At 33.0% G+C, this 57,671-nt stretch carries 66 protein-coding genes and 1 tRNA gene (2 of these 67 cut by a window edge); 14 read left to right on the top strand and 53 right to left on the bottom strand.

Annotated features, from left to right (window positions below; genetic code table 11):
• Positions 1–114: the 5' portion of a DUF5679 domain-containing protein gene (locus C6989_RS10300; RefSeq protein WP_148704094.1), read on the bottom strand. The gene continues 90 nt to the left of window position 1, outside the view; the window shows 114 of its 204 coding nt (coding positions 1–114); it begins with the start codon at positions 112–114; the stop codon falls past the left edge of the window.
• Positions 115–1,309: 1,195 nt separating this feature from the next.
• Here C6989_RS10300 and C6989_RS03020 point away from each other — a divergent pair.
• Both C6989_RS03020 and C6989_RS03015 read left to right on the top strand, forming a co-directional pair.
• Entirely contained in the window at positions 1,310–1,693 is a 384-nt protein-coding gene (locus tag C6989_RS03020) for a hypothetical protein (protein WP_148702652.1), read from the top strand.
• The gene (locus tag C6989_RS03015; protein WP_182126310.1) at positions 1,690–2,367 is read left to right on the top strand and encodes a hypothetical protein; all 678 of its coding nucleotides are present in this window, start codon (positions 1,690–1,692) and stop codon (positions 2,365–2,367) included. Before C6989_RS03020 ends, C6989_RS03015 begins: the two co-directional genes overlap by 4 nt.
• 1 nt (position 2,368) lies before the next feature.
• On the opposite strand, the gene C6989_RS03010 is transcribed toward C6989_RS03015, so the two are convergent.
• The 10 genes from C6989_RS03010 to C6989_RS02965 form a co-directional block, all read right to left on the bottom strand.
• Positions 2,369–3,034 (bottom strand): hypothetical protein, encoded by a 666-nt coding sequence (locus tag C6989_RS03010; protein ID WP_182126309.1) that lies wholly within the window; start codon positions 3,032–3,034, stop codon positions 2,369–2,371.
• A gap of 40 nt (positions 3,035–3,074) precedes the next feature.
• Positions 3,075–3,488, bottom strand: coding sequence for a hypothetical protein (locus C6989_RS03005; protein WP_148702649.1), 414 nt, complete (start codon positions 3,486–3,488; stop codon positions 3,075–3,077).
• A 53-nt stretch (positions 3,489–3,541) separates the two neighbouring features.
• Complete coding sequence (locus C6989_RS03000; RefSeq protein ID WP_182126308.1) at positions 3,542–4,027, bottom strand: acyl-CoA thioesterase; 486 nt, start codon at positions 4,025–4,027, stop codon at positions 3,542–3,544.
• Between the two features lie 54 nt (positions 4,028–4,081).
• Positions 4,082–5,413, bottom strand: coding sequence for a UbiD family decarboxylase (locus tag C6989_RS02995; protein ID WP_182126307.1), 1,332 nt, complete (start codon positions 5,411–5,413; stop codon positions 4,082–4,084).
• Positions 5,406–5,747, bottom strand: coding sequence for a proteasome assembly chaperone 4 (locus C6989_RS02990; RefSeq protein WP_148702646.1), 342 nt, complete (start codon positions 5,745–5,747; stop codon positions 5,406–5,408). The genes C6989_RS02995 and C6989_RS02990 overlap by 8 nt, the downstream gene beginning before the upstream one ends.
• Positions 5,748–5,764: 17 nt before the next feature.
• Positions 5,765–6,208 carry a hypothetical protein gene (locus C6989_RS02985; RefSeq protein ID WP_148702645.1) on the bottom strand — a complete coding sequence of 148 codons (444 nt, stop codon included), beginning with the start codon at positions 6,206–6,208 and terminating at the stop codon, positions 5,765–5,767.
• Between the two features lie 288 nt (positions 6,209–6,496).
• Entirely contained in the window at positions 6,497–7,075 is a 579-nt protein-coding gene (locus C6989_RS02980) for a hypothetical protein (protein WP_148704093.1), read from the bottom strand.
• A gap of 105 nt (positions 7,076–7,180) precedes the next feature.
• Entirely contained in the window at positions 7,181–7,507 is a 327-nt protein-coding gene (locus C6989_RS02975; protein WP_182126306.1) for a hypothetical protein, read from the bottom strand.
• A gap of 79 nt (positions 7,508–7,586) precedes the next feature.
• Entirely contained in the window at positions 7,587–7,928 is a 342-nt protein-coding gene (locus C6989_RS02970) for a nascent polypeptide-associated complex protein (RefSeq protein WP_148702643.1), read from the bottom strand.
• Positions 7,925–8,398, bottom strand: a complete 474-nt coding sequence (locus C6989_RS02965; RefSeq protein WP_182126305.1) for a PUA domain-containing protein — start codon at positions 8,396–8,398, stop codon at positions 7,925–7,927. Before C6989_RS02965 ends, C6989_RS02970 begins: the two co-directional genes overlap by 4 nt.
• A gap of 91 nt (positions 8,399–8,489) precedes the next feature.
• On the opposite strand from C6989_RS02965, the gene C6989_RS02960 reads away from it, so the two are divergent.
• Genes C6989_RS02960 through C6989_RS02935 form a run of 6 tightly spaced genes read left to right on the top strand, consistent with a single transcriptional unit; the run spans position 8,490 to position 13,654 of the window.
• Positions 8,490–9,536, top strand: a complete 1,047-nt coding sequence (locus tag C6989_RS02960; protein WP_182126304.1) for a phosphate signaling complex PhoU family protein — start codon at positions 8,490–8,492, stop codon at positions 9,534–9,536.
• Between the two features lie 56 nt (positions 9,537–9,592).
• Positions 9,593–10,708: a GTPase HflX gene (gene hflX, locus C6989_RS02955; RefSeq protein ID WP_148702640.1), complete on the top strand. Its 1,116-nt coding sequence runs from the start codon at positions 9,593–9,595 to the stop codon at positions 10,706–10,708.
• On the top strand, positions 10,698–11,231 hold the full coding sequence (locus tag C6989_RS02950) for a tRNA (cytidine(56)-2'-O)-methyltransferase (protein ID WP_148702639.1): 534 nt from the start codon (positions 10,698–10,700) through the stop codon (positions 11,229–11,231). The genes hflX and C6989_RS02950 overlap by 11 nt, the downstream gene beginning before the upstream one ends.
• Before the next feature lie 27 nt (positions 11,232–11,258).
• Entirely contained in the window at positions 11,259–11,774 is a 516-nt protein-coding gene (locus C6989_RS02945; protein WP_182126303.1) for a transcription factor, read from the top strand.
• A gap of 45 nt (positions 11,775–11,819) precedes the next feature.
• Positions 11,820–12,224: a hypothetical protein gene (locus C6989_RS02940; RefSeq protein ID WP_148702638.1), complete on the top strand. Its 405-nt coding sequence runs from the start codon at positions 11,820–11,822 to the stop codon at positions 12,222–12,224.
• Positions 12,225–12,262: 38 nt separating this feature from the next.
• The gene (locus tag C6989_RS02935; RefSeq protein ID WP_148702637.1) at positions 12,263–13,654 is read left to right on the top strand and encodes an NAD-dependent succinate-semialdehyde dehydrogenase; all 1,392 of its coding nucleotides are present in this window, start codon (positions 12,263–12,265) and stop codon (positions 13,652–13,654) included.
• 144 nt (positions 13,655–13,798) lie between these two features.
• Here the strand turns inward: C6989_RS02935 and C6989_RS02930 are convergent, their stop codons facing one another.
• The 15 genes from C6989_RS02930 to C6989_RS02860 all read right to left on the bottom strand — a co-directional run bounded on the left by C6989_RS02930 (position 13,799) and on the right by C6989_RS02860 (position 23,640).
• Positions 13,799–14,089, bottom strand: a complete 291-nt coding sequence (locus C6989_RS02930; RefSeq protein ID WP_148702636.1) for a hypothetical protein — start codon at positions 14,087–14,089, stop codon at positions 13,799–13,801.
• A gap of 2 nt (positions 14,090–14,091) precedes the next feature.
• Complete coding sequence (locus C6989_RS02925; protein WP_148702635.1) at positions 14,092–14,649, bottom strand: hemerythrin domain-containing protein; 558 nt, start codon at positions 14,647–14,649, stop codon at positions 14,092–14,094.
• 95 nt (positions 14,650–14,744) lie between these two features.
• The gene (locus tag C6989_RS02920) at positions 14,745–14,981 is read right to left on the bottom strand and encodes an SWIB-MDM2 domain-containing protein (RefSeq protein WP_148702634.1); all 237 of its coding nucleotides are present in this window, start codon (positions 14,979–14,981) and stop codon (positions 14,745–14,747) included.
• 36 nt (positions 14,982–15,017) lie between these two features.
• Positions 15,018–15,674, bottom strand: a complete 657-nt coding sequence (locus tag C6989_RS02915; RefSeq protein WP_182126302.1) for a 2,5-diamino-6-(ribosylamino)-4(3H)-pyrimidinone 5'-phosphate reductase — start codon at positions 15,672–15,674, stop codon at positions 15,018–15,020.
• Positions 15,661–16,851: an amidohydrolase family protein gene (locus C6989_RS02910; RefSeq protein WP_182126301.1), complete on the bottom strand. Its 1,191-nt coding sequence runs from the start codon at positions 16,849–16,851 to the stop codon at positions 15,661–15,663. The genes C6989_RS02915 and C6989_RS02910 overlap by 14 nt, the downstream gene beginning before the upstream one ends.
• Complete coding sequence (locus tag C6989_RS02905; protein WP_148702631.1) at positions 16,845–17,597, bottom strand: GTP cyclohydrolase IIa; 753 nt, start codon at positions 17,595–17,597, stop codon at positions 16,845–16,847. Before C6989_RS02905 ends, C6989_RS02910 begins: the two co-directional genes overlap by 7 nt.
• A complete protein-coding gene (gene ribH / locus C6989_RS02900) occupies positions 17,594–18,010 on the bottom strand; it encodes a 6,7-dimethyl-8-ribityllumazine synthase (RefSeq protein ID WP_148702630.1) in 417 nt (138 codons plus the stop codon). The genes C6989_RS02905 and ribH overlap by 4 nt, the downstream gene beginning before the upstream one ends.
• Before the next feature lie 2 nt (positions 18,011–18,012).
• Positions 18,013–18,678 (bottom strand): 3,4-dihydroxy-2-butanone-4-phosphate synthase, encoded by a 666-nt coding sequence (gene ribB / locus C6989_RS02895; RefSeq protein ID WP_182126300.1) that lies wholly within the window; start codon positions 18,676–18,678, stop codon positions 18,013–18,015.
• 78 nt (positions 18,679–18,756) lie between these two features.
• Positions 18,757–19,341: a riboflavin synthase gene (locus C6989_RS02890; protein ID WP_182126299.1), complete on the bottom strand. Its 585-nt coding sequence runs from the start codon at positions 19,339–19,341 to the stop codon at positions 18,757–18,759.
• A gap of 54 nt (positions 19,342–19,395) precedes the next feature.
• On the bottom strand, positions 19,396–20,100 hold the full coding sequence (locus C6989_RS02885; protein ID WP_182126298.1) for a tetratricopeptide repeat protein: 705 nt from the start codon (positions 20,098–20,100) through the stop codon (positions 19,396–19,398).
• Between the two features lie 64 nt (positions 20,101–20,164).
• Positions 20,165–20,308 (bottom strand): hypothetical protein, encoded by a 144-nt coding sequence (locus tag C6989_RS02880; protein ID WP_182126297.1) that lies wholly within the window; start codon positions 20,306–20,308, stop codon positions 20,165–20,167.
• Between the two features lie 609 nt (positions 20,309–20,917).
• A complete protein-coding gene (locus tag C6989_RS02875) occupies positions 20,918–21,772 on the bottom strand; it encodes an HpcH/HpaI aldolase/citrate lyase family protein (protein WP_148702626.1) in 855 nt (284 codons plus the stop codon).
• 7 nt (positions 21,773–21,779) lie between these two features.
• Positions 21,780–22,856 carry a zinc-binding dehydrogenase gene (locus tag C6989_RS02870; RefSeq protein ID WP_148702625.1) on the bottom strand — a complete coding sequence of 359 codons (1,077 nt, stop codon included), beginning with the start codon at positions 22,854–22,856 and terminating at the stop codon, positions 21,780–21,782.
• A 42-nt stretch (positions 22,857–22,898) separates the two neighbouring features.
• A complete protein-coding gene (locus tag C6989_RS02865) occupies positions 22,899–23,180 on the bottom strand; it encodes a DNA-binding protein (protein ID WP_148702624.1) in 282 nt (93 codons plus the stop codon).
• A 7-nt stretch (positions 23,181–23,187) separates the two neighbouring features.
• On the bottom strand, positions 23,188–23,640 hold the full coding sequence (locus C6989_RS02860; RefSeq protein ID WP_148702623.1) for a 30S ribosomal protein S19e: 453 nt from the start codon (positions 23,638–23,640) through the stop codon (positions 23,188–23,190).
• Between the two features lie 226 nt (positions 23,641–23,866).
• Between C6989_RS02860 and C6989_RS10165 the strand changes: the two genes are divergently transcribed.
• Together C6989_RS10165 and C6989_RS10160 are read left to right on the top strand one after the other, a co-directional pair.
• Complete coding sequence (locus C6989_RS10165) at positions 23,867–24,070, top strand: hypothetical protein (protein WP_255464622.1); 204 nt, start codon at positions 23,867–23,869, stop codon at positions 24,068–24,070.
• Positions 24,071–24,247: 177 nt separating this feature from the next.
• Positions 24,248–24,436 (top strand): hypothetical protein, encoded by a 189-nt coding sequence (locus C6989_RS10160; protein ID WP_255464621.1) that lies wholly within the window; start codon positions 24,248–24,250, stop codon positions 24,434–24,436.
• 164 nt (positions 24,437–24,600) lie between these two features.
• On the opposite strand, the gene C6989_RS02850 is transcribed toward C6989_RS10160, so the two are convergent.
• The 9 genes from C6989_RS02850 to C6989_RS02810 form a co-directional block, all read right to left on the bottom strand.
• The gene (locus C6989_RS02850) at positions 24,601–24,867 is read right to left on the bottom strand and encodes a ribonuclease P protein component 4 (protein WP_342399208.1); all 267 of its coding nucleotides are present in this window, start codon (positions 24,865–24,867) and stop codon (positions 24,601–24,603) included.
• Positions 24,868–24,955: 88 nt separating this feature from the next.
• Positions 24,956–25,029: transfer RNA gene (locus C6989_RS02845), tRNA-Gly, on the bottom strand.
• 22 nt (positions 25,030–25,051) lie between these two features.
• On the bottom strand, positions 25,052–25,720 hold the full coding sequence (locus C6989_RS02840; protein WP_148702622.1) for a ribosome biogenesis protein: 669 nt from the start codon (positions 25,718–25,720) through the stop codon (positions 25,052–25,054).
• 1 nt (position 25,721) lies between these two features.
• Positions 25,722–26,837, bottom strand: coding sequence for a hypothetical protein (locus tag C6989_RS02835; RefSeq protein WP_182126296.1), 1,116 nt, complete (start codon positions 26,835–26,837; stop codon positions 25,722–25,724).
• 46 nt (positions 26,838–26,883) lie between these two features.
• A complete protein-coding gene (locus C6989_RS02830; protein WP_148702620.1) occupies positions 26,884–29,535 on the bottom strand; it encodes an adenosylcobalamin-dependent ribonucleoside-diphosphate reductase in 2,652 nt (883 codons plus the stop codon).
• A gap of 203 nt (positions 29,536–29,738) precedes the next feature.
• Positions 29,739–31,904 (bottom strand): anaerobic ribonucleoside-triphosphate reductase, encoded by a 2,166-nt coding sequence (gene nrdD, locus C6989_RS02825; protein ID WP_148702619.1) that lies wholly within the window; start codon positions 31,902–31,904, stop codon positions 29,739–29,741.
• Between the two features lie 138 nt (positions 31,905–32,042).
• Positions 32,043–32,204 carry a hypothetical protein gene (locus C6989_RS02820; protein ID WP_182126295.1) on the bottom strand — a complete coding sequence of 54 codons (162 nt, stop codon included), beginning with the start codon at positions 32,202–32,204 and terminating at the stop codon, positions 32,043–32,045.
• 70 nt (positions 32,205–32,274) lie between these two features.
• The gene (locus tag C6989_RS02815) at positions 32,275–32,640 is read right to left on the bottom strand and encodes a Zn-ribbon domain-containing OB-fold protein (protein ID WP_148702618.1); all 366 of its coding nucleotides are present in this window, start codon (positions 32,638–32,640) and stop codon (positions 32,275–32,277) included.
• A gap of 1 nt (position 32,641) precedes the next feature.
• Complete coding sequence (locus C6989_RS02810; protein ID WP_148702617.1) at positions 32,642–33,805, bottom strand: thiolase domain-containing protein; 1,164 nt, start codon at positions 33,803–33,805, stop codon at positions 32,642–32,644.
• Positions 33,806–33,852: 47 nt separating this feature from the next.
• Here C6989_RS02810 and C6989_RS02805 point away from each other — a divergent pair, with 47 nt between their 5' ends.
• The gene (locus C6989_RS02805; RefSeq protein WP_148702616.1) at positions 33,853–34,311 is read left to right on the top strand and encodes a DNA topoisomerase; all 459 of its coding nucleotides are present in this window, start codon (positions 33,853–33,855) and stop codon (positions 34,309–34,311) included.
• Here C6989_RS02805 and C6989_RS02800 read toward each other — a convergent pair.
• The 16 genes from C6989_RS02800 to C6989_RS02725 form a co-directional block, all read right to left on the bottom strand.
• The gene (locus C6989_RS02800) at positions 34,295–35,101 is read right to left on the bottom strand and encodes a carbon-nitrogen hydrolase family protein (protein ID WP_182126294.1); all 807 of its coding nucleotides are present in this window, start codon (positions 35,099–35,101) and stop codon (positions 34,295–34,297) included. The genes C6989_RS02805 and C6989_RS02800 overlap by 17 nt on opposite strands.
• 171 nt (positions 35,102–35,272) lie before the next feature.
• Complete coding sequence (locus tag C6989_RS02795) at positions 35,273–35,449, bottom strand: tautomerase family protein (RefSeq protein ID WP_014964007.1); 177 nt, start codon at positions 35,447–35,449, stop codon at positions 35,273–35,275.
• A gap of 33 nt (positions 35,450–35,482) precedes the next feature.
• Positions 35,483–36,241 (bottom strand): rhomboid family intramembrane serine protease, encoded by a 759-nt coding sequence (locus C6989_RS02790; RefSeq protein ID WP_182126293.1) that lies wholly within the window; start codon positions 36,239–36,241, stop codon positions 35,483–35,485.
• A gap of 40 nt (positions 36,242–36,281) precedes the next feature.
• Positions 36,282–38,159, bottom strand: a complete 1,878-nt coding sequence (locus C6989_RS02785; protein WP_182126292.1) for a cupredoxin domain-containing protein — start codon at positions 38,157–38,159, stop codon at positions 36,282–36,284.
• 43 nt (positions 38,160–38,202) lie between these two features.
• Positions 38,203–39,972: a hypothetical protein gene (locus C6989_RS02780; RefSeq protein ID WP_182126291.1), complete on the bottom strand. Its 1,770-nt coding sequence runs from the start codon at positions 39,970–39,972 to the stop codon at positions 38,203–38,205.
• Between the two features lie 68 nt (positions 39,973–40,040).
• Positions 40,041–41,381 (bottom strand): hypothetical protein, encoded by a 1,341-nt coding sequence (locus C6989_RS02775; RefSeq protein ID WP_182126290.1) that lies wholly within the window; start codon positions 41,379–41,381, stop codon positions 40,041–40,043.
• The gene (locus tag C6989_RS02770) at positions 41,378–42,673 is read right to left on the bottom strand and encodes a hypothetical protein (protein ID WP_182126289.1); all 1,296 of its coding nucleotides are present in this window, start codon (positions 42,671–42,673) and stop codon (positions 41,378–41,380) included. Before C6989_RS02770 ends, C6989_RS02775 begins: the two co-directional genes overlap by 4 nt.
• A gap of 40 nt (positions 42,674–42,713) precedes the next feature.
• Positions 42,714–43,664, bottom strand: coding sequence for a vWA domain-containing protein (locus tag C6989_RS02765; RefSeq protein WP_182126288.1), 951 nt, complete (start codon positions 43,662–43,664; stop codon positions 42,714–42,716).
• The gene (locus tag C6989_RS02760) at positions 43,665–44,537 is read right to left on the bottom strand and encodes a DUF58 domain-containing protein (protein ID WP_182126287.1); all 873 of its coding nucleotides are present in this window, start codon (positions 44,535–44,537) and stop codon (positions 43,665–43,667) included.
• 12 nt (positions 44,538–44,549) lie between these two features.
• Positions 44,550–45,572, bottom strand: coding sequence for an AAA family ATPase (locus C6989_RS02755; RefSeq protein WP_182126286.1), 1,023 nt, complete (start codon positions 45,570–45,572; stop codon positions 44,550–44,552).
• 396 nt (positions 45,573–45,968) lie between these two features.
• Positions 45,969–47,102, bottom strand: coding sequence for a peptidase (locus C6989_RS02750; protein WP_255464620.1), 1,134 nt, complete (start codon positions 47,100–47,102; stop codon positions 45,969–45,971).
• 91 nt (positions 47,103–47,193) lie between these two features.
• Positions 47,194–47,694 (bottom strand): winged helix-turn-helix transcriptional regulator, encoded by a 501-nt coding sequence (locus C6989_RS02745; protein ID WP_182126285.1) that lies wholly within the window; start codon positions 47,692–47,694, stop codon positions 47,194–47,196.
• Positions 47,687–48,079 (bottom strand): hypothetical protein, encoded by a 393-nt coding sequence (locus C6989_RS02740; RefSeq protein ID WP_182126284.1) that lies wholly within the window; start codon positions 48,077–48,079, stop codon positions 47,687–47,689. The genes C6989_RS02745 and C6989_RS02740 overlap by 8 nt, the downstream gene beginning before the upstream one ends.
• Positions 48,080–48,142: 63 nt before the next feature.
• Positions 48,143–49,738 (bottom strand): peptidase, encoded by a 1,596-nt coding sequence (locus C6989_RS02735; RefSeq protein ID WP_182126283.1) that lies wholly within the window; start codon positions 49,736–49,738, stop codon positions 48,143–48,145.
• Entirely contained in the window at positions 49,695–49,901 is a 207-nt protein-coding gene (locus C6989_RS02730) for a hypothetical protein (RefSeq protein ID WP_182126282.1), read from the bottom strand. Before C6989_RS02730 ends, C6989_RS02735 begins: the two co-directional genes overlap by 44 nt.
• Positions 49,902–49,934: 33 nt before the next feature.
• Positions 49,935–51,638 carry a peptidase gene (locus C6989_RS02725; protein ID WP_182126281.1) on the bottom strand — a complete coding sequence of 568 codons (1,704 nt, stop codon included), beginning with the start codon at positions 51,636–51,638 and terminating at the stop codon, positions 49,935–49,937.
• A gap of 109 nt (positions 51,639–51,747) precedes the next feature.
• Here C6989_RS02725 and C6989_RS02720 point away from each other — a divergent pair, with 109 nt between their 5' ends.
• A complete protein-coding gene (locus C6989_RS02720; RefSeq protein ID WP_182126280.1) occupies positions 51,748–52,569 on the top strand; it encodes a CFI-box-CTERM domain-containing protein in 822 nt (273 codons plus the stop codon).
• Between the two features lie 60 nt (positions 52,570–52,629).
• Positions 52,630–53,514 (top strand): PEFG-CTERM sorting domain-containing protein, encoded by an 885-nt coding sequence (locus C6989_RS02715; RefSeq protein WP_182126279.1) that lies wholly within the window; start codon positions 52,630–52,632, stop codon positions 53,512–53,514.
• A 13-nt stretch (positions 53,515–53,527) separates the two neighbouring features.
• Here C6989_RS02715 and C6989_RS02710 read toward each other — a convergent pair whose 3' ends face one another.
• Positions 53,528–54,157: a hypothetical protein gene (locus C6989_RS02710; protein ID WP_182126278.1), complete on the bottom strand. Its 630-nt coding sequence runs from the start codon at positions 54,155–54,157 to the stop codon at positions 53,528–53,530.
• 102 nt (positions 54,158–54,259) lie between these two features.
• Between C6989_RS02710 and C6989_RS02705 the strand changes: the two genes are divergently transcribed.
• Complete coding sequence (locus tag C6989_RS02705; RefSeq protein WP_182126277.1) at positions 54,260–57,043, top strand: copper resistance CopC/CopD family protein; 2,784 nt, start codon at positions 54,260–54,262, stop codon at positions 57,041–57,043.
• On the opposite strand, the gene C6989_RS02700 is transcribed toward C6989_RS02705, so the two are convergent.
• Positions 57,033–57,671 carry the 3' portion of a metal ABC transporter permease gene (locus C6989_RS02700; protein ID WP_182126584.1) on the bottom strand. It continues 150 nt past the right edge of the window, so only the last 639 of its 789 coding nucleotides appear in the window; its start codon lies beyond the right edge, outside the window; it ends in the stop codon at positions 57,033–57,035. The two genes, C6989_RS02705 and C6989_RS02700, sit on opposite strands and share 11 nt — an antisense overlap.

The raw sequence follows: 57,671 nt of genomic DNA, 5'->3' as shown, positions 1-57,671 counted from the left end.
TGTTTCTTCAGGGTTTTTGATTTTTCTCTTTGCTCTACATTTAACACAATAAGCCTCAAGAGAATTGGAGTTTAGAGAAACTTTGTTGGAATGACTATCAAGCCTTTTCTCAATGTCATCTAATTTTTTATTTTGTTTTTGTAATGTTTGAATGATTTCATGTTCAATATCTGCAGATTCCAATTTTTCAATTTCTTTTTCTAATTCATGTACTTTTGAAATCTGTTCTTGTGTAGGTTCATCAGATGGAGGATGCGATTTTGAAAATAATTCATTTTCCAATTCATCAATTTGATCTTGTAGATCATCAATTTCAGAAATTTGTTCAGATTCAGGTTCCTCTTTGGGTTCAGATTTGATTTTAGGGATTGGCTTGTTAGATAGTTTTGTTTCTAATTCATCAATTTGTTTCTGAAGTTCATCTAATTGTGCAAATTGTTTAGGAGTAGCTTCTTCAGGTTCATAAATTGCTTCTGTAGCATGTTCTATTTCTTCAAAAACTTCTTTTGTAGATTCTTTTGGTAATGAACCTCTAGGACTTGGTGGAGGTGGCTGTGATTCTAATTCTTGAATTTGTTTTTCTAATTGTTCGAATCTAGCTAGTTGTTCAGGAGTAGCTTCTTCTTCAGGTTCAGGTTTGGATCGTGATTCTAATTCTTGAATTTGTTTTTCTAATTGTTCGAATCTAGCTAGTTGTTCAGGAGTAGCTTCTTCCTCTTTTATCTCTGGAATTTTTTCTTGTTCAACAACAGGTTCTGGTGCTAAATCAAGTTCCTGAGGAAGCTCTTCTACAGATTCTTTTGGTAATGAACCTCTAGGACTTGGTGGAGGTGGTTCTGGAATTTTTTCTTGTTCAACAACAGGTTCTGGTGCTAATTCTGGTTCAAGCAATCCCAGATTAGACACATTAGGTAGATCGCCTAAATAATCTAATTTGACTTTGTTTCCATCAATTCGTAAAAATGGTTCACCATTTATTGAAAAGGTTTGAATTTTGTGTCCTTTTTTCCAAGAGTTTTTTGTACTGTAAATTGTTACATAAGAAATACCATTTTTTATATCAGATGAAATAGCAAGTCGATCAATAGGTTTTCCTTTAGTTATGCCTTGATCTGTATCTCTATGTCTAATAGCAATCGAAATCAAGTGTTGTGTATCATAACTGACCTCAGAAATTAGATAGTCAGCCCATTTATCCATTATAAAAAATAGTGATTATTTTCTAGTAAATAAGCGAGTCTAAATCAAAATAATCAGTGTTTGGACCTAAAAAATAAGATTATAATTGGTTTTACAAAACAATATTCAAATGGAGATTTCTGTAGAACCATGGAAAAAACTAATAATTCATGAAGTAATTGAATACAAATTTGATGATTGGGTAAAGCAAATAGCATTTAGCAGTAGATCATCGGGGGGTGCAATTCCTACAATGCAATGGACAAATGGAATCGTCTTCTCACCTGCAAATTTTCCAACAACAAATGCTACAGTTGAAGAGCAACTAAAAGGAATACTACATTGGTCATCAGTATCATTTGCAATAAAAGAAAAATTTGAAAAACAAATAGTCAAAGAAAATGCTACAATAAATTTAGTGGATGTAAGTGTAAACAAAATTTTCAAAGAATTGGCAATTAGTTTAAAATCACAATCAAAATTTAAAAATCTTGAATCTGGCAATAATCAATGAATATTGAAAAGGCACTTGATGATTGTAAAATTTATCTAAATCAGATAAAACAATATGATCCTGATCCATTTTACGTTAAGCATTTTTTCAATAAATTCATAGATTCTGTAAATATAATTTTAGAAGGTATTTTTGAAGAAGCAAACAGAGATTTTGGGCTATTCATAACAGAAAAAATATCGTATGAAGGATTTCATCAAAAAGCAAAAACAAAGAACGATGTTAAAGCAGTTAGATTTTCAGAATGGTATAAAGATAAATTTAATCAAGAACATAGTAGTAAACTTCCAAAAATGATAAAAAAAATTTGTGACTTAAAAAAATATCATAACACATTGCCTGAAATAAAAATTATGATGAGAGCTCAAGATCGATATGAGGATGATATTAATCAACAAATCATGGTTGGATTAAGTCATGAGAAATTACGTTCAAAAGAGGAATTGAAAATTGAGATGAAAAGACAATTACCATTATTTTTAGAGGTAATTAATCACAAAAGAAAAGAAAAAAGTGAGCCTAGCGTAGGTGAAAATCAAGTAATCACTTCAGCATTTATTGGTGTTGAAGATGTTTTTGAAATTGCATATGCAGCAGAAATTTACATTCCAGTATTAGAACGAATAGTTGAAGAGTCAAGGAAAAAAATTAAAGAATTAACAACTTGGGATTAAATTAATCTAAAAAACCAAAAATGGGATGTTCATTTTTTATTTTAATTATTGGAAAATATGAAAAACCATGATCAATAGTATCTGAGAATTCAGGATTTTTTCCTTGATTACCTTGATACTTTAAGAAATTTTTTGTGGGTTCTGAGTCTAATTCAACATAATTGAAATTATAATAAACTTCATCCATGTCTAAAGAAGTAATGTAACCAAGTACCCAAGATTTTTTTCTAGGTAATGCAAATAATGTCAAATTTTGTTCATCTGGAAATTCAGGATCATATGTTAGCCTAGCTAGACTACCTAGATCTTTTACATGAATAGGATGAAACTGATCTATGATTTTTTCTTCTTTTTTAGGCAAGGGAGAAATTTCTGATTCCATATGCACAATAGGAGCATAATGAGAAATATTTTTTGTCGACTCTACAATTTCACAAATTTCTTTTCTGCCTGTTATCTGATAAGATATGTATCGTCCAGATTTTTTTAGAGGAGTATAAAAAATCAACAGAGTATTAGCAAGAATCACACTACATGAAACAACTCTTTCCCCACCAAATTCCTGTGAATAAACTCGTTGTGGATATTCTCTAAAAGCACAAGCATATCGTGCCAAATCATCAAAACTAGCTAATTCAACAAAGCATTCATTTTGAGAAATGGTCATAAAAAATTAAGAATAGTTGATATTTTTATTCTTTCAAGATTTATGTGGATTTTGGCCACATTGAGCCCCATGTTTCAGTGAATTTTTTCATCATTTCACCATATGCATTCATCTGTTCCAATCCAGATGAACTTAGACTCTTTTGCCAATTTTCAACAAATTGTTTGAAAGTTGACATGTTACTGTCATTGAGAGCTTTTTGCCAATTCTCACTAAATTCTTTGAAAGAATTCATTCCAGCATCGGTCATTGCTTTTTGCCAGTTCTCTACAAATAATTTCATGGTTTCATTACTAGATTCAATGCTAGCTTTTTCCCAAACTTCATTAAATTTAGATTGCATTTCATTACTGGCAGTTTGAATTTGCTCAAAAAGAGATTTCCAATTTTCAAGAGATTTTGTATATTCTTGCCATAATGAATCCCACTCATTATTTTTTTCTTGTTCAGACATTAACTGAAGATGGTATTCATTATTCTTAAATGGTTCCCTAAGAATTAAAAAAATTATTTTTGTCGATTTTTTAATCTTTTTTCCATTCGGATTTTTCCTTCTTCAAATTTGACTCGATCTTCATCTGTTTTTAAAGAAAGCTTTGGAACATGCATAGGCTTTCCATTTTTATCCAAGGCTACAAAGGTTACAAAAGCAGTTCCAGTTACAGTTCTAATTCCAGTAACAATATCTTCAGCCTCTGCTCTAACTTCTATTTCCATAGAAGAATTATGAACATAGTTTATTCTAGCATTTAATGAAAGAACATTTCCAACAAAAACAGGTTTTAGAAAATTTACACTATCCATAGATACAGTAACAGCATTTGACTGTGAATGTCTTTGAGCAACAATTCCAGCAACCATGTCAATATGTTTTAAAATTTCACCACCAAATACATTTCCAGCTGGATTTGCATCAGAAGGAAACATTCTAACAATTACTTCAGCATGGGATTCAGATGGGCTCTTTTCTCTAAGATTTGATTCAGACGACATTTTACCTAGAATAATTCTAATTTATCCAAATTTAATTTAATCAGTTGATTTTGATTATTTGAAATATTTTTCAAGTTTAATTTTATTGATTTTTGGGATTTTTGCCAATTCAAATCCTTCAGGACGTTTTGATAGAGATCTGGTTGCATCAATACCCATTTTTGCAGTTTGTAATTTCTTTTGATTACTTGATGGATCAAGGCTAGAACCACGTACATTTTTGAGAATTACAAGATCTTTATCTGCTTGGAATCTTGTAGCCATTGCATATTCCACAGATTCTGCATCATTAGGATCAATATCATCATCAACTACTGTAACTTGTTTTAATGAACGATGCGATTCAAATGTTTTTTTAATTATTTTTTTTGCATCAGATTCATTTTTCTTTTTTATTTGAACAACTGCATGCAACCAATTACACCCACCATTGGTCATGGAAACTTGTTGTGTTTGTTTGAATGCTTTTTTCAAATCCCCATTTAATTTTGATTCAATTGGCATTCCCATTAACAATCGATGTTCTGAATAACCAGATAATACATCATGAAAAATTGGGTTATTTCTAAAATACAAATTTTCAAGTTCAAAAATAGGTTGAGATCTTTTATGATCATAGGTTTGGAGCATTTCAACCATCCATTCAGGATGAGTTTTATCCTGAAGAATTTTTCCTTCCATAACAATTTCTGAACCAGATGGCACATTTAGTCCAGTATACGGAAGTTTTGTCAAAGTTAATTTTCCACCCAATAATGAATTGGCAATAGCAATCTCATCTTTGCCCCATTGTGCTTGATATGCACCAGCAATAGAAATTGCAGGGTGAACACCAACAGTAATCGCAATTTTTAGATCTTCCCCATGTTCTTTAGCATCAACAAAACATCGATGTAAATGACGACCTTCAACCATTCTTATTGAAAAATGGTTTTTGTCAATTGGCATCATTCTATGAAACGATGAATTTTGTTTTCCAGTTTCGGGATTCTTGACATATGCAATTGAAGATGTGATAAATGGGCCTGATTCCTTCTCAAAATGAGTAACAATAGGCATAGAAAAGAGATTTTTTGATTTGTTTTCTTGGAATTTCCCTGATGAAATAATTTTAGGGGGTCTTGCTTTGTTTATAGCTGAAATTACTTTCTCATGAATGTTATTTTCTGTTCCACCAACTGCAAGAGCAAATCTCTTTCTAGTTCCAACTAGATTAGCAATTAAATGGAAATTACTTTCTTTGATATTTTCAAATAACACTGCATGCGAACCGTCTACTTTAGCAATGATTCCAGCAATTTCATATTTTGTTGAAACTTTGGTTTTTACAATTTTAAGTTCCTTATTTTTCTTAATTTTAGAAATATAATTTCTTAAGTCACTCATTCTCAATCATCTCCATAATTTCAGACATTAAGTCTTTTGCAGTATTAGGTTCTAATTCTTTTTGTATAAATGCAGAAACTAATGCAATTCCTCGCATTCTAGTACTAATTCGTTCAGCAACAAGTTTCAGAAAAAGAGATTCGGTTCTAGAAGGAATTATGGTAGTTGTAACAGGAGTAGGACCAGTGGCCATTGAAGCCACCATAGAGCCTATTTTATTAGAACCCTCAGATATAGAAATAAAATATCCATTTTCAAATTTTTGAATGTTTAAAGAAAAATTTCGGCCCTCCAAATTTACCAATTTTTGGAAAAATCCATTTGGAGAGTTCAATAAGCTATGAACAAGTCTTATGCTTTTATTGCTATTGATTCACTTTCTTGGGAAGCATCAAGCAAAGTAGGATTTTTCTTGCAGTTCTTTTCATGTTTGTCTGGATAGACAAATAATTTTTCACAGTATTTGCATGGAGTTTTTTCCTTAGACTTTGTTGTTTTAGTTTTTGCAGTTTTTGCTTTGGATTTTGCTTTTACTGCAATTTCTTCAACTTCTGGTTGAACTTCTGTAACTGATTTTGCTTCAATAGAATCAGCCTCAACTCTTGCACGTAGTTTGGCTTTGTATTTCAAATTACGTGGTTTAGTTCTTAATCTATAGCCACAGCATGGACACCATAGTCCTTCCCATTTGATGAATATTTCACAAATTTGACATCGACGTTGTCCAGAAGCATATCTTCCAGTTCCAACAGGCTTTTGAGCCTTATATCTTACACAAATTCCTTTACAAGTCATCTTGGTAGTTTAATATAGAATTCATAAGTATATAAGGATGGATCGATAAAATTTAGAAAAAAAGTATCAGAAAGTTGTAATAATTTTACATAATTTTACGATCAGTAGAATTAGTTTCAAGGAAAAACAAGAAATCATCAATAAATATGTATAGCTTGTTTGAATTTCGGTTTTTTTGAAAAAATGATATGTATCAATATAGTTGTTTGATAAAAAATTTCAGTTTTTCTTAAAAAATAGAAGAAATTCATATAGTATTACTAAAAATTCGAAACCAAGGGTAGATAACTAACCAGTAATAGACAAAGGCAAAATGGAATGGCGGTAACCATCTCGTTGAGAGATGTATTTTGCAGATAACATATCTCGTTTTCCTCTTTGATTAAAATTCTTGATTTTCATACTGGTCTTCCTTTCATCAACAAATTCTAATTCAAAAGATGAACAAAATTGTATATTTAGCATAGCTACAATTTGTTTTGCAATTCCCATATTACCATTTCCAATCTTAACGATTTTTCTTTTAGCCCTAAGACCACCTAGAACCCGAATAATATGAATAACTAATTTCTCTGCAGATGGATGAAATGAGCTCTCAATTTCTTTCCCATAGTAAAATATAGATAAACCAGTTCTTTCTCCAGGATCAATTCCTAGAATCAGATCATCTTCCTCAAAATCAAGATTTAGTTTTTGCATCATTAGTCCCCTAATGACAGTAGGATGATGCTCAAAAATATCCTCGTGAAGAAGTGGGGTTTCACAAGTTTTTGGGGATTCCTTACGAGTTGTTAGAACAAGATGACCTGAATAGTTTTGTATTTCTTCAGGTAAAATTGAATCAAATGATAGTTTAAGTGCCTTCAGATATGTTGAAAATCTATAGTACGGTTTACCGTAAGAAGTGGCAATTCCAATACGAGAATTAAGTAAGGGATCGATATTTGACAAAATGAAATATAGGATTTAGGGTTATGCCTTCAAAACAGTTGACACGACATGTTTCACTGCTTCATCAAAATTTGCATCAATTTTTGATTGGATTTCAGATAATTTAGCCTCACCTTCTTGAGCAATTTTTGCAGATTCAGCAGTTGCTTTTTCTTTTGAAGCATTTATCAAAACTTCGGCTTCTTTGGTTGCCATCTCTCTGGTTTTTTCCATGAGAAAATCTATTTCGTTTTGAGCCTTTACTGAAAGTTGTTTTTTCATATCTCCAACTTTACTGTTTAAGGAATCAATTTCATCTTCTAAGACATTTAGAGATTTAATAATTCCAGTGACTTTGGATTCTGCCATACTCATTACACTCGAATTTCAGCAATTCCATTAATTAAATCATTCATTTTTAGGTCAATTTTAGGCACAAAATAAAAGGTCATCCAGTAGTCAATAGCAAAATTGCCCTAGCAAGATCGCCTTTTGCTTCTTCTAATGCATTTTTAGCCTTTTCTTCATCAACACCTGCTTGCTGACTGACAAGTTGAATATCTTCTTCAGAGAAGATAGGAACCTCTAATTCTCTCTCCTCATAACTATCAGCAGTTACAGTAAAAATTGAATTATCTTTAGCTTTCATTTCAGTAACAGAAGGTTTCGAAATAATAATCTCTTTTTTATCAGTCTTTATGATAACTTCCTGGACATTAGAAAGTTCATTCATATCAAGACCCATCTTATCCATCATCCTTCGCATTTCGCGATTGCCTCCGCGCATCATAATTCTTTTTCCTCTTTACGACTTTTTAAACTATCTCTAACCTTTACAGCCACACCTCGATCAAAATCAGAAATCATTTCATATGATAAAACAGCCCTACCTACTGCAATTACTTTATTTTTGAATAAAACAGGGGTGTCACCTGAGATTCTAACATTTTTTCCACATTTTACAACATGTTTACAAAATACAGATCTTCCTTCTTGTACAAAAGGCGCTGCATCTTTGTTTATCTCTACACAATTCTCTCTAAACGTTTTACTCTTCAAGAGTATTTGTGCAAGATAAGGACTAATTGCCAAACCACCATCAATTCTTAATGTGCATAATAGTTTTCCTTCATGTAGAACAGTTCTAATTCTGCCAGTTTTCCTTGAAAAAGTCATTTCAATATCTTTAGGCAGGAATTTAGAAACATCACTTCCAAACAAGGCATCAATAGAATTACGGAGTTTTAAAACATGGTCCATATTTTGCCTTCAATTGATTCTAAATATTAGTTCAATGATTATACATATCAAAATATTAAAACTATATAGAATGGCTTTTTCTCTTTAGTTTATGGAAGAAAGGGAGGAAACAAGGAAAATCCAGTTTACAGGTAAATCATCATACATAGTTTCATTACCAAAACAATGGATTATGGATTTAGGCTTAAAACAAGGGGATCAAATTAGAATGGTAAGAAAAGGTTCATCAACACTAGAACTATATCCTCCAAAATTTGAATCACGAAGTCCGAAAAAAGAAGAAGCGATAATTGAAATTAATCCAGAAGAAAAGGCATCCTCAATTGTTAGAAAATTAATTTCACTTTATTTTTTAGGGTTTAAGACAATTAATGTAAAACCAAAAGATGGAAGGTTAAGTCCTGTTCAGAGAAATACAGTAAAAGAGGCCGTTAAACGAATGTTGATGGGATCAGAAATTATTTCTGATTCCAGTGTAGGCATTACAGTACAAGTTCTAGTTAATTTATTAGAGTTATCAGTAGACGGAGCATTCAAAAGAATGATCCATTTGGCAAAATCAATGTCTAGTGATGCAATCTTAGCTGTAAAAGAAAACAATCTAGATTTGGCACAAGAGGTAATCAACACAGATGACGAGGTAGACAGATTTGGCTTTTATATTATTCGTCAATTAAAAATCGCAATTCAAAATGAACACATGTTAAAAGAAATGGGTTTTAGAAATCCGAGAAATTGTTTGGGATATAGATTAGTTGTAAAAAATATTGAAAGAGCAGGAGATCATGCAGCATTTATTGCAAAAGATCTTCTGGAATTCAAGAAATCAGTGAAAAAGGAGATTTTAGATAAATTACAAGACATGAATGAATTTTGTTTATCAGTACTAGATGATGCTTGCCTTGCATTGTTTAAAGAAGATTATTTACAGGCTGAAAAAACCATTGAAAAAACAAACAATATTGCAAAATATGAGAAAAAAGTCAGAGATGCCTCAAAATCACTCAAAGACGACGAGGAGATTTATAGAGTTAGAAGAATGACTGAAAATATAAGAAGAGTTTCAGAATATGCCAGCGATATTGCAGAAATAGTCCTGAATATGAATATCGAAAAAACAATCAAGAAAGCAGTATAGATTTTCAAAACAGGTAGAATCTTTAACCCAAATTATAGTAGAACCATAGAATCAAAATGAAATCGGCTATTTTAATCACATATGATAAAGATGACATAATTAATGAAGCAAAAGGGCTTTGTGATGCAGCAGGATTACAGGTAGTCCATACAATTAAGCAGAAATTTTTGAAAAAGCCAAAGTATGGCATAAGCGGTGGAATTTTAGAGAATCTGGAAGAGATTTCAGAAAAAATTAGACCAGATGTGATTGTGTTTGATGAGGTTTTAAAACCAAGTCAAAATTATAACTTAGCATCAGTTTTACACAGAGAAATTTTAGATAGAGAAGCACTGATTCTTGAAATTTTTGAAAGTAGGGCATCAAGTGCAGAATCAAAATTGCAAGTAAAGTTAGCTCAATTAAGGTATGAGATGGCCAGAGCAAAAGAAAAAGTTCGACTTTCAAGTATGGGAGAGCAACCAGGGTTTATGGGAATAGGAAAATTTGAAGTTGATGTTTACTATAATGACATTAAACATAGAATGCAGACAATTAGATCCAAGCTAGAAAAAGCTGGAAAGCAAAGAGAGTTACACAGACAAGGACGAAAAAGAATGGGATTCAAAACAATTTCACTTGCAGGTTATACTTCAGCAGGAAAAACAACCTTGTTTAACAAGATGACAGGAGAAACAAGAGATCAAAGTAGTGAATTGTTTACAACACTTTCAACTACTACAAGACGAGTTACGATTAACCAAGTACCATTTTTAATTTCAGATACAGTTGGTTTTATCAGTAAATTACCAGCTTACATGATTGATGCATTCAAATCTACATTAGAGGAATTAGGTCATACAGATATCATCATTGTAATAATTGATATCAGTGATCCATTATTTGAATTAAAAAAGAAATTTTCTAGTTGTATGAGAACATTAAGTGAACTAGGGGTTGAAAAAGACAGAATGATTTACGCATTAAATAAATCAGATTTACTAAAAGAAAATGAAATTGAAGAAAAAATAGAGACATTAAATTTAGTAGATAATAAAAAATGGATTCCAGTTTCTGCAAAAACTGGTAAAAATGTAAAACAACTAAAAGAATTGATTAAAGATATTTTGGAAAGTTATGATTCACACGTATTTGAAAATAGGTTAGGGGCTGAAAAAACATATGGAAATTGAAGTAGTCCGAATTGGTCAAAGACTAGTAAGAGATGATAGAGTTACAACACATGTGGCATTAGTATCAAGAGCATTTGGAGCCAAAAAAATCTTCATGACAGAAATTAATCCAGAGATAAAAGATACTTTGAGAAAAATCAATGAAACATGGGGAGGGAATTTCTCAGTTGAATTTATTGAAAAATGGAAACCAATTATTAAAAAGAAAAAAGAGGAAAATTTCAAGATAATTCATCTTTCAATGTATGGTGAAAAAATTAATGATGCTCAAGAAAAAATTCGAAAAGAAAAAAAATTGTTAGTGGTGGTAGGGGCAGAAAAAGTACCCAGAGAAATTTATGAGATGGCAGATTATAACATAGGAATTGGGAGTCAGCCTCATTCTGAAATAAGTGCTCTTGCCATACTTTTAGATCGAATTCAAGAAGGTCAACAATTTGAGAAAGAATTTCCAGATGCAAAACGGAAGATTATACCCACAAAAGTAGGTAAAAATGTACAAGTAAAGGAAACAAGGGATTAATAATAGAAAATTGGGAAAAGATTAGAGTTGGTAGACAAATACGAAGATCCTTTTGTTAGAATAGCCTCAATGATTGGAGGAGATGAATATCTCAAAGTAGCTCGTTCATTACTAAAAGCAGAAGATGCAACTGATGAAGAAATTGCAAGTTCAACAGGGCTTAGAATCAATATGGTAAGAAAAGTATTGTATGATCTTTTTGGAAAATCCCTAATCACAGGGATTAGAGTAAAAGATGAGAGAAAGGGGTGGTTTGTTTACAGATGGAGAACAAGAAGAGAAGAAGTTGAACATTTTATTGAAAATCAGAAAAAGAAAATTGAAGAGAGATTACAACAAAGATTAGATTATGAAAATGCATCTGATTTTTATCATTGTGGAAATGAAGATTGTTCAAGAGTAACCTTTGAAGATGCACTTGAAGGTATGTTCAAATGTCCATCATGCGGAAATGTTCTAAATCTAAAAAAGAACGATAAGTCTAAAAAGGCATATCAAAAGAAAATTGATGAAATCAAAAAAGATATGCAGCAGATTTTCTAAGCATTTTTGGAAATAAGTTAAATAGAAAGTTAGGGTAGTTTTTTTATGTCTCAAGATTCAGAATCATCAGTTTGTAATATTTTCAAAGATAATTCATCTAAAATAATCAATAAATTAGAAATGCAAATTCCGTCTCATTTTCAAATATATTCAGACATGTATAAAGAATATCTACATCTATTAGATGACATATTTGGAACATGTATAATTTCTGAAAAAGAATTTTTTGAAAAAATGAATACTGACAAAAACTCTATGAAAAATATAAAGTCATTTTCTGATAGTCTAACAGATTTTTGGATAAAGCAGATTGATAATTATGATAATTATCTGAAATGGTACTCTCAAATGAGAATTTCAGGCATGAAATCATATGATCAATTTGTGCATATTATGATGGATTCATACTCAAAATCACTTTCAAATTTTAGTACTAACTTTGAAGATTAAGTTACAAATTAAATAGGAGAAATCATTCTCAAAAAACCTTGAGTCAGATCACTACAGTCAATCCTGCAACAGGTGAGAATATCAATACATTTTCACCAATGGGTAGAGATCAGGTTTTTGAATTAGTTAGAAAAGCAAAAAGAGCATTTCCTGAGTGGAAAAAAGATTATGAAAAGCGTAGAAGTTACATTTACAATTTAGTTGAATATCTAAAGAAAAACAAAACAGAGTTAGCAAAAATTGCAACTAGTGAAATGGGAAAAGCACTCAAAGAATCAATTGGTGAAGTTGAAAAATGTGCTTGGGCATTGGAATTTTATGCAGATCATGGAGATAGCTTCCTTTCTGATGAAGTATTAAACACAGATGCAAGAAAGAGTTTTCTGACTTTTGAGCCATTAGGGGTAATTGGTTCTATTATGCCATGGAATTTTCCATATTGGCAAGCTCTGAGATTTGCAGCTCCATGTTTGATGGCAGGAAATGTAATTGTGATGAAACCATCAAGAATTACTATGCAATCAGGAATCGAAATTGAAAAAGCATTCACAGAAGCAGGGATACCAGAAGGAGTGTTTTCAACCGTAGTAGGAAGTGTAGATTCTGCAAATCATCTTATTGATTCAGATGTTAATGCTGTAACATTTACTGGGAGTACTAATGCAGGAGCAAAAGTGGGGGAAAGGGCCGCCATGAATCTAAAGAAATGTGTTTTAGAATTAGGGGGAAGTGATCCATTCATAGTTTTAGATGATGCAATTATCGAAAAAGCTGCTGAAGGGGCAGTCAAAGGCAGGTTTATCAATTGTGGGCAAAGTTGCGTAGCATCTAAAAGATTTTTTGTAGGCAAGAATATAGCTAAAGACTTTATTGAATTATTTATCAAAAAAGCATCTCAACTCAAAGTAGGAGATCCAATGTCAATGGATACAGATGTCGGTCCAATATCCAGTAAAGGCGGGTTAGAGACAATTTCTGGAATTGTTGAGGATGCAAAGGCAAAGGGTGCTAAAGTGTTACTAGGAGGAGACAAGATTGAAGGTAATGGATATTTCTACCAACCAACAATTCTTACAAACATTAAACCCGATATGAGAATTGCAAAAGAGGAAACATTTGGACCAGTTGCACCAATAACAATTGTTGAAAACGAAAGCGAGGCAATCAAATTAGCAAATGATAGTGAATTTGGATTGGGTGCAAGTATTTGGACAAAAGATCTTGCAAAAGCAGATAAAATGTCAAGAAGAATTGAATCTGGAATTGTTAGTGTAAATAATGTAGTTATTTCAGATCCAAGAATTCCATTCGGCGGAATAAAACATAGTGGTTTTGGAAGAGAGCTATCCAGATATGGAATGCTGGAATTTGTAAATCTAAAATCAGTTAGATTCTATGACAACTTAACACATCATCATTACGTAGAATAATTTTCTATAATTGAAATTATGAGTATCCTTTAAGTATAATTTTAGCGCACTATATACTGACGAGTACACTCGATGACGTGTATTGTTGAGTGAAGATCAAAGAGATCTTTGGGAACGCCTTGAGCTTTGAAATACATCCAGGGTTCATGATTCCTCTGGGACAAGGTCCTCGTCATATTCTTCATCATCTTCACATTCTTCTAATTCTACATGAGTTGGGGTTCCATCATCAGCAAAGAAGATTTCAATACAAATATCAGTGGCCAATGTAGATGCTAAAGATTCGACCAATTCTTTTGGAAAATTTCCCAAGCGGCCAGTATCAGATGAATATCTATACTCTGTAACCTGATCATCATGATAGAAATCTACCTCAATATCTCCATTGGCAAATTTTCTTACAGCAATTACTTGACCAAATATACTATGAGTCAAGCCTAGTTTCCTTGAGCAGCAACATCTCGGGTTAGATTTTCAGCAAGTTCTTCATAGTGTTTGCGGGATTTTCCCAAGTCTTTGAGTTTTTCTGCTTCAATCTCGTTTAATTGACCATCGACTTTTTGTGCAACATATTGCAAGCGAGCTTCTGCCATCATGAACAAGCGATTATTTTCTTTCCAGAGATGTTCTGTAATATGTTCAACATACTGCTGCATATCACTAACTAATTTTGAAGAATCGCCTGAAGAAAGATATTCTTTTGCAGATGCTTCCATGTTTGCTCCAATTTCTCTAGAACGTTCATGATCCATCAACATCATTGCAATTGGACCCATGTTTTTTGGCATTCCAGCTTGTTCTAGGGCAGGAAATAAAGAATTTTCTTCTTTACTATGATGACATACATCTGTAAAGTTTTTTGAAAAATCAATAACAGGTAATAGAATAGATTCAGGAATTTTTTTATTTTCATTTAATAATTGAATGGTTGCGTCCATTGCTTTGATAACTTTTTCAATTAAATCATGATCACGTCTTAATGATGTAGTTGACATAATAAATTCAAATTAATTCCAGTATCTATATCTTATTTTTTTAAAAATAATTAAAATATAGAAATTAGTTAACGATAATTCGTTAACAAATGGGTTTAACGATTAGAAAGGCTTTTTGATTTTACAAATGCCCAAATCTTTTTGGTCATTTCACTAGGGGCAATTGGTTTTTTACCAAATATTTGTTCAGCAGTTTCTTTGCGACCTGCAAAACTAATAGCATATCCGCCAAATGCTGGTTTCTTTGCTTTTGATTTAGTAGATTTCTTTTTTGGTGCTGCCTTCTTTTTTGTGGTAGTTTTTCTTTTGGTTGTTTTCTTTTTTACCGCCAATTTCTTGTAGTTGTATTTCAAATAAAGTATAAGAACTTAGAGCTTTTCGTAATGTAAAACTAGATGATTTTTGAGCCTCTTTACAGATTTAAGTCTAAGATTTGGGGAATTGGAAATTTTACTAAATCCTGAACCACCTACATAGGAAATAGCATCTTCACCGCCAACTAAGAATGGAGATAGAGTCACTATCATTTCATCAAAAAGTTTGTGTTTAACAAATTCCCAATTTACAGTTCCCCCACCTTCAACTAGTATTGTTTTGATTTTCTTTTTTGATAGTTTTTTTAATAATAATTTTAGATTAACATAATCTTTTCCAGTAATAATTATCTCAATAGGAAATTTCTGTAACTTTTCAAGATTTTTTTGTGGAATTTTTTTTGATACTGCAATTATAGTTGGAATTTTATCACATGATTGTAAAATTTTTGATTTTTTTGAAATAGTTCCTTGAGAATCTAAAATAATTCTAATTGGATTTTTTCCTTTAGCATATCGAACAGTTAAAATTGGATCATCACAAGAGACAGTATTTTTTCCAACAAGAATTGCGTCTACTTTAGAACGTAATTTATGTAGTCTTTTAATATCTTCTTTTGATGAAAGTTTTGAATCATTTGTTTTAGTTGCAATCTTTCCATCAATGGATATTGCTGTACTAAGAATTATGCGGGGTCTAGAGTTTTCCATGTACAATTTTCCCTCCAATCATTACTGCTTTTATTGTAGATTCAGATGCTCTATGAACAATTGATGCGTATGGATCATGCATTGGTTCCAAGTCTAATGCATGTTTGTTAAGAAATATACAATCTGCAATTTTTCCTGTTTCAATAATTCCGATATCTTTTTTCAATATTTTTCCACCATTTACGGTAGACATTTTTAGAATATCTTTAGGGTTGATTCTTTTTTTATGAATGCCCATTGTTACTTTCCAAAGATAATCCATTTCTCTAAACATATCAGGTGAGTTTATCATGACATTATCTGTGCCTAACGCTAGAGTACAACCAGCATTTTGCATTAAAGTAATGTCAGGAATTCCTTCAGCCAACGAAGAATTAGCCCTTGGACAAATGACAATTCCTCTAATTTTTTTTGCTGCAACATGAAGGTCATTTTTTGATGCATAAGTCATGTGAACAAGAAAATGAGGCTTGAGGGATAATGCCCTAATTGTTTCAGATTTTCCAGTCATTTTTTTGGATCTAGAAACACTTTGTTTGGTTTCAGAAGAATGAATTGCTCTAATCTTTGATGTTTTTGAATAGTGATTTAGAACTGAGTTACTATTCTCATTTGCGCCACTGATTCCAATTCCATCACATTTCTGAAGGATTAGTGGTAATTCCTTAGATTTTTCTTTAGAAATAGGTAGATTTTTTTTGATTTCAGTTGGGTTTTGATAAAAATCTACTCGCCCCAAAATAATTGAACGTATAGGAATTTCAGATAATGTTTTTTTTAATAAAAGAACACCATCTAAGCCACCTTCCCTAAAATCAACAAAAGTGGTGATTCCTTTTCTAATCATGGAGTGACAAGTATTTTTCATAAAATCAGTAAGATTCTCAGGAGGAGTATTTTTTAGAATTTTTGATTTAGCCCCAAAAACTGGATGTATTTTTTTGTCTACTGAACTATCTAGTGTAACATCTTTTCCAATAGAATCACCAATATGAGTATGTGCATTAATGAATCCAGGAATTAGTAAAAGCCCTTGACAATCAATAAACTCTTCTTTAACATTAGGTTTAATGTTGGGTTGAATTTGTTTAAATTTTCCATTTTGGATTTGAATATTTGTTTCAGAAATATAGTCTAATTCTTTTCCTAAAAGAGTACTGATGTTTTTGATTAACATGATAATTCATAAACTTCAGGTTTTTCTTTCCCTGAATCTCGAATTTCACGAATTGTATCTAATGATTTTGTGGCTAATTTTACAGCATCTCTACATGTTTTTGCATTACCAATTCCACAATTCAAAGAAATTTTATCGTCATTTTTTATCATATTAATAAAATCTTGCACAGAGTTTTTTGCATCATTACTTGCAACCACCATAAAATTATCACCACCCATGAAAAATGTAAGTGAATTTTTTTGTAGAAAATATGTTGACATTTTGGAGTAAAGTTGAAAAATTATTGATGAAATTTCATATGGTGAATTTGTTGTTCTTTTAGAAGTAAGATCATCTACATCCAAATGCATTATAGTAACAGTAGAATCAGTTGTCTCATTTACAAAACCAAAAATGTTGTATTGTTTATCTAAAACAATTTCATTTTTCTTTCCCTCATATGCCTTCAAATTTGCATCAAAGGGAGACTCAGCAAATCCAATTGAAATGGTAAGGCGTATATCAAAGGATTTTTCTAGTATTTTTTGAATTTGGATATGATCTTCTAATCCAAGGCCATTTGAAACAGCAAAAAATTCATCAGACCTATTAAGAAAAACAAGGCAATTTTTTTCAGAAAATAATTTTTGTACTTGTTTGTATAGAGAAGCCTGAAGCATTTGTAGTTCATGTTCTCTGTCACTACCCAGAGTTAATGTCCATGGACCATAACCAGTTATTTTCAAAATACTTAGTTGAATCATTTTTGAATCCTTTTTAGTTCTGAGGAGATTTTCAATACTGCTTCTACTGCACGTTCAGCTACTGGTCTTATCCTGGCATGTGCATGTCTTTCTTGCATTCCAGGACCAGAAATTCCTAAAGATACAGGTTTTTTGTATTTTATAGATAAATCAGTAAGTGCTTGAGCAGCTGCATGAGAGATAACCTCATCATGTTTTGTTTGTCCCTTGATAATTGCACCCAAAGTGACTACAGCATCAACATCATTTTTCTGCAAAAGGGCATCAACAATAATAGGCATGTCATAGGCACCAGGTACAGAACAGGTATGAATTATTTTTAATTTTAAAGAATCTGCTTTTTCTTGTGCCACCAAAAGCATTCTAGATGTCACTTTGTCATTGAATTCCGAGATCACTATCGCAATATTCAAAATTAATGCACCTTAGCGTATTCTAATAGTTCTTTTCCATCAATTAATGGAATTCCATTTTGTTTTCCAAATTTTTCTGCTTTATCAACTGATAATGCAGTATATGTTTCAGCATCCATCATTTCACATATTGCAGTTACTGGAATCAAACCAGCAATTTGTGCAAGATATACAGACATTTCTGTATGCCCTTGACGTGCAGCCAACAAGCCTTTTGATGCGATCAGCAAGGGAACATGTCCTGGAGTTTTAAAAGACGATGCAAATTTTTTCTGTTTATTTTCAACATTGTAGATATTTGCCATTTCACGTATTGTTAAAGATCTGTCATTATCAGTAATTCCAGTATACGTCTGATAGTGATTTACAGATAATGAAAAGGTGGGGTGATCACCATAAGGAGCTAATCCCATAATCATTTCCTTGTTTGGTATTAAGGAATCAGATAGAATTTCATGCATGTATTTTAATTCAAGTGATTTTGCAAAATTATTATCTATTGCAATACAAAGCAATCCACCAGCATGCTGACGCATTCTAGCAACATGTTCTGAGGTTACAAATTCTGCAGCTACTACCATATCAATCTCATTTTCCCTTCCAGCAGAATCAAACAAAAGTACAAACTCACCTCTTTTTAGAGATTGTAATGCAGATTCAAGAGACATAAACAAAAAAATCTTCAAACTGATTATAAAGTTTACTAAAAAATTGGTAATTACTACTAAAATGGTAGATTATTATGTTTATTTTAGAATGTATTTCCCAAGAATGTCAGTTTCAATATTAACTTTGTCGCCTACTTTCTTGGTTTGAAAATTTGTAACTTCAATTGTATGAGGGATTAATGAAACAGATGCAAGATTATTTTTAATATCAACTACAGTCAAACTAATTCCATCAACTGCAATAGAGCCTTTTTTGACAACATATTTTGCTAATTTCTTAGGTATTTCAAACCAAACTTGAACTTCTTTAGGTTTTTTTGAAATTTTTTTGACTACTCCTACTCCATCAACATGACCTAAAACAAAATGACCTTCTAATCTATCTCCAGCTTTTAAGCTGCGTTCAATGTTTACAATCCCACCAACTTTAAGATTTCCAAGATCAGTTTTTTTTGTTGTCTCTTCAATCATTTCAAACATACAATTAGATTTTGATAATTTTGTTGCCGTTAGGCAAACACCGTTTAATGCAACACTTTGACCAATTTTTAACCCCTTGGCATGCTTTCCTAAATTCACAGTCATTTGAATTGCACTTCTATTTTTTGTATTTTTAGAAATTTTTTCGATCTTACCTATTCCTTCAATAATACCTGTAAACAATAAAACTATCTACAAATTCGTGTATAAAATGATTTAGATAATTTTAATTTAAGTTTATTTTTTATCTAATTTCTTAAATTCATTTTCACAAACTTGATGGAAAAGAGAACATTTGTTTTCTTTTGCATCCATCTTAATTTTTTCCATATCTTTGTTAAGAATTCCTTGTGCTGCCAAAAATGCATTATCACTCTGACCCAATTTTTCAAATAATTTAGATTTGGCAGGTGGTATCTCTTTTAGTCCAGAATCAACTAGTTGTGCTTGATCGTAAAAGTCTATGGCAGTTTCATAATTTCCCAAATGGCTATGAGATATAGCCTTATTCATCAAGGCTGTGACATCGTTTGGATCTATCGCTAGTACTTTATCATAATATTCAAGGGCATTCTCATGTCGATTTAATTCATTCAAGGACAATCCCTTACTGTTAAGTGTCCAAGTATCATGTGGGTTGGAGGATAGAATCTGATCACATAATTTTAAAACTTGTTCATATTGATTTAGGCTTTCTAGAGCATAAATTTTATTTTTTAATGCATATGTATCAAATTCTTTGATTTCAAGAACTTTGTCACAATATGTTATGGCCTCCTGATACTTTTTTAAATGAATCAAAGCCAGACAGAGATTTTGTAGTGCAACCATATCATTAGGGATTTTTTCAAGTAGACCTTTACAATAGTTACACATCTCCTCGTATTTTCCTGCATTAAACATTCTAGTAATTACATTACTGGGATCTAACAGATTTACCATTTCTAATAATTAGAATAAAAATTCATTATCTTTAACCTATTCTAAAAGAGGAAAATATTTTTAGTTATTTTAAGACCTTACGAATGGTATCGTTTAAGACTTTGGAATAACTGTAAGATGCTTGTTCTTGTTGAATCAATTTTGCTTGACGAAGTCGTAGTTTCTTGTCTATGTCGTCATCAATCATTATGGTTACTCGTTTAGCCATCTTATACTAATTTATGATAATTATAATATATAACTATATGAAATATCCCAAAAATGGGAATTAATCATTTATGCGTGAAATAACGTGTTCAATATTAAATGGTTTTTGAATTACAGGTACGTTTAATTTTTCTTCAGTTTGACTACTTGTATCAGCTGTAACTGCAATGATTCGTACTTTAGGTTCATTCTCTTGAATTTACTTAATTGCATAAACTCTAGAACCGATAGGCAAGCTTTCAACAGAACATTTTCAAATATCGTTAAAAGTTATCAAAGAAAATTCTAAATTAGATATCAATAAACTAGAAAAAGAATGTTTAGAAGAAATATTCCAAGTAAAAAAAAATAAAAGAAAATTATCAAATTACTATTATTGATTCAAAACTAGTTCACTTTATTTTTGATGTATTTGGAAATGACGAAATTAGGAAAATTATTCCTAGTCTTTTAAAAAGTGAAAGTAAGAAAATATCAAAAATTCAATGCGTTTTCCAAGAAATTTTAATTGATGTCAAAAAGGAGAAATTTACAGTAAGTGCAATTGTAAATAAAAAAATATTTGAAAATAGCACTGTAATGAAATCAATTATTAAAAATCTAGAATAGCCTATTTAACAAGATCAAGGAGTGCCTTTGCTTGTTTAAAATGAACTTCATCAATCATTTTTCCATCAACGGTAGTAGCACCTTTTCCTTTTTTTGTTGATGCAAGATAGGTTTTACAAACTTTTTCTGCCCACAAAATTTCACTTTTGTTTGGATGAAATAATTTATGAGTTACAGAAATGTGATCTGGATGAATGATACTTTTTCCTGAATAACCTAAACTTTTTCCAACTTTACAATCTTTTTCTAATCCCTTCGAGTCTTTGAGATCTTGCCAAATGGCATCTATTGCTACAACACCTGCAGCATGTGCATCTACAGGGATTTTTCGTCTAGAGTATTTTGCTCCTTCAGAATCTTTAGTGTACTCCACACCAAGATCATTAAGAAGATCAAATACACCAAAAACTACTGCAACGATTCTTTTACTACTAGAAGCAATTTGATATGTATTAACAACACCTTCAGCAGATTCTATTGAAGGAATTAGTTGTATTGGTTTTAGTTTTCGCGTTTTCTCCAATCCTGAAATTATATTTTCAATTTTTTTCAATTCTTGTTTATTATTGACTTTAGGAATAACAATTCCATCGATTCCTTTTTGAACAATCTCTTTAAGATCAGACGGAATTTTGCTAGACAAAGGAGAATTTGTACGAACAAAAATTGAAGACTCGTATGATTTTCTAGATTTAAGTGCAGATTTGATTAATTTTCTTGCATTTACTTTTTCATTATCTGGTACAGAGTCCTCTAAATCAAAGCAAACAATATCAGCCTGTAGTTTTTTTGCTTTTTCAAGAAACCTAGGGTTGTTGCCAGGAACAAAAATAAGACTTCTGAAGAGCTGAGTCATTAAATGACTAAGCGCCTTCAGGCTTCATTAAGATTTTGCCAAAGAATTTACCCTGTAACATTTTTGTGTGAGCCTCTGCGGCTTGCTCAAATGTGTAAACAGAGTCAACAATAGACTTTAGTTTTCCTTGACCCATCCAATACAATCCTTGATCAAGTTCAGCTTTTGTTCCTTGTGTTGAACCTAGGACGTTAATTCCTTTGAAGAATATGTGTCTAAGATCTATTTGTGCATCATAACCTGTTGTTGCACCACAAGAGACAAGAGTTGCACCATACTTGAGTAAGGTTAGTTGTTTGTTGAAGTGAGTTTGACCAATATGATCAAATGCAATATCAATTCCGGGTGCTTCACCTTTAGTTTTTGCTAGTTCTTTTGATATCTTAAAGACTTCTTTTTGCCAGTCGTCTTTTCTATGATCTACTGCATGATCTGCACCAAGTTCTAGACATTTATCTAATTTGTCTGGACTAGCAGTTGCAATTACATCACAGTTGTATAATTTTGCAATTTGGATTGCAAAGCTTCCAACACCAGAACCACCACCCATTACAAGTACTGTTTGTCCTGGAGTAATGTTTGCTCTACCAACTAACATGTGCCATGAAGTTAAAAGGGTCATTGAAGCTGCTGCTGCATCTTCATATGAAACACTGTCAGGGATTTTTGAAACATTAACTTCTGGTAAATGAATTTGTTCAGAGTATGCACCCCAAAGAGGTCCAGTCTGGAAACCCCAAACTTGTCTTTTGGTACAATCAAATTCTCTTCCATCAGTACATGCTTTACAAACTCTGCATGCTAAATTAGAATGAGAGACAACTCTATCACCTACTTTGAAATTTTGTACATCTTCGCCTACGGCGATAACATCTCCAGCTACATCAGAACCAGAAACATGTGGAAGAGGAACTGCAACTGGCACTCCTCTCATTCCCCAAATATCATTATAATTTAGGGCAGATGCTTTATTTGTAAAAATAACCTCATCTGGTTTTGGTTTTGGTTCGTCTATATCCTGGACTTTAAGGATCTTAGCGTAATTATCATCTGGTGCATATTCATTGTATACAACGGCTTTCATGAAATAACCCGCTACTTGCCCATAATTATATTTTATCTGAGATCAGACGCGATTGAACTTAAAATCTCGTTTTGGTTGTTGGGTAGAAAGCAAAATTTGCTTTAATTGATCGTCAGAAATTTGACCAGGTATCTTTCCCTGCGTTGCCATTCCTATCAAATATTGTTCCACAAGATCGGCCAACTCTGGCTTTACCATTTTAATATTGTTTAATCTCATTCTTGCTTCAGGTACAAGAATCTGTTTAAGAATTTGTTCTTTTTGTGCAGCTAGTTCATGATTTGTATTGTCTTGAGGTTGATCGTTTGATTCAGGGAAGCTCATTTTGAATCTAAGTGTATACTTTCAATTGAGGATTCTCAACAATCATCTCTTTTAGAATTTCTGTTGACAGTCTATCAAGTTTTTGCATTCCTTGTTTAGAAATTACACGACCTTTCTTCTCAACTTTTTCAAGATAGCCTAATTTTTCTAATCCATGTATGGCATTCCTAATAATTGCGCCACCAGCGTCTTTGTGATGAGCTGCTCCATAGCCAGATGGTTTACCACCACCATAATCTTTTCTTAATTCATTAATTCCGATTGGTCCATGAAGGTAAATCTTTCTCATAATTGAAGCACATCTAGTATGCCACCAATCACGGTTTTGTGGGGGCTTGTCTGCATGAGCTCCAGTTTTTACAAATGGAATCCAAGAAGGTGCTGGAATATCCTCATTTTTTAGAACATCAGCTAATTTTCCTATCAATACATCTGCTGGTACGTCGTACACCTTTGCCATGAAGACAAAAAATCGAGAATCGTCTTATAAATCATTGAGATATTGTGTCTNATTGAGATATTGTGTCTGGTTTCTAAACAAACTTCAGCGTAAATTTCTCAGATCGCTAATTTTGTCAAATAATGAAAATTGGAGTTTTTTGCATTCATGAATTCATGTGTGGTTTAGAGTAATTTTAAAAAATTACATACTAGATGAGATGTAATTTTTTAGAACTTTTGTTAGTATGAGAAACTGCGTTCTGAATAGACGAAGGACAATTAGTACAGTACTTACAACTGTAATTATTTTGGTTGCATCTGTCGTACTAGGTGCTGGCTCGGGTTTGTATGGAACTAGTCTGTTTCAGACTTCAACACAACAAGACAGCATAGTAGTCTTAGGAATGAATTTGTGGGTAAATGCTACTGATTCAGTAGGTGATGCATGAGGAACAGCTGGAGTCAGAAACAATGGTAAAAAAGTTGTTTCAATAGAGACCATTCAAGTTAGAGGTGTTACAGTACCGTTATCAAATTGGTATTTTGATAAGGATCAAACTAGAGTATCTGTAATTAACTTCCAGAGTTTGTATGAACATACTGGAACAAGTGGAGCAGGTACATTAATGAAAGATACTCTGGATACTACAGGTGATTCTGTAACAATATCATGTATAACTCCATATAACACAACATTAGAGATTGATTTTGGTGATGTAGGAACAAAAGAAACATTATGTCTTATGCAAGCTTCAGCACCAGTTGCACTCAACCCAGGTGATAGAATTATTGTATACCCAGATACCACAAGGTAAAATCACTTCAATTGATGCAGATGCTTCAGCAAGTTTGAATGTATTTGCAGGCAAAACAGGTGCACCTCTAAATATAATTATACAAAATCCATAGTAAGACGGCATTATCTGAAAACTTTATCTCAAATAGTTAAGACAAGATACAATTCAAAGAGATTAAAGGACTAGTTAGATATTATTTTGCGATAAGTATGTCCACACAAGTAGCAAGATATTCTAACTGCCTTGACAGATGATCTGCCCAAACGGATTCTAGAATTTACTCCAGGAGCAATAAACGATTTACATTTTTTGCAAAAAACCATTCTAAGTTCATAAGGCATTCGAATTTTATGTCTAGTACTAATCCTACGAGCAAGTAGTGCTTGGTGTTGAGATAATTTGGGATCTGTTTTTGCATTACTGATTGCATTTTTAATTAGAATGTGCATTCTCTCCATTGCAAGTTTTCTTACTGCAGGTTTCACAATAATTTCCAAAGTTACACCTAAAAATTACTTCTTATTAGAATCAAAGAAATGCAGTCAGCGGGATTCGAACCCGCGTCACAGGGTTGGAAACCCCGAATACTAACCAGGCTATACTATGACTGCAACAGAGTGCAAATTTTTGTGCCTACATAAAAATGGTTTTTTCATACTCATAGAGCATTCTGGCAACTACAGTATGACCTTCAAAGGATTCATCACCAACAGAATACATTGTAGTGAATTTTTTTTCAATCATATCTGAAAAGTGTCCCTTTTGAAATCCTCCAAATACTAGACAAGAATCATTTGAAATCTCTGTGGCAATTTTTTCATATGAATTCAGGTTACCTTTAGTTGAAAATCCAAGTACTTTGGATGGATTAATTTCATCAACTAGTTCTGAAAATGTCTTGTCTTTGATTTCAAGAAGAACTTCGTTATTTGCAGTTATCTGTTTTTCTTTGTATAATTTTTCAATCAATCCTGCAAATCTATGATAAGACTTTGCCACATGTACATTTGGACCAAAGGAAATTACCTTATCATCAACTGTATGAACATAAAATTTGAGTTTGTTTTTGGTATAAAGTGGAATGGTTGTAGCTTCAAGTATTGAAAAATGTACAAGATCTGGGCGTCCTCTTTTTAACTCATTATCAATTCCTTTCATAGCTGCAAAGTGCCATGAATTATCTAATAGAATTTCAGATGAGAGTTTTCCTAATTTTTGTGCATGTGAAATTACTGATGGATGGTGTTTTAATTCAGAGGGGATAAGCTCTAATGCCGATTCAGCTAAAATTAAAGAAATCATTTTAGTTTATCATTTGAATTTGATTTTTAAATTCACTCCAACTTGGTTTAGGATTACCATTCTCATCAAACAAGCCAGCACTACAAACATAATGATTTAATCTCTCAATTACATGTTCACTGCTTCCAAAACCAGAACCCTCAACCTCAAGTTTACTTTCTCCAATATCTTGTACTTCAAATGTGCAGGTTCCTTCAGGCTTGTCATTTTGCCTGTACCAGGTGAAAAACTCTAATTCTGATTCATTTTCTGTATAAAATTCAAAAGATTTTTCTAAAAATTCAAGCTGAGAGTCTTGATTTCCACCAACAAAGTCAGACGTGCTCCAACTGATCTCAAAAATTCCAGCTTTCTTATCTCCTGCCAAATCAAAAATTTCTGTTAGTTCTTCTTTTGCTTGTTGGGGAGTCTTTACCATTTCATATAAAGTATCAACAGGAAAATAAGAAAATGCCACAAAATCACCTATAGCCAAATCAGTTACGATATATTTCAAATTTTTATTTAAAACCTGATGCAAGGCAAATGAATTTCCAATTTTTACATCAGGATGTTTTTCTTTAATTTCATCATATACTCCTGTGAATAATTCTTTGTAAGCAGGGATGTTTTGCTCATGATATCGAAATTGGGATTCTGTTTGTCCTGCAAGAATTACAGTATCAATAATGTTGTATCGTGATAAAATTGCATCAAGTACACTTACCACTCTATCTTCTCCAAGAGATTGGATTGGGGGTTTTCCAATCCAGTTTGGGAAAGGACCTAAAGTCTCCCCATTAATTATTGAAAAGTAAAGTGTAACTTTAAGATTATTTTTTTTGTTAAAGCTCATTAGTGCATCTGAGTACTGCCAATTGAATTCTCCACGTTCTGGTTCAATCAGATTCCAAAAAAGATAGACATTACTTCTTCCAATTCCAGATTCAGATGCAGTAGAATAAATCTCATCTAACTCTTGTAATGTTGTAGCCTGATTAGGGGAATTAATTACTAATCCAATTTTTTCATTAGTCTTTTGAGGAGTGACTTCAGAACTAGGAATACTCAAGACTCCAGCTGATATTGCTATAATTACAGCTATGCCTATACCTACGCCTAGAATCTTCTTATTCATACTAACCCAAAAAGAAAAGAAAGTAAAAAAGTTGTGATTCTGTTATCTATCCAGAAGTACAACCACTAAATCCACATTCAATACAGATACTACAACCTTCCACAAATACAAGGTTGTTCTTACATGTTGGACATAGACGATCTTCTGAAACTTCCTCTTGTTGGATTGGTTCAGCTTTTATTTCTTCATCATGTACTTTTAATGCAAGTGCTGCATTAACTTGTGATTTGATGTATGGATTTGTGATGTTTTTTGTAACATATTCTGTTACATGCTCACTTGGAGTAACATCAAATATTTTTTCTGCATTATCACTTGTCATGTGAAGAACTTGTTTATGTCTAGAGCCATCACGGTAAACTGTAATGCCCTTGAGTCCAATTTCGTGTGCCAATAGATATGCAGACTTTACATCTTCAGCGGTAACATCATATGGCATGTTGATTGTTTTTGCAATTGCGTTTCCAATCCAGTCTTGCCATACACCTTGGGCCATCAAGTGATCAGCCCAGTGAATATCCATTGCAGTTACAAAGACATCTTGCATCCATTGAGGAATCTCTTCAATTCCTTTTAGTGAACCATAGTTGTCTGCAATCTTTGCAAGAATTTCGTCTGTGTACAGATTATTTTCTTTTAGGACTTGTTCAACAATTTTGTTTGTGTAGAAAAATCTTCCTACAGTAACTCGTTTTTCAAATACCAATGCAAATGCAGGTTCCATTCCATTTGAACAGTCTGCAATCATTGACAGAGTACCTGTTGGGGCTACTGTTGTTGTCAAGACGTTTCTAATTCCGTATTGCTTTATCTTCTCAATTAGGGCACCCCATTCATAGGAGTGAGATTCTTTTGGTTTTTCATAGTATCCTGCAACAGGAATCTTTCCTTCAGGATATTCAGTCTTGGAGCATAGTGGGAATTCACCGCGAGATTTTGCAAGTGCAACACTTTCTTCCATGGAATAATATGTCAAAGCTTCAGATAGTTTGGATTGTAGTTCATATCCCTCTTTAGAGTTGTATGGAATTCTTAGTTTGTACAAGAGATCAGCTACTCCCATTACACCTAAACCAATTCTTCGAGATTCTTTTGATGCTACATTAATCTCTGGAACTGGATAGTGATTAACATCTATGATGTTATCAAGGAATCTAGTAGTTTTTCTGATTGTTTCCTCATATCTTTGCCAATCAAATTCATAGGTTCCATCTGCTTGTCTCTTTACAAGATTTACCAAATTGATTGAACCTAGATTGCATGATTCGTATGGGTAAAGACTTTGTTCACCACATGGATTTGTTGCACGTAATGGTGCTTGTCTTGCTTTTGCAAATACATTGTATTTGTTAATTTGATCAAAGAAGATCAACCCAGGTTCTGCACTCTTCCATGCAGATAGTGCAATCAAATCAATTAATTGATGTGCATTGATTTCTTTAACTGGTTTTTTATCACGTGGACTACGTAAGACATAGTTTCCGTCACTTGTGTTTACAAGTGCATGCCAAAAGTCTTCCCAAATACCTACACTGACGTTAAAGTTTTCTAAAACCCCAGGTTCTGTTTTGTTTGTGATAAATTTTTCAACATCTGGATGCCATGCTTCAATAATTCCCATATTAGCACCACGTCTCTTTCCACCTTGTTTTACAACTTCAGTTACAGTGTTAATGATGTTCATAAAAGACACTGGACCTGATGCAACGCCTGATGTTGAGGCTACAATATCACCTTCTTCACGAAGATCAGAGTAGTTGATTCCAACTCCGCCACCTGATTTGAAGATTAATGCAGCATCAGAAGTTGATTTCATGATTTCTTCCATACCATCATTCATTCCAAGGACAAAGCATGCAGAAAGCTGGCCTAGTCTTCCACCTGCATTCATCATTGTTGGTGAATTTGGCAAAAAGTCTTGTGCAACCATCAGATCAAAGTATTCTGTAATTTTGTCTGCATAACTATCTAGTTTTTTTGCTGCAAGTAGTGTCAAAAGTTCTTTGAAGCTTACCTTCATCTGACCTTTGCTTGCAAGAGTTACATAGTGATTGATCAGGGATCTGAAATGCCATTTGTTGAAAAAGTAATCTCCAACTTTGAATTTATAATCAAAGGCATCCAATTTTTCAAGATAAGATTTTGCTTCCTCTACATCCTGAGTAGTGTTTCCAGATTTGTCAAAGACTTGTGCATCATATAGCATATCACCAATTCCAACTAGAATTGCAACTCGCTCAAACATTTGAGTTGGAGATTCAATAATCTCATTTTTTCCATTTCTAAAGAGATATCTTGATGCCAAGACTCTTAGACAATTCAAGTCAAACTTTTTGGAAACTGGATCCAAGGCCTTTATATTCAAGACCTTCATTTTTTCGTCTCTTAGTTTTCTTCTCTCATGTCTGTAAACAATGTAGGCTTTTGCAATATCGCTATTACCACTATCAATTAAAGTAGATTCTACAATATCTTGAATATCCTCAACTGTTGGAGTTCTAGAGCTAGTAAATCCTTGTTCTACTAATTTGTTAACAACATTATCTGCTAACTGATCGGCTAGACCACGGTCGGCTTTAGAGGTGGCAGCCAATGCCCTGAATATGGCATTTGAAATTTTATCTTTATTGAAAGCCGTTACTGCACCACTGCGCTTACGGATCTCATTGATCGTATTTTCTATTTGTGAATTATCCATTATAATCTCCCCGCAAGGGTTATGATCAATATGGGTATAAATGATTCTGCAATTTTTTCTTCAAGTTCAGTTCAAAAATATTGACACCACTACTATGAACTTCATACTGGCATAATTACTACAATTAGTTAACGAAAATCGCTGTCTGAAACAGATCAAAAAGTTTTCAAAAATGATCGTAACTAGTTTTTCATTTATGAATTTCAGACAACATATGGAGACTTGCACTTTGGACACTTGTCTTCAAATGGCTCATCCTTAAATCCACACTCACCACATATTGCAATATCTTGAACAGGCTTGAAAGAAGTTGTAAGGTCTGCTGTCTTTTCAATTGCTTTTTTGATTTCTGCAGGCTTTGCGTTTTTATCAATGTTCAGCGTAACAAACAGACCTCCGTTGAGTAACTTTGAGAGTTTGTTGCATTCAGAGATTGACTCACTCTTATTGGTATAATCAGATATTACAGATGCGTCAATTTTGATTCCTTCAGAGTAGGAATCCCCTTCCATGGAGTTTAGAGATGAATTTTTACCATATTTCTCACCATCTAGGGTTGCAAAGCGGGTGGAACTCTCAGTTTCAGTCATGCAAATAGCCACAGGATCGCCTAATTCCTTACCTTTTTTGGCACCTACATCAACTGCAGTCTCAATTACCTTATGAAGGATTTCACGCCCTTCCTTATTATCCTGGAATCCAAGGATGTTAAAGACTGCCTCTTTGAGGCCCACTAAATTAACAACTAGTGAAACAGTACTTCGCTGCATGTATTGAGTATTCTTGGCTAAGATTGGATTCAATCCACGTCTAGTCAAATCAGAGATGTCTTTCTTTCTTAGAGCCATAGATGATAAAGCTGGCTTCATCAACAATGCTAATCTTGCTCTAAAGTAAGTTTCATCTTTGTTTGATTCAAATGCTAACCTTGGTAGATTAATTGATACTGATTGGAGCATAATTGATAGTGGACCAGAATTTTTAGTTGATCCATTTGTAACTCCAGAACTTGATGTTTGTCCTTTAGCAAACATTACTTTGCCACCAATAGAAATTATTTCTGCAACATCTGCAGATACATCAGTGATCTTTCCTTTGTCATTGTCAATTATTAGACCAATTTTTGGAATTGGTGTAATCTTTGTATAGTTTTTGTATGCAGAAATTATTGAATTAATTATTTTTGTATCAGAACCTAACTGTAGTCTAATTGAAACATTGGTACTTGATTTGTTGTATTTAGAAGTTGTAGATGCAGTTGCAAATGCTGCAGTTAATTTTTGTTCTAGCTCTGAAAGTGACTTGGAATGTTTTGAGAACAATTGAACAAATCCATCAAGTACAATTTCTTGTGAAGCTTCTTTTGAAAGAAGAGAGATTACAACAGACAATGCACTTGTAATTTCATCTAATTGTTTTGATGCAGGAATTCTTGAAACATCAAGATATTTTCCACCAAGATCAATTCCATCTTCAATTAATTCTTTAACATTAACAAATATTGTATCAGGAATCATTGACCAAATTCCAGGATTTGCAATATGTAGATCACCAGAAAGATGAGAGTCAGCTACATCTTTTGGTAAAATGTTTGTAAGAAGATGTTCAGCAAAAACTCTTTGTCCTGTTCTAAACAAAAGACCTTCAGCACCATTATCTACATTGTCTAAATTAGTAATCATCTCTTGAACATCATAAACTGGCAAGCCTAGACGTGCTAGTTTGTTACGATATTCTTCATGGCCATGCTCTAAGAGCACAGAATTTACCATTTCTCTGATAAGCGAGCCTGTAAGATAGGTAGTTTGATACTTGTAAATTCTATTTTCAACTTCTTCAGTAATTTTTTGGGCAAGTTCCAGTGGGAGGCTACCCTCACGAACAAGTGATTGAATAATTTTATGAGAATTAAATTCTTCAATGGACTCATGTGATGTTCTGACATACATCTTTCCACTTTCAATAATTGATCTTTCTTCAATCTGTCTTGCTAAGCTTAAGACCAATTTTCCAAGATTTGTGATTGTGTAACGTCTTTCAGATTTGTTTAATGCAACAAGTGATTGTCTAAGTAATTTTCTCAAGTGATATGCAAATTTGCCACTTTCTTTTTTGGATTTGAAACCAGCTAGTGATTTTAATTCTGAATAAGTTAAAGGTCCTTTTGAGTTTAAGATTCTGAGAATGTCGATTCTGTTAGGGCTTGCCATTACAGAGAAGATCATTCTGACACGTTTTGAGGTAGATTGTAAAATGCCTCCTCGTTTTGATGAATCTGAATCGTCATCTAAGTCTACATCTAGATCATTATCTTCAACATCTAGATCACCCTCAAGATCTAATTCTAATTCCTCATCACTCATTTTCATGTACTTTTCTAAAAAAACGCACTAATTAAGACTTATGACAGTATGACTTTGGATCATTTTTGATCATTTTTCTAAATGTATACAAAGATTTGAGATCTAATTTTTAAAAATTGTAAAAAAAGATCAAATATGATTAGATCATTTTTCTTGAACATCTAATGAAAACTCGGATGTAGAGAGTTTTTGTCCACATGACGGACATTTTCCACTATAAGGATTCATTACATCTTTTAGAGATTTTAACATCTTCATGTTTGTGATCTTTTCACCACATTTTCCACATGTAACTTCTACTGACATGATAACGATCAGTGATGCAAAATAATTAAGAATCGATTTTGATTTTTTTTAATAATTCAAACAAATATTTTTACTGCTTTTCGATGATAATTCCTCTTTCATCAAAACCAGTGATTCTTGCTCTGGTTCCAACGGGCAGATCAGCAGGGTTGGCAATTCCTGCCATAAATCCTGAAATCCTCAAATCTGAATTGTCTAATTTAAGCACAACAAAGGCATATGGGGTATATTTCTCAAAGCCTGCAGGAGCCACGGTAATTATGGTATAAGTTGCAACCTGGCCTGTACCCTCCAAGAGCACATCCTCAAAGCCCTTACTTCCACATTTTAGACAAAAATATGCAGTAGATAGATGAAGGAATCCACAATCAGTACATTTGTGAGTTAAAAGTTTGCCATTTTTTGCATTTTCAATTACTTGTTCTTCAACTGACATTTTACACACTCTGGAATACATGAACAGCACAACTTGCACCAGTTGCACCAAAGTTATGAGTTAATCCAATCTTTGCATCTTTAACGGTTCTTGCACCAGCTCTTCCAGTTAATTGATCATATACTTCAACTACTTGTCCAACACCAGTAGCACCAATTGGATGTCCTTTTGATTTAAGACCACCTGATGGATTAATAGAAATATCAGAATTTAGTGATGTTCTACCTTCACGAACTGCTTGAACACCTTGTCCTTTTTCAAAGAAACCCAAGTCTTCAGTATCAACAACTTCTGCAATTGTAAAGCAATCATGTACTTCTGCAAAGTCTACATCTTTTGCAGTAATGCCTGCCATCTTGTATGCATCAGCTGCTGCAAGTTTTGTACTAGGAATTGTTGTCATGTGTTCACGTCCTTGTAATGCAGCTGGTGAACCACCACGGCCTGAACCAATTACTTCAATATAATCACCGCCGTGTTCTTTTGCAAACTTTTCAGAACATAAAATTACAGAACTTGCGCCATCAGAGAATGGACAGCAATCATAAAGTTTTAGGGGACTTGCAACTACTGCAGAGTTCATTACATCTTCAATGGTAATTTTTTTCTGCATGTGAGCTTTTGGATTTAACACACCATTATCATGATTCTTTACTGCAACTCTTGCAAAGTCTTCTTCAGTTGTATTGAACTCTGTCATGTAAGCTCTTGCCATTGATGCAAACAATCCTGGAAATGATGCACCAGCTTGGCCTTCATAGAAAAAGTCTGAACAATATGCAAAGTAAGTTGTAGTCCATTCAGTTCCTGTATGTGTTACTTTTTCAACACCAGTAACTAAAAGACAATCATAGAATCCTGCTGCAACATTTGCATAGGCTTCTCTAAATGATACAGAGCCACTGCCACAGGCAGACTCTATTGTTAATGATGGCTTATCTGGTATTCCTAATCTACTCATCAAGACAGGGCCAATGTGTACCTGCTTGTCTGCAACGCCAAATACATTTGAGATATAGGATGCTTTGATATCTTTAGGTGAAATTCCTGCACTCTCTATGGCTGAAACTGATGCCTGAGTAGTGATATCTGCAATACTATCGGCTAATTTTCCATATTTAGTGCTGCCTGCGCCAAGAACACAAACCTTTTCCACAAATGTCACTGACCCAAGTCCCTATAAAAATCGTTTTAGTAAATTAATCATAAAACATGCCACCAAAGAAACTTCAGACAATTCAGATCAAAAAGACTGTCATTAGACATTCAGTCAAAACTACAAAGTCAAAAACTAGCATCTTCAAAAAAGAAATAATTCAATATCTAGATAGTAACGGGTATCTTTCTTGGTCCTCAAAAGACAAGAAATACATGATTCTTGGAACAAATTCTCCAAAAAACGGACTAGTTCCATGTCCTCAATGCAAACTTGGGGAATTAATGGTAATTCGTTCTAGAACAACAAGAAAGCGTTTCATGGGTTGTTCTAACTTTTATGGAGGATGTAAAGCATCATCACCCTTACTACAAAAGGCAAAGCTTAGAGCAATAAAGAGTCCTTGTGATGTATGCAAATGGCCAATGATAATTTTTCGTTACTCTAGAAAACAAAAGTGGACAAAACAATGTTCAAATTTTAATTGTAAAAGTAGAGTCAGGCCTTCAAAGTAGGATAAACATCTGTTCTTCTGTTTTTTAATAACGGTAGTACTTTGCGTGTTTGTTTTACCTTTTTGAGATCTATATTGACATAACCTATTCCTTGTTTCTTTTTCATGTCAAGCAAAACTTTTCCATATGGATCTACAACCAGACTTCTTCCACAATAGATATTGCCAACTTGATCAGGTGCAATAACATAGCATCCATTTTCAATTGCACGTGTTTTGTTAATTGTAATCCAATGTTCTTCTTTCATATTACCTTTGACCCAAGCTGATGGGGCAATCAATATCTCAGAGCCAGCTGCTGCAAGTGAACGTGACATTTCTGGAAAACGTAAGTCATAGCATATCATCATTCCAACTTTTCCCAACGTAGTCTTTACAGGCTTTGCAATCTTTGAGCCTGATGCCATCTTGTCTGATTCTCTAAAACCTAATGCATCATAGAGGTGAATCTTTCGATAAATAGAGATCACCTTGCAAGATTTATCAATTACAAACGAAGTGTCGTAGACTTTGTCTTTTTTTCTGCTCTTTTCATAAAACGAACCAACAACTTGGATTTGGTTTTCTTTTGCAGCCTTTGCAATAGTTTTTACAAAGTTTCCATTAATGGTTTCAGCTAAACTAGCAAGTTGCTTTGGTGTTTGAGTAGAATTTGTGTAAGACATCATAAATTCTGGAAACGCACAAAGAGTTGCATTTTTTGAAGCTGCCTTTTTGATGTAGGAGATAATTTTTTTTAGATTGGTTTCTTTGTTAGTTGATGCTTTGAATTGTACAACTGCAACTTTCATTGAGAATCATTAGTAATATGATAATAAAAGGATAAACGGTTGGTACAATCGCAAAATGTACCATTTTGTTATTATCCAAAGTTGTTTTAATAGAAATTAAACCGACCATAGTGTGTATGTCAACCTGTGACTGGCAGGATTTTTCCAGTCAAATTTTTATTAAAAAAATAATTAAAGTTGGTTTCCTGCCAAAAACCAATTTTCTTTTGGGTTGTCTTCAAAAACAACAATAACATGATTCTCTTTTGTTTTTAGAATCTCTACAGCTGATTTTGTGATTGCTTTTGCGTACTCATCTTTTTGTTCCTGTGATCGTCCAGGATACATTGATACTGTAATCAACGGCATGAAAACTCAAACTAGATTCTGGAATTTATGCTTTCAATAATCTGGTCTGTATCCGTATCTTGTACCATAAGTATACTCAGAGCTGTGTGTTTTTTTGTAGAGATATCCAGTTGCAAATCCAATTACAAATCCTCCAATGTGTGCCATATATGCAACACCACCACCTGCAACACCAAAACCACCTATGAAAAATGGTAAGAGATTCTGAAAGACTAACCAAAATGGCAAGAACCATTTTGCTTGAATGTGCATCATTCTCCAGAAAAATCCCAACATAAGAAAAGTAGTAATTCTAACTCTAGGGAACATTGCCAAGTATGCACCAAGTATACCAGATATGGCTCCTGATGCACCAACTGCAGGAATAGAACTTGTAGGATCAATTACAATGTGAGCTAGACCTGCACCAACTCCCCATGCGAGATAGATTAAGAGGAATTTTGCTTTGCCAAACTTTAGTTCAATGTTATCACCAAATATCCACAAGAATAACATGTTACCACCCAAGTGCATCAGACCACCATGCATGAACATTGAACTAAATAATGAAAAGTATGGAGTATCAGGACATGAAATTCCTGGTTGAATCATTGATGAAAAACCAGTAACACAGCTAGGAACTGCACCCCATTCAAAGAACATCAAAGCAGCCCTAGAGTTAGAAAACTCCCAGAATTGACCAGTAAAAGCTATTTCGTATATGAAGACTGCAACATTAAGAATAATTAATCCAATTGTAATTTTTGGTTTAAATCCTGGAGGATGGGGGTTTTCATCTCTTAATGGTAGCATTAGTTGTTTAGCTTGAATGAAATTTGTATAATAAGATTTTTCAATTTAAAATTTGTAAAATTCCTTCTTTAATTAGGAATTGAATTCCTTGGATGAAAGCATCATCATTAATTGCACCTTCTGCCCACCAACCAGCATTGTTCTTTATCCATGCTGGAATTTCGTTAGAACCTGTACCTTGTCCCTGTGATGTTGGGGGAATCTTTAGAATATCTTCTTTAACCAGATATTGAATTCCTTGGATGAAAGCATCATCATTAATTGCACCTTCTGCCCACCAACCAGCATTGTTCTTTATCCATGCTGGAACAGCTGATTGAGGTGTACCAACTGTTATTGAGCCAGTCATCCAAGGATGTAATGTACAAAAATAATCAAAAACTCCTTGTTTTTCAAATTTGAATGAAAATTTCTCTCCTGCTGCAACAATTCCACTATCAAAACTACCAGAAGAGCCATCGTCTGGACTTCCAGAAGTAACTGTATGTGCAAAACTATCTTTATTATCCCACAATACAACTTGACTAGGCTCAATATTCAGATTAGAAGGAATGTAACATAAGTCATCATTTTCACATCCAGGTAACGATGAGTCTATTGCAATATCTACAAAATAATCACCTTCCATCTCTACTTTTGGTTCAGATACTTTGAATGAAAATTCTCCTGAAGTATCAAAACCGTTAACATTTGAAATCCTTACAAGTACAGATCCAACATCATCAAAGTTTACTTTAACAGAATCTGTTCCATCAAAAGCTTCTAATCCTTTTTTTGATTCTATAATTTTACCATTAAGAAAAACATCTAGGTCATAGATATTTTGTTGAATTAGAACATTAGAAATTGGATCATGAAATTCTATGTGTAATGTAATATCATTACCTGGATTAATTTTTCCTTTAGGAGATAATGACAAATGAAATTTCCAATCTTCTTCAGACGATAATTGAATAATTTTATCACCATCTTCTAATGATGCATCACTCTTTTGTACATCTCGTAGTTTTCCTGATTGAATACCAAAGATCATTTTGTCATTTAATTCAGGAGGATTCTCATCAATCATTTTTAGTAGTTTTTTTGAGGAAATCAAAAAGTGGACTACAATTTCATCATTACCAGAACGATCTATTGTACCAAAATATGAAATATCATTTACAGTTAATAAAATTTCATGGTTTTCAAATATTTTCACTGTTTTTGGAATATAATATTCAGCATGAACAAATGGTATTGATTCAATAAAATTTTCATCCCAATTAAATGGCATTTCTGCAGTAAGTTTTTTGTCTCTTTGATCATAATGAAAGTTTTCTATTTTATCAAAATATGTTGCAAACATCAAATCATGAGTTGTATCATCAATATCAATTGTAAATGGAATAAATTCTCCCATAGTAAACAAAATTTGAAATGTTGTATCAGTTCCAGATACAGGTTCATTATTAATTGATAATAGTGTCATTTGAACATCGACCAAACCTCCTTCCAAAAACAAGGGAGCCTCAATTGTAAGAGGAGAATCATTTGAGGCTATCCAGGCACCATTTTGTGCAGGTTCACCTAAAAAATTCAGGTTTTGACTAGGTACAATTAACGTCTGAATTTTTTCATCAGGAGAATACACATTAAACTCTACAATCAGGTTTCCTTGTCCATCAAAGATCTCAATTCTATATTCAGCACCTAGAACTATTTGTCCAGTATCATCATTAATTGTTGTAATATCAAAAATAACATGTTCTTCATTGCCTTCTAAAATTGAAGGACTTGTTTCTAATTGGACTTTGAAATAGTTTTGATTGATAAAAAGAACATCACTTTCTTCACTACCAGAACCACCACCATATGCGATTTGTACATAACCAAGAATTAAAACAAAAGAAAATAATCCAAGAAAAAATTTATGATTCATGTAAATCATAACTTTGTAAATTATTTTAAGTTAACAAAAATTCTCAGACTTTGATTAGTCCAGAAGCCATCAAGAATTTAATTCCGTTTGCAAATTCTACATCAGTAAGATGACCCTCTGACCACCATGCTGCATTGTTTCTTACCCACATAGGAATTGATGTGATATTTGCTTCTTCGTCAACTGATTCTTCAATAGTTGTAACTGTAATTATATTTTCTTGAACTAGATATTCAATTCCTTTAGCAAAGTCGGGATCATTTATTTGTCCATCAGACCACCAGATTGCATTTTTCTTTATCCAATTAGGAATTTCAATGTCAGTTGATACAGGAGTGATTGTTGGTCTTGGCGTTTCAACAAACAATTCAGCACCATCTGAAACCATATGAACACCTGTATCAAGAACCAATGCTTTTCCAACTATCTCTAAACTATCTGCTTGAGTATATGGTCTAGGTAGAGTAATGTCATCATATTCTATATAAATTGTATCTCCATTTGAAACTCTTAATCTATTTTGTTCTTGAGAAGAATCACCAGTAGTCATATAGAATTCTCCAGGAAGATAATTAATGTAGTGAGGATGTTCGTATCCTACGAAGTAATTTGGAGTGCTTCCTTCCTCATAAGCACCATGCCTAGGTACAACTTCTTCTAAAATTGCTTCAGGGGCTACTTGGAATGAAAAGTTTACTTCTTGATCTGGTTGATCAAAAATATTAGAGATTACAATTTTTGCTGAACCTCTTTCATCAAAATGAATGGGTTCGACTCCCTGTCCATCTACCCAATATTGATTGTTTCTTGATTCTATTAATTCACCGTTAACGTAAATATCCATATCATAGGATAAACCCATCTCATGAATGTCGGTCAACCCATCATGTATCATTAGGTTTAGATCATAATCTTGATCAACACCAATGACACCGCCTGGTTCAGTCCAAAAGTAAGTCTTCCACTGCCCATCAGGAGTGTATTTTGTTAAAGAACTTGCAGCAGGTTCAGTTAAGTGTCGATCATTAAATCCACTTTCAACTTTTGCATGTTCCATATCTTTTACAAATTGGACACCAACAAATATTCCTGATTTATCTGAATCAGAGTAGACTTTGACATAATTTGTAAAAAATTCTCTGTGATGTTTCCACAAATCATTATCTCTTATGAAAAACGTTACTTTTTCATTTACATCGTAAGCATCTTTATGAAATTCTGCTTGACCAATTTGCCATTCATAATATGCAGATTTTTGTATTACTTCGTCCTCGTTAAACTCCCAAGATACTGTTAATCTTCCATCTTGTGGACTTGTGCCAATCATTACTGCTCTATCATGTGCTGAGAGATTTGCCATATCCATATCCATACTCATTCCAGGTGTTTTGATGGTTGTAAGATAGGTATTATGAACAGTATAACCCATTTGACCAGTTAATTTTACAACTCCCATAAACACTCCGGTATCAGGACCAGTTTCTGAAAATTCTACATTGTTTACACGTTTAGCATCAGTATAGACATCTATAGGATTAGAGGTAGTACCAATTTCTTCAATTTTGTGTTCATCCTCATTCCATCCAGGAGCATAAACCAAAACATTAACTCTATCAGTCCATCCAATTCCTTCGTATCTTTCATTACAATCTTGTAGTTTGAAAGTTTCATTTGCACAGAATTTCATAATTATTCCTGCAGATTTTTTTACGTTTGTAAAACCAGTTTCAGCGTAAACAGATGACATTGTAATTGTAGATATTAAAATTACCATAAATGCAAAAATTACCATTGTGCTTGTGCTTTTTGCCATATGAAATGTAAAACCTAGTTTTGAATATAATGGGAATGGTTCATTCGATAAATGTACCATTAGATCTTTTAGTTTATCTCAATTTGACAGGAATGAAAAGTTTTATTCCATTTTGAATGACCTACAAATCTTTTTGACTCAAATTCCTGAAGATCGGTAAAAGTTGTACTGGTTTTTCCGATGACATTATCTTTAGCATCTATAAAGGATATCAAAAGTTCTACTTGAGAACGTTTTAGATTATCATTGTGGTATTGACCAGAGATTGTTACTAGTCCAAAGTCATCACGAATGCACGAAAAATTTTCGACTCCTTGTGTTGCAGATTTTTCTGGTTCAATAGACTTTGGGACAGTTTGAATGTTTGAAATAGACTCTTGTGAATTATTTTCTTGAATTGTTCCTTGCAAAACAGTGTGCAATTGAGAGTTTACAAAGTCATTTTTGTAAAAACTAATTTTCTTCAAAATTTCACTCATAAATCGAGTTGTGGGCTCGTTTTCATCTAAAATAAGATTGGCTGTATCATAATTGTAATGTTCATCATGTTGATCAAAGATGATAACATGGATAATGAAATTATTATAGGTGCATGATGTTAATGCACCATCTGAAGTATAATTAAACAAACATTCAGAATTATTATTTGGTTTTCCAGTGAGATATGCTGAATCAAAGATTTTATCTTTGTCTCTATCTTCAAAAGAATTCCAGTAGTTATCTAAATCATTTTTATTGTTAAATTCAGATATTTGCATAGTAAGTGTGGGTACTTTAAATTTGTAAAATACCGGTTCATAAATTCTTGTAATATCATTAAAAGTTACTTTAACAGAATCGATAACTCCTTCTTTTTCTTCAAATTCGTATTCTGTTGAAAAAATTCTCCACTTTGTTTCTTTTGTAATGTCCAAAATATCTTTGTCATTTAACAAATATTTTTCAAGACTTGATTGAAAAGTGTCATCATTTGAAAAAATACTTTGTTCAGGATTATATTCTAAATATCCAACTTCTCTCAAGTAGTGTATTGTTCTAAGAAATTGTAAATCATTTATTTTTCCATCAACCCACCACTCTGCTCTATCTTTTACCCAATACGGGATTAATTCAGAAGTTTTTTCTCCATATAATTCTGGAATTTGTTGAATTACAGTCTTTGCAGTATTTGCCAGAATTTCTTGAGATTCTATTTCATCAGGTAAGATGTTTTTATCAAGGATATTTTGAATTAATGCTAAAAATTCAAAATCAGAGATTTGATCACTTACCCAAATAGAAATTGCTTCTTTTACCCAATCAGGAAATACTTCAGCCTCAGAATTCTCTCCAAACACCAGACTTTGAAAGGAAATTGCAAGTAGGAAAATAACAAGTCCAAATAATGAACTGGTTTTGAGATTGATCATTTAGAAACCTCCTTTGAGAAGTTTGAGAGTACATTTCTAAAGTCATCATCACTTGAATCATATTTTGCATATTCTACACTTCCACAAAGCAATAGCCAATTTCTTACCTGACCATATACATTTGATTTTGATTCATGTAGAACGTTTAGTAATTCATGGTTTGTCATTTCTTTGAATATTTCCAAATTTTGTGAATAGTAGTATCGTATTGCTTGACTAAGAGCTTCAAAAGATTCTTTTCTTTGATTGTTATCATATAGGCTTTGAGATTTGATGATCATTTGTTGTGTTAATTCTCTATAATCAGGTTGAGGTTTTGAGACTTGTAATAGCGGTTCTTCATATTTTCTTGAGGACAATTTCTTTCGTAAAATATATCCAAACACTGCTAGTGCTACAAATATTGGAATAATTAGTAAGAATGATAAATCTTCAAACTTTTGCGTAAGTTCAGATATTTGCAATTGACTACTTTGTAGTGAATCATGGATATGTTTTGTATTTTCGAATTTTGGTTCTTCAAATTTAAAATTATCAAATATGCTTCCTGTATTTCTTGATGGCTGTGGAATAGCTATAGATTCAGTCAATTGATTTGGAAGTTTTTCTCCAGACATTATTCCATCAAATAGTTGTGAGGTTTGTTCGGTGAATGCATTGTTCATCTTTTCTTGAATTTGTTCCTTAGTTAGTATGAGATAGTTTGGAGAATAATCTCTTAAGTCAAATTCGCCATCACCACTTCGTATGGCATCATCCATTAATTGTCGTCCCAATGTGAATTCCTTAGGCGTAAAGATATCATTTGGAATTGCCTCTAAATTATCCATGCTGTAACCACGCTCAAGCACAAAAAGTTCCAAATTTGAGTTTGGGTTATAGTCAAAAGACTGTCCTTTAATGAGATATTTGGAGTCTCCAATAGGATCTAACAAGGCTTCTGCGATTTCAACATAGCCGTCTGAAAATCTATCATAATATTTTATTTTATGTTTAAAACTTTCTTGTCTAAGATCTCGTTGTTCAATTAATACCCCATTTAGAATCTGACCTTCTTCTGAATTAATTGTAATTTTGTGATCTCCAATTGAATACTTGTTACCAGTAATGAATTTGTCATAGATTGGTTTTGCAGAATCTGTAGGTTCAACTACAAGTTCTGCATAATTTGAAACTATTTCAACTTCTTGGGTTGTAACAGTTTCTTCTACAATCTGTCCTTCAATTAACCAATCCATATGAATTTCTGTAGATTCTGCAAATGCAGGATTTACAAGGATTAGTGGTACCAATAAAAAAATTGCTGCAAATTCTTTTTTAAAATATGAAAACTTATGCGACAATTCTATACCTGCCATAAATAAGGTAAGCATCAATCAACAACAATACAATTGCAGCAGCTATGAACCAATCTCGTATAGTAGAGTATTCCATTTCATAATCCAGATTAGAACTAAGATTAGCAAAAATTTCATTTAGTGTTTGCTCATCAAGTGATTTGTAATAATTTCCAGATGTTTGTTGTGCAATTGTAACAAGTGTATCTTCATCTAATTCTGCATATTGGGGTTCACCATAGATATCATCTCGTAGAAAGACAGGTTCAACTGAACCTAATCCAATTGTGTGAATTTGAACACCATTGACTTTTGCATATTCTGTTGCCTCTTGTGGTGTTACTAATCCCGAATTATGTACTCCATCACTAAGTAAGATCACTACACCTTTCTTATCAGGAATTGATGAAGCCATATCAATTCCAAGTGCAAGTCCATCGCCAATGGCAGTAGCACCTTGACCTTGTTCTATTGATGAAATTGCATTAATTGATTTGTCTTTATCAGGTGTAAGATAGGATATTGTTGTGGCCCCTGACTCAAAGAGAACAACTCCTACATTGTCTTGTGGGCCCATTTTTAAAATCAGATTACTAATGGCATTCTTTGCTGCATCTAGACGTGTAGGCTCGTAATCTGTGGCAGCCATACTCTCTGAACCATCTAAAACTATGCTCAGGTTGATTCCATTTTCAACAGAAAATGTTGGAATCTGAGGATTTGCAAAACCTATAATCACTAACCCTAGAATTCCCATCATCAAAACAAATGGCAAATGTTTTCTCAGAAAATTTTTTCCCATTACAGATTTTTTTACAATTTTTAGTGAACTAAATTTCATAATTGAGTCTTTTTTTTCAGAATTATATTTTGCGTAAAGAACATACAACCCAGGTATTATCAAGAGCAAGAATAATGCATAAAGATATTCAAAATGAATTTCCATTTACGTTCGTCTCCTGCTATGAATATATCGATTAAATGTAACATCAAATGGTTCCTCATTTGAAAGATTCAAAAAATCAACTCCCAATTTTTTCATTTCATATTCAGTTTCTTCTCTTGTTTTCTTGATATGATTGGAATACTCTTCTTGGAATTTTTTATCAGAAGTATTTACTAAAATTTGTTCTCCGGATTCCGCATCTTCTAAATATACGTGACCAATTTTAGGAATCGCTGTTTCATGAATATCTGAAATATTTACTAAAATAATCTGATGTTTTAGTTTGAGATATCGTAGTGGCTTTACAAATGAATCTGACATAAAATCTGAAACAACAAAAACAACACTTCGGCGTTTTAGATTTTTTTGTAATTCTGATAGTGATCTAAAGATATCAGTTTGTGTACTTTTTGGTGTATATTCTAATAATTTTTTTAAAATTTCCATCATGTGTTTTTTACCTTTCTTTGCTGGAACAAATTTTTCTAAATAGTCTGTAAATAGACCCAATCCAACTCTGTCATTATTCTTTAATGCAGAAAACATCAAAGAAGCTGTTATTTCAAATCCAAGTTCTTTTTTACTTTTAACAAAACCAAAATCGTTACTTGCAGACATGTCCATGACAATATAGACATTAAGCTCTTTTTCTTCGACAAATTCTTTTACAAAAAGATCATTGTACCGAGCCGAGACGTTCCAATCTACTCTTCTGGCATCATCGCCTGCAGCATATGCTCTTACCTCAGAGAACTCAATACCTCCACCTCGAAATCTGGATCTATATGCACCTGACTCCATGCCTTCGACTAGATTTTTGGTTTTGATATCGAGGTTTTTGACCTGCTTCAAGAGTTCTGTGAGATCTGTCATGGTTTTCGTACCCTAGGGAGGACTAATTTTTTCTAAAACAAAATCAATTACCTTATCAGAAGTAATTCCATTTGCTTCTGCCTCAAATGTCAAAATTATTCTATGACGTAAAACTTCGTGTGCAACTGCTTTGATGTCTTCAGGAATAATGAAGCCTCTTCCATTAAGCATGGCATTTGCTTTTGCAGTTCTCATTAGCCAAATTGATGCTCTTGGAGATGCTCCAAATTCTATCATATTTTCTAAATCCAGATCATATTCTTTTGGATTTCGTGTTGCATTTACTATATCTGCAATGTACTCTGTAACTACCTTATCAGCATAAATTTTCTCATTGAATTTTTGAATTTCTAATATTTCTTCAGGACTGATAACTGTTTTTACTTTATCTTCTTGTTCAGAAGAATTTTTTTCAATAATTTCAAGTTCTTCTTGTTTGGAAGGATAATCAATTAAAATTTTTAAAGCAAATCTATCAACTTGTGCCTCAGGAAGTTTGTATGTTCCCTCGTTTTCAATAGGATTTTGTGTTGCAAGAACTAAAAATGGTTTTTTTAATTCAAATGTATCTCCGTATATGCTAACATTTCTTTCTTGCATTGCTTCAAGTAATGCTGATTGAACTTTGGGAGGTGCACGATTAATCTCATCAGCAAGAATAAAATTATGAAATATAGGACCTTTTTGTGTTACAAAAGATCCTGAAACATTCTTGTAAATTTTTGTTCCCAAAATATCTGCCGGAAGCAGATCTGGCGTAAATTGAATTCTAACATGATCAACATTAAAAATTTGTGCCATTGTCTTTACCATCAATGTCTTTGCTAGACCAGGAACACTCTCTAAAAGTACATGACCATCAGAAATTATTGAAATGAGAATTTTCTGCAGAGCGTCTTGTTGACCAATCACAACTTTGTGTGATTCCTCAAAAACTGCATTTAGTTTCTCGGCATATTTTTTAGCTTGTTCACTTAGTTTTTTGATATCCTCATTTGATACAGAATAGTTTATGTTATTCTCTCTAAGTGCCATGTCCTAGAATGCCATTTTTGGAATAAATATCAGACTGGTTCATTCGAAAGATGTACCAGTACGTAATACGCATGATATTACAAACTGTAATTTTCTCAATTATTTCTATAAAATGGTCATCTGAAAAAGTAAATCCATTTTTTCATGGCGTTTAACATCATACAATCATCATATTGAATATGGATGGACATATCCATTGAAACATGTAATGATGTTTTACAGTTTCCTCTGTATTCAAAATGAAATTAGATAGTTTTTGAATTTGTAGTGTTCACCTGTGTGGATTAAAGCCAGATCTATCAGTATCTGAATATACTTTAGTTCAAATCAAATTCTTTTCAGCCAAGTTTGTACATATCTATATCATAGAGCATAAGCTCTATTGTATCATCTAGATCAAATTACAATAATTTCTCGCTTAACTAAATTTTCAATGATATTCAAGAACTCTTCATCTGTAATTTTTTCCTCATACCACCAACTTGCAGGAGCTTGTACCCATTGAGGAATCTTCCATTGCAATTCAGAAATAACTTCACGTGTTGGAACAGATAGAATTTGCTTTTCAAAAAGAAAATCAATTCCTTCTAAGAATTCTGAATCAGAAATTTGTTTAGTTGACCACCAATCAGCATTTTGTTTTATCCAATTAGGAATAATAGGTAATTCTGGAGGCAATCCTGTTTCAAAGCCTGAGATTTTCAAAATACCCTGAGATTGAGGTTCAACTGTAAATGCAACATGCCAAAATCCCATCTCATCAATGCTTTGGATAAATTCTACAGGCTCATCATTGATAGTAACAGAAAATTTTTCATTTCCAGAGATTGGAGCAAATTCAAAGTTTGCATATGTTTCTAAGGGATAACTGTTGTATCCACGCATAGTCATTGTTGTTCCAGATTCATCAAACTTTGCAGCTGAATACCATGCCCCTGAGTCATATCTAAAGTCAAAATCACCACCATTCTTCTTTGCAGTAACAGGAATTACAGTGGTATCAACTGGTGCAAAGCAGCTATAGTAAAAGACATCTTCAGTAATTGCAGGATCAGGATACATTGTAAAGTCTAAAATTTCACCAGGTTCAATTTTTTCAATATATTCAATATTTTGAGTTATATCTAGTACATTTTCATAACCATGAACAACTGCAAAGATTTTTGGAAAGTATACTGTTTCATTTCCGGTATTTTGAATTCTTCCTGAGATATGGCCATCATCATGTTTGACTAGAGTTTTATCATAAATTATTTGAATTGGAACTTCATGTGTAATTGTTTTTTCAAATGATAATTTAGGATTAACTAGAATAGGAGTATTTGATTTTATTTCAGGAAATTTTATCTTAAATGGAATTTCTTTTCCAGCAGCTAACGGTACATGTTTGATTGTTTTTGAAATTGTTTTTGAGTCATCAATAAGTGAAACAGTAATTGTTGGAATTACTGCAAAATTGTTTTCATTTTTTACATTTCCAACCACAGTATAGATTCCATTTGAATCAAAGTATCCCAGATATTCATGCAATGGAACAAATACATCAGCAAAAACTAGCTGAGAACCAAGAAAAATAATAGTAAACAGACCAAAGAGAAAAAATATCTGCAGATAAGAAATTCTAGAAAGAGTTAATGATATCTTCGAATCCAGAAGTTGGTTTCTCAAGTAGGCTTGGTCTATAGTCTTCAACTAGCTTATCTATCAAATCTCTGACTTTAATATGATACCTTTTTTTAAGTTGAACAAATTTTGTTTCTACCAATCCATCATCAACTAGTTGTGATAGATATAATGAAACAGTTGAAGGTGATTTATTTACTTGTTTAACTAATTGAGAAAATTCTAAACCGTCTTCTTTTACTAATGTAAGTAACAGATCACGTGGAGTTTGTTTTCTTAATGCTTTAATTACAATTGATTCATCTTCTGTAATTTGTGGTGGATAGAATCTAACTTGTCTTGGACCACGATCTGCTTTGATGATTCCATTTCTCTCTAGTTTATCCAGATAATGACTTAAAACACCATTTTTCAATCCAGATGAACGCATGATTTCACGGAATTGGATTCCAGGGTTTTTCTCAATGATATCTTGAATTTGTAAATCTCTATCAGTCATTTCTAAACACTCCTAATGCTAATAATCCTAATGTGACAAACGTCAATAAATGTCCTACTTCTGAAATTGACATTATATCAAAGTCGTATACGGTAGGCCAAGTGGCATCAATTAGTAAAATAATTTCTGCACCAATAAAATTGGCAAATGCAATTGCACTAAATAAAAGTCGTTTTGTTCGTAGTTTGTGATACGCAAATATTGCAAGAACGGTAATGAATACAGCCAAAGAAATTCCTCCCACATGCAAAAAGATGTGTGCTAAATGATAGCCATGAAACAAGTGCGGAACTATAATTGGCAACGCTAGAATTGCAACTACACCTGTAACTACAACAGAAAATAACGTAGATTTTCTTTCAACTATTCTTTCAGGCCTAAACAAAGCAGTATAATTCAGTTAATTATTCATTTAAGGCAACTGGTTCATGTCTCGAACTAGAAACGATCAAATATGAATAATCCCTTTCTGAATTAAAAATTCTAGTCCTTGGACAAATGTCTTATCATCAATTGAACCTTCTGCCCACCAGGCAGCATTATTTCTAATCCACGAAGGGATCTCTGATGATTCCGAAGATCCTTGTTCAGTTACAGGAATTACAATAATTTTATTTTTAATAAGATATTCAATTCCTTGCACAAACGTATTATCATCAATTTGTTTTTGAGACCACCACAAAGCATTATTTCTAATCCAATCAGGGATTGTAATTTCTTTTTGAGTTGTAACTCTATCAATTACAATTGGGATATTTGTTCTTGCAAGATCATTATTATCTAAATTATTAAAATTCAGATATACAATTCCTGAAACATCTTGTGGAACCATAAATTCTACAACATTATGTTCTTCTCTTGAATTAGTACTAACTCCATTTTGTTCAAAAATTACTTTATTATTTTGTGTAACAGAAAATTCATAGGTTGTTGAAACAGGTTTGTTTTTTAGGAAAACATCAGTTACGTCAAAAATTATTTTTGCATTTGAATTGGATTTGAGGTTTTCAGGTTCCCAAGATACAAGAATTCTAAATTGTCCATTCTCAGTAACTGAACTCAAATGTGGATAATCCCTGTCAGGTTTTATTACAAAATTCATACCATTTTCATTTGAACCATTTTCAAAAACAGTGAGTAATTCTTTTTGATAAATAATGAAATGAACAATACGTCCATCAGAAAAAAAATCATCTATTGTTGTTACATCATCAGAAAGTTGGACTCCATTAATGAACATGGTGAATCCAGATACAAGCAAATCACCAAACGTTTTTGGAATAACTAGTTCTTCATGTACAACTGATGTTTGATTAATGTTTGAATAACTCCATTCAAACGGCATAGAGTATCTAATTTCTTTTGATGCAGGATCATATTGGAAGTCAGAAATTTCATCATAGTAAGTAACTACATGGATATTTTGGTCCCCAAAATTTGGATCAACAAAATCATGTTGAGATGTCTGAGCAATTGAAATTCCTGCATTGAATACTAGTGGATCTTCAAGTGTGTTAGAATATCCATCAGCCGTAAGTACACTAATATCAAATTTGTACAACCCACCTTCGCTTAGTTTTGGACCCTTCACATGAATTAATCTGCTATCTAATCCCAACAATGAGCCAAAAATATTGCTCCCAGTTTCTTCCTCCAATACAACAGAATCAGTGTCTTCAGATACAAAGTTGAAAACTAGAAACCCATTATCTGCTTTGAATTCTCGGTTAAAAAGAAATTGGTCTCCTTTTTCAGCTTTTATTTGGAAAGTAACATCACGTAAAGTAATTTTAGAATCAAAATCAATCATCGAAATAGAAATTTGTTGATCATCATTTGTTTCAGGATTACTTTGTGATGAAGAAACTTCTATGGTTACTTGCTTTCCATCAAGTTCCACAGGGGGAAATGTTTCACTTCCCACACCATGACCAAACACATCATCAAAAGCAAATACAATCAACAAAGGTAGTAAAAGTAATAGAAAATAATTTTTCAAATTATGTCCACTTGTTTGGATCTTTTTTACGTATTTCTTTTCCATCAATTGTAACTGAATCTTTTTCTTCAAAGATGGTATGCCATTTACCATTACTTGGAAAAATTTTGTTCATCTCTTCAACTTTATCATTAGTAGGCGGTTTGTTCATCAAAGCTCCCCATCTCATGTTAGGAACTTTTGGCATGATATCATTGATGTCTTTCATTGTATTATCACTTGACTAAATTTATTTAAAAACCTATGATTGAACTCTCATGATTCCTTCTTTAATCAGGAATTGAATTCCTTGAATGAAAGAATCATCATCAATTGCGCCTTCTGCCCACCAGCCTGCATTATTTTTAATCCATGCAGGAATTTCATTAGAACTGGTTCCCTGACCTTGGGATGTCGGTGGAATCTTTAGAATATCTTCTTTAACTAAATATTGGATTCCCTGAACAAATGAACCATCATCTATTTGTCCTGCAGCCCACCACTCTGCATTATTTTTTATCCAATTAGGAATTGCAGTTGGTTTTGTGTCAGGTAATGTTTTTGCAAGACTTGGGCCTAATTCAATTATTCCTGAACCAATCCCAGCATAGGTTTCATCATAAGCTAACCCAGTACCTAATGCTCTAATATCAATTCTGTAAACACCTTGAGATGGGACATAGATTTTCTTTACATCGATTCCCTCAGTGGCGACGATTCCAGGCATTTGAGGATCATTACCCATGAATGTCTCTAAGACTTTGTCATTTTCATCAATAAAAGATATCACATATCGCATATCACGAATAAGTTCTCTATATTCATCAAAGAATGTAATCTCAAATGGAATTTCATCACCTGCACCATAATTTCCATCCCATGAAATATTCACAGTTGTTGGGACAGGTTCATAGTTTGTAGTGTCTACTAGATAAAATTCAGTTGATTGTTTTTCTACTGCACTAAGTGGAACAAGTTTCAAATCCATTTTAGGATTATCATAGTTGGATTCACCTAGTGTTTCGTTAATTTTTTTTAATTCTTGATTAGTAATTAGAAAATGAACAATGTTAGTATCATCATAGGAATACGGATCATTTAGTAATGCTCTCTGATCAATTTCTATACCATTGACATATCCCTTGAATTGTTTACCTTCTGCATATGGGGCAAATGTCTTTGGAACCCTAACTTCTTCATGAACTACTTGAACTAAATCAACATAATCGGGACTCCAATCAAATGGCATATCAAATGAAATTGAATTGTCTGATTGATCAAATTTGAAGTTATCAACCTCATCATAGTATGTTTTGATAACAACAGGTACTTCGGCATTTGCAGTTTGGATCATAAAGTTTTGATCTTGTGCAACGCTAACAAAAGTTTCATAGCTTAACAAATTTGCCAATACAGTTTTAGGGCTAGTAGCAGCTTCGATATCTACTCGAATCTGATACAATCCACCCTCTAAGAAGATTGGACCTGTAATACCAGGTCTTGCACACACATCCAAATTGTCATCATTACATTCCGCACCCTGTACAAATAGAGCACCAGGAGCACTAACATGTTCTGAACCATAATATACAGTACATTGATGCAGATTGTCTTTATTACAATCAGCTTTTGGTGTTAGTTTAACATCTAATCTTCCATCTAAATCATAAAATAAGTTTCTAGCCAAAAGTTCACCACTATGCCAAACTTCAACTCTATAGGTGACTTTATCTAGATTAGTGTCAGTTAATGTATCAAAGAATCTTATTTGCATGTTAGCTGATTTCAATTCCCCCACAGTGATGTCAGATGGAGTTAGTTCTGTTCTAACAGTTACTTCCATACCACCAAAGGATATAGGAGGAGCTTGATCTCCACCCAAACCATGTCCAGATACATCAGGGATTAATGCAGGTATTGTAAAAATTCCAATTATTGTAATAAATAATGCAAACTTATTGTACAATAACAAAATTATGTTAATTCCATATTTAAAGCTGGCATAGCATTTCTATGCGTGATATTTTTTGAGAATTTGTAGTACGATTTTTATTTATCATTTTTAGAAATAAAGTATGAAAGTTATTTTTGCATTATTATTTGTACCATTAATGATATTTCCAGCTTTTGCTGAAACTCAGACATTACCAACTGATAAGAATACTTTGGATGTTAAATTAACATATGATAAAATTGAACCTGGTGAACAAACCAAGATTAACATAGATTTTATCAATCCACAAACTCAAAAAGTTCAAGAGCATATTGACTATACTGTAGCTGTATCAAAAGATGGTGAAACAGTATTTGGACCAATTCCACTCACACATACATCTGTTGGCTCTGTAAAAATTCCAATAGAGTTCAATCTTGGTGAAGGAATATACTCTATGGACTTTGAAGTTGAAGGAATATTATTCCAACCAATTCCAAAAGAAACAGTATCTTTTGATATTCAAGTAGGTGAGGCAAATGCACAACCAATTCCAACACCTGATGATGAAAAACCAGATGGAGAAGATGGTGGATGTCTTATTGCAACAGCAACATTTGGTTCAGAGCTTGCACCACAAGTTCAACAACTAAGAGAGCTTAGAGACAATACAGTTCTAAAAACAAGTTCAGGAATTGCATTTATGACAACTTTTAATCAATTCTATTATTCATTCTCACCAGTTATTGCAGACTTTGAAAGAGAACAACCACTATTCAAAGAAATTATGAGGGTAACACTCACTCCAATGCTATCATCATTATCACTGTTAAATTATGTAGATATTGATTCAGAGCAAGAGATGTTAGGGTATGGTATCTCCATAGTACTACTAAATCTTGGAATGTACATAGGAATCCCTGTATTAGGAATTCTAAAATTGTACCAATTTAGAAAAAACTAGAGATTCAACTTCTGAAAATTCTAGTGAGGTTTTTATGTATCTGGACAGGTAAACTGGTTAATGAAGACTATAGCAATTTGCTCTTTCTTCGTACTATTTGCCATGGTAGCTGGATTAGTTGCAACAACACCAGCTGCTTTTGCAGATCATTCAGAAGTCACAATTGTACCAGCAGCAGGTTCTGGTGCACCAGGTTGTGAAGAAACCACAGAGGGATGTTACATTCCAAGTACTGCAACAGTTGATGTTGGTGGCGTTGTAATAATGTCAAACACTGATACTGCAGCACATACATACACTTCCGGAACTCCAGATGATGGACCAGATGGTGTCTTTGACACTAGTCTATTGATGGCAGGAAGTTCATTTGAATGGAATCCAACAACTGTAGGTGAATATCCTTACTTCTGTATGGTTCACCCATGGATGGTTGGAACAATCATAGTACAAGAAGTAGGAGCTGCTGAAGATGATCATGGTGACGAACACGGAGATGATCACATGGATGAAGGAGGTCATTTGATGACAGAAGCATCTGCAACAGGTATGATGTCTGATGGAACAAAAGTTTCAGTCTGGACTACTGAACCAATGGCAGGTGAAATGATGGAAATTCATGTAGAATTTGAAGATTCAGAACATGTCAACCATGACATAACTGTTACACAAAATGGAGAAACAGTACTAGATGATATGGGAGCACATCATCATGAGGGCTCAGGAATGCACACAACAGCACCACTAAGTTCTTCTGATCCAGTTGACATCACAATTACCTTCCAAGGTTATGGTGTTGATGATCCTAAAACAGGACCAATCGGTGAAAAAGTAGTATTCACAAACGTTGTCCCAGAATTTGGAACAATTGCAATGATGATACTAGCTGTTGCAATCATAAGCATCGTAGCTGTAACTGCAAAATCTAGAGTTATTCCAAGATTTTAGGAATCCTCTTTCTTTATTTTCTTTTTACTAAGGTAATTATCGCCAATATTATAGCTGCACTAGCAATTGATAATCCAAATATTGCAAAGTCATAAGCTGCTCCACCATCAGATGCAACTTCAGTTTCACCAGACTTTAGTTTAGAAACATCTTGTTGTAATGATGAAATTGCTTTTTTCATTGAAGCGACATCTGTAGCTCCTTCACCAATAGAAGGTGGAAAATCTAATACAGCCGTAGGCTCTACATCCTCAATTGGAATCTTAATATCAATAGGAGTTCCACGGATTTCGCCTTTTAGTTCTACCATGTAAGTTCCTGTTTTAGTTGGAATTATTGGTGAAAAATAATATCCAGGTTTAGGATCAGAGTTTATATCAATTTTCTTTGTCGCACCACCAAACATTATAGTTGCATCGACACTTTTGAAAGCACTAGTAATGCCTGTAAATGTGCCTTCATTTTCTCCACGTTCAATAACTTTTAGAACTAAATCATTTCGGATACCTACAACTGGAGGCTCAATTCCCCAACCTGCTTCAATTTCATATTGCTCAACATGAACAGTTGTGTGTGCAAATGAGGGTGCAATCATTCCAATTGAAAACAATAAACCAATAATGCCAAAAACTACGATTTTCATTACTATAATTTTACAATTACACGTTATTATCTTTACGTGAATTGGTACAAAAATCGAATTCAGAAAAACTGTTTAAATTATCAAAGATGATCTGAAGAGTAAATGCAAAAATTTCTCATTGCCTTGCTGATAATATCATTTTTTTCAGTTCCATATGTTGCAGCGCATCCATTTACTGAAGAAACTATTCCAAATTTATCATCTAATGCACCAGTTGGTACAACAAAAGTAATTGTGTATTTTTCAGAACCAATTGACATTAACTTTAGTGAGCTCAAAGTATTTGATACAAATGGAAATCAGATAGATAACAAAGACACTATTTACTACGAAGGGGAATTATCTCTTATTGTTACAACACCACCATTAGAAGATGGAATTTACACTGTATCAACTAAAGTTCTCTCTAAAGTAGATGGACATCTTGTACCTGGTGCATTCTTGTTTGCAGTTGGAAATGTTGTAATTGATCCATCTTTGTTAGATGTGAAACGACCATCAGAGCTAGTGTTTTTGCCTGAAGCAGGTGCAAGATTTCCAGGATTGGTAGGTCAAACAATTGTTTTGGGAGCAGTTATTGCATCCATGATAATTTGGGGAACACAAAACAAGCAGATGATCAGAGAAGAATTAGAAAAAATTGAAAACCTTCATCATGGAAAATTTATGTCAGTTACAGGAATTGGGCTTGTACTAGTCTTTATTTCAGATATTTTGATGATTGCAGTTCAAAGTGTAAGACTAGGGGTTTCTCCAATTGATGCAATTCAAACTGACTTTGGAAACATATGGCTAATCAGAATGATAATTACAATTATTCTATTAGGAATATGGTTTGGATTAGACAGAAAAAAAGTACTAACAAAGAAAAATCAAATTGGGATGTTAGCAGCGTCACTTGTATTAATTGCCACAACAAGTCTAATAGGACACGGAGCAGCTAGTGGAGAAACGCCTGCAGTTGTATTAGACTACATACACAATTTGGTTGCAGCAGTTTGGATAGGTGGAATATTTTATTTTGTGTTCACGTTACTTCCAGCAGTTTCACAATTAAAAGAGTCAACTAGAGAGAAGATGAGTCTAGTACTTATTCCAAGATTCTCCATTGCATTCATTATTGCAGTAGGAGTTGTTATAATTACAGGACCAACATTGATGTGGTTCTTAGAAAGCGACATTGGATTAATTACTGAATCAATCTATGGTCAATTGATAATACTCAAAATAGCTATTGCAGCAATTATGGTAGGGTTGGGAGGGTTCTTCCAATTTAAAATACAAAAGAATGCAGAAAAAAATCTTTCATCGGGAAAGATTTCAGTTCATAAAAAACTAAAGAGATCACTCAAAGTTGATGCAGTATTAGGAATCATACTTCTTGGAGTAGTTGCACTACTAGCTAATGGAACATTACCAGCAGGTGAAATTCAAAAGGTTGATGCACAAGAAGTTGTATATGATTTTAAAACTGTAGAATTTACAGAGAATACAAAATTCGATATTGATATTTCACCATTCTCAAGTGGTGCAAACACAATTCTAGTCAAGGTTAGTGACTTTGAGGCAAATCCACTACATGATTCAGACCAAATTAAAGTAAAGGTATCAAATCCATCAAAGAATATTTCACCAATTGAAGTACCAATGGAAATAATCAAACAGGAAGAAAATAGACCAATAGAGTTCCAGGGGGAAATAACATTTGGATTTTCAGGCGAATGGTTAGTTGAAATTGAAGCATTAAGAACTGAAAATGCTAATGAATCAAAGCTTTTGAATTTAATAGTAAAACCAAGACTAACAGATATTCAAACACAGATTATTGAATATGAATTACCAGATGACGCTAAACCATTATTCCCAATATATGATGGGAGTGATTCAATTTGGATAAGTGATGCATCAGCTCCACGTTTATGGGAGTTTTCACTTGAAACACAAGAATTCACACCATATTCATTTGATGGAACAACTACAACATTTCTAACTCAAGATAGAGATGGTAAAATTTGGTTTACAGATACTCCAAGAAACCAAATTGGATTCATAGATCCCCAAACAAAAGAGATTACAACAAAAACAATTCCAAAATTTGATCCTGTTATTTCAGACAATGCACCTCTTTTCATAAAAGCAGATTTTGAAGGAAATCTTTGGATTACAATTGTCAATAAGGATAGAATTGTAAAATACATACCTGAAGACGATAAATTTGAAGAAATTGTTTTGCCAGGAAAAGAGAATTTACCATTTGCATTAGAAATTGACGAAGAGGGAAAAATTTGGTTTACTACAACTGGTACAGGCAATATTGGATATATTGATCCGAAAGATAATCACATAACTCAATTTTCAAGTGAACCACCACTACAAGGACCTGAAGCCTTACTGTTTGATGATGAGGGAAATCTCTGGATTGCAGAGCATACAGGTCTGGCAATTACAAAATTTAATCTAATCTTTGAGACATTTGAGAGAATTTCTGTGCCTAATGATGAGGCATTACCATTTGGAATGACGTTTGATAGATACGGAAACATTTGGTTTGCACAACACACCATAGATAATATCGGAGCATATGATCCTGACAATAATAATCTGATTGAAGTTCCTGTTCCTTCTGAGACATCCTTTGTACAGTTTATGACATCAGATGGAGAGGACAATGTTTGGTTTGTTGAACAACAAGCAAACAAAATTGGAACAGTAAAGATGACTGAAATTCCTGTTATTTCTTCTCAAGTACAATCATTAGATAAATTTGAGTTAAAGTATACAGAACTTGCATCACCATTAATTGCATTAGGAATTATTGCTACATCTTTATTTTACGTAAAGAGTATTCATGATAAAAGAAGATTAAATGGTTTAATCAGTTCTTAGAAAGTAGACCAGCAGATTTTATTCCCATTGTTCCTGCAAGTAATCCAATTGAAATTAAAACAATTGTTCCTGCAGGAGTAATATCAAAGATGTAAGAAATTAAGATTCCAGTTACAACTGAAAAAATTGAAAAGCTCATAGAAATAATTGCAGTGTGTTTGAATCCTTTACCATACATTATTGCTGAAACATTTGGAATCACAAACAGAGCTGAAATTAGTAGAACACCAACCAGTTGAATTGATGTAACAACTGTAATTCCTGCCATAAAGACTATGAGATAGTTTATTTTTTCTACATGAATGCCGCTAACTTTAGCTTGCTCCTCATTGAATGTAGAATAGAGAATCTGTCTAAACAATACCAGTATCACAATCAGAATTGCGCCAGTAAGACCCAGTATCAATACAGTATCATCAACACTAACTAGAAGAATACTTCCAAAGAGAAAGCTAAAGATATCAATGGTAAATCCACCGGATAATCCAATAATTACAAGCCCAACTGCTATACCTGAGGATAAAAGTACTGCAATTGAAGCATCTCCAGAAATATTGAATCTATCTTTGATTCTTGTAATGATTAATGCACTAATTATTGATACGCCATAAGCAGTCCATAATGGATA

The organism is Nitrosopumilus sp. b2 (assembly GCF_014078535.1).
GTDB lineage: Archaea > Thermoproteota > Nitrososphaeria > Nitrososphaerales > Nitrosopumilaceae > Nitrosopumilus > Nitrosopumilus piranensis.
This window is presented reverse-complemented; position numbering and strand designations above follow the sequence as displayed.

Bases quoted from the DNA above. Each gene is read 5' to 3' on its own strand.
- C6989_RS02785 (WP_182126292.1), bottom strand. From the start codon at position 38,159: ATGAATCATAAATTTTTTCTTGGATTATTTTCTTTTGTTTTAATTCTT.
- C6989_RS02755 (WP_182126286.1), bottom strand. From the start codon at position 45,572: ATGGCACTTAGAGAGAATAACATAAACTATTCTGTATCAAATGAGGAT.
- C6989_RS02905 (WP_148702631.1), bottom strand. From the start codon at position 17,597: ATGATTCAACTAAGTATTTTGAAAATAACTGGTTATGGTCCATGGACA.
- C6989_RS02795 (WP_014964007.1), bottom strand. From the start codon at position 35,449: ATGCCGTTGATTACAGTATCAATGTATCCTGGACGATCACAGGAACAA.
- C6989_RS02870 (WP_148702625.1), bottom strand. From the start codon at position 22,856: ATGAAAGCCGTTGTATACAATGAATATGCACCAGATGATAATTACGCT.
- hflX (WP_148702640.1), top strand. From the start codon at position 9,593: ATGAAATCGGCTATTTTAATCACATATGATAAAGATGACATAATTAAT.
- C6989_RS03015 (WP_182126310.1), top strand. From the start codon at position 1,690: ATGAATATTGAAAAGGCACTTGATGATTGTAAAATTTATCTAAATCAG.
- ribB (WP_182126300.1), bottom strand. From the start codon at position 18,678: ATGTCTCTTGAATCTGCATTACAATCTCTAAAAAGAGGTGAGTTTGTA.
- C6989_RS02880 (WP_182126297.1), bottom strand. From the start codon at position 20,308: ATGGCTAAACGAGTAACCATAATGATTGATGACGACATAGACAAGAAA.
- C6989_RS02940 (WP_148702638.1), top strand. From the start codon at position 11,820: ATGTCTCAAGATTCAGAATCATCAGTTTGTAATATTTTCAAAGATAAT.
- C6989_RS02885 (WP_182126298.1), bottom strand. From the start codon at position 20,100: ATGGTAAATCTGTTAGATCCCAGTAATGTAATTACTAGAATGTTTAAT.
- C6989_RS02985 (WP_148702645.1), bottom strand. From the start codon at position 6,208: ATGACTTGTAAAGGAATTTGTGTAAGATATAAGGCTCAAAAGCCTGTT.
- C6989_RS02975 (WP_182126306.1), bottom strand. From the start codon at position 7,507: ATGGCAGAATCCAAAGTCACTGGAATTATTAAATCTCTAAATGTCTTA.
- C6989_RS02835 (WP_182126296.1), bottom strand. From the start codon at position 26,837: ATGAATAAGAAGATTCTAGGCGTAGGTATAGGCATAGCTGTAATTATA.
- C6989_RS02765 (WP_182126288.1), bottom strand. From the start codon at position 43,664: ATGGAAATTCATTTTGAATATCTTTATGCATTATTCTTGCTCTTGATA.
- C6989_RS03020 (WP_148702652.1), top strand. From the start codon at position 1,310: ATGGAGATTTCTGTAGAACCATGGAAAAAACTAATAATTCATGAAGTA.
- C6989_RS02875 (WP_148702626.1), bottom strand. From the start codon at position 21,772: ATGACTCAGCTCTTCAGAAGTCTTATTTTTGTTCCTGGCAACAACCCT.
- C6989_RS02705 (WP_182126277.1), top strand. From the start codon at position 54,260: ATGCAAAAATTTCTCATTGCCTTGCTGATAATATCATTTTTTTCAGTT.
- C6989_RS02745 (WP_182126285.1), bottom strand. From the start codon at position 47,694: ATGACTGATAGAGATTTACAAATTCAAGATATCATTGAGAAAAACCCT.
- nrdD (WP_148702619.1), bottom strand. From the start codon at position 31,904: ATGAAAATGAGTGATGAGGAATTAGAATTAGATCTTGAGGGTGATCTA.
- C6989_RS02710 (WP_182126278.1), bottom strand. From the start codon at position 54,157: ATGAAAATCGTAGTTTTTGGCATTATTGGTTTATTGTTTTCAATTGGA.
- C6989_RS02760 (WP_182126287.1), bottom strand. From the start codon at position 44,537: ATGACAGATCTCACAGAACTCTTGAAGCAGGTCAAAAACCTCGATATC.
- C6989_RS02860 (WP_148702623.1), bottom strand. From the start codon at position 23,640: ATGGCAAAGGTGTACGACGTACCAGCAGATGTATTGATAGGAAAATTA.
- C6989_RS02820 (WP_182126295.1), bottom strand. From the start codon at position 32,204: ATGTCAGTAGAAGTTACATGTGGAAAATGTGGTGAAAAGATCACAAAC.
- C6989_RS02790 (WP_182126293.1), bottom strand. From the start codon at position 36,241: ATGCTACCATTAAGAGATGAAAACCCCCATCCTCCAGGATTTAAACCA.
- C6989_RS02850 (WP_342399208.1), bottom strand. From the start codon at position 24,867: ATGCACATTCTAATTAAAAATGCAATCAGTAATGCAAAAACAGATCCC.
- C6989_RS02800 (WP_182126294.1), bottom strand. From the start codon at position 35,101: ATGAAAGTTGCAGTTGTACAATTCAAAGCATCAACTAACAAAGAAACC.
- C6989_RS02730 (WP_182126282.1), bottom strand. From the start codon at position 49,901: ATGAAAGACATCAATGATATCATGCCAAAAGTTCCTAACATGAGATGG.
- C6989_RS02805 (WP_148702616.1), top strand. From the start codon at position 33,853: ATGCCACCAAAGAAACTTCAGACAATTCAGATCAAAAAGACTGTCATT.
- C6989_RS10165 (WP_255464622.1), top strand. From the start codon at position 23,867: ATGAGAAACTGCGTTCTGAATAGACGAAGGACAATTAGTACAGTACTT.
- C6989_RS02715 (WP_182126279.1), top strand. From the start codon at position 52,630: ATGAAGACTATAGCAATTTGCTCTTTCTTCGTACTATTTGCCATGGTA.
- C6989_RS03005 (WP_148702649.1), bottom strand. From the start codon at position 3,488: ATGTCTGAACAAGAAAAAAATAATGAGTGGGATTCATTATGGCAAGAA.
- C6989_RS02775 (WP_182126290.1), bottom strand. From the start codon at position 41,381: ATGATCAATCTCAAAACCAGTTCATTATTTGGACTTGTTATTTTCCTA.
- C6989_RS02815 (WP_148702618.1), bottom strand. From the start codon at position 32,640: ATGTCAGTTGAAGAACAAGTAATTGAAAATGCAAAAAATGGCAAACTT.
- C6989_RS02720 (WP_182126280.1), top strand. From the start codon at position 51,748: ATGAAAGTTATTTTTGCATTATTATTTGTACCATTAATGATATTTCCA.
- C6989_RS02865 (WP_148702624.1), bottom strand. From the start codon at position 23,180: ATGAGCTTCCCTGAATCAAACGATCAACCTCAAGACAATACAAATCAT.
- C6989_RS02840 (WP_148702622.1), bottom strand. From the start codon at position 25,720: ATGATTTCTTTAATTTTAGCTGAATCGGCATTAGAGCTTATCCCCTCT.
- C6989_RS02960 (WP_182126304.1), top strand. From the start codon at position 8,490: ATGGAAGAAAGGGAGGAAACAAGGAAAATCCAGTTTACAGGTAAATCA.
- C6989_RS03000 (WP_182126308.1), bottom strand. From the start codon at position 4,027: ATGTCGTCTGAATCAAATCTTAGAGAAAAGAGCCCATCTGAATCCCAT.
- C6989_RS02830 (WP_148702620.1), bottom strand. From the start codon at position 29,535: ATGGATAATTCACAAATAGAAAATACGATCAATGAGATCCGTAAGCGC.
- C6989_RS02910 (WP_182126301.1), bottom strand. From the start codon at position 16,851: ATGTTAATCAAAAACATCAGTACTCTTTTAGGAAAAGAATTAGACTAT.
- C6989_RS02950 (WP_148702639.1), top strand. From the start codon at position 10,698: ATGGAAATTGAAGTAGTCCGAATTGGTCAAAGACTAGTAAGAGATGAT.
- C6989_RS02995 (WP_182126307.1), bottom strand. From the start codon at position 5,413: ATGAGTGACTTAAGAAATTATATTTCTAAAATTAAGAAAAATAAGGAA.
- C6989_RS02965 (WP_182126305.1), bottom strand. From the start codon at position 8,398: ATGGACCATGTTTTAAAACTCCGTAATTCTATTGATGCCTTGTTTGGA.
- C6989_RS02925 (WP_148702635.1), bottom strand. From the start codon at position 14,649: ATGTCAACTACATCATTAAGACGTGATCATGATTTAATTGAAAAAGTT.
- C6989_RS02970 (WP_148702643.1), bottom strand. From the start codon at position 7,928: ATGATGCGCGGAGGCAATCGCGAAATGCGAAGGATGATGGATAAGATG.
- C6989_RS02735 (WP_182126283.1), bottom strand. From the start codon at position 49,738: ATGGAAAAGAAATACGTAAAAAAGATCCAAACAAGTGGACATAATTTG.
- C6989_RS02915 (WP_182126302.1), bottom strand. From the start codon at position 15,674: ATGGAAAACTCTAGACCCCGCATAATTCTTAGTACAGCAATATCCATT.
- C6989_RS10160 (WP_255464621.1), top strand. From the start codon at position 24,248: ATGAAAGATACTCTGGATACTACAGGTGATTCTGTAACAATATCATGT.
- C6989_RS02780 (WP_182126291.1), bottom strand. From the start codon at position 39,972: ATGGCAAAAAGCACAAGCACAATGGTAATTTTTGCATTTATGGTAATT.
- C6989_RS03010 (WP_182126309.1), bottom strand. From the start codon at position 3,034: ATGACCATTTCTCAAAATGAATGCTTTGTTGAATTAGCTAGTTTTGAT.